At 57.1% G+C, this 41,147-nt stretch carries 42 protein-coding genes and 6 pseudogenes; 23 read left to right on the top strand and 25 right to left on the bottom strand.

Going from position 1 to position 41,147, the window contains the following annotated elements:
• Positions 1-422 (top strand): DUF3734 domain-containing protein (locus ABH944_RS42105; protein ID WP_404614863.1); only part of this gene is annotated, 422 nt, incomplete at its 5' end.
• A gap of 510 nt (positions 423-932) precedes the next feature.
• Positions 933-2,060, top strand: a complete 1,128-nt coding sequence (locus ABH944_RS42100) for an ATP-binding protein (protein WP_404614865.1) — start codon at positions 933-935, stop codon at positions 2,058-2,060.
• A 399-nt stretch (positions 2,061-2,459) separates the two neighbouring features.
• Here ABH944_RS42100 and ABH944_RS42095 read toward each other — a convergent pair whose 3' ends face one another.
• The 6 genes from ABH944_RS42095 to parS all read right to left on the bottom strand — a co-directional run bounded on the left by ABH944_RS42095 (position 2,460) and on the right by parS (position 7,694).
• A complete protein-coding gene (locus ABH944_RS42095) occupies positions 2,460-3,830 on the bottom strand; it encodes a hypothetical protein (RefSeq protein WP_404614867.1) in 1,371 nt (456 codons plus the stop codon).
• Positions 3,831-3,993: 163 nt separating this feature from the next.
• Positions 3,994-4,185, bottom strand: a complete 192-nt coding sequence (locus ABH944_RS42090) for a hypothetical protein (protein ID WP_404614869.1) — start codon at positions 4,183-4,185, stop codon at positions 3,994-3,996.
• A gap of 89 nt (positions 4,186-4,274) precedes the next feature.
• Positions 4,275-5,474, bottom strand: coding sequence for a hypothetical protein (locus tag ABH944_RS42085; RefSeq protein WP_404614871.1), 1,200 nt, complete (start codon positions 5,472-5,474; stop codon positions 4,275-4,277).
• A 199-nt stretch (positions 5,475-5,673) separates the two neighbouring features.
• The gene (locus ABH944_RS42080) at positions 5,674-6,258 is read right to left on the bottom strand and encodes a DUF7713 domain-containing protein (RefSeq protein ID WP_404614873.1); all 585 of its coding nucleotides are present in this window, start codon (positions 6,256-6,258) and stop codon (positions 5,674-5,676) included.
• Between the two features lie 522 nt (positions 6,259-6,780).
• Positions 6,781-7,236, bottom strand: a complete 456-nt coding sequence (locus ABH944_RS42075) for an RES family NAD+ phosphorylase (protein ID WP_404614875.1) — start codon at positions 7,234-7,236, stop codon at positions 6,781-6,783.
• A 17-nt stretch (positions 7,237-7,253) separates the two neighbouring features.
• A complete protein-coding gene (parS, locus tag ABH944_RS42070) occupies positions 7,254-7,694 on the bottom strand; it encodes a type II RES/Xre toxin-antitoxin system antitoxin (protein ID WP_404614877.1) in 441 nt (146 codons plus the stop codon).
• A 296-nt stretch (positions 7,695-7,990) separates the two neighbouring features.
• On the opposite strand from parS, the gene ABH944_RS42065 reads away from it, so the two are divergent.
• Positions 7,991-8,233, top strand: a complete 243-nt coding sequence (locus ABH944_RS42065) for a type II toxin-antitoxin system CcdA family antitoxin (protein ID WP_047846543.1) — start codon at positions 7,991-7,993, stop codon at positions 8,231-8,233.
• On the top strand, positions 8,233-8,553 hold the full coding sequence (locus ABH944_RS42060) for a CcdB family protein (RefSeq protein WP_404614880.1): 321 nt from the start codon (positions 8,233-8,235) through the stop codon (positions 8,551-8,553). Before ABH944_RS42065 ends, ABH944_RS42060 begins: the two co-directional genes overlap by 1 nt.
• Positions 8,554-8,570: 17 nt before the next feature.
• Here the strand turns inward: ABH944_RS42060 and ABH944_RS42055 are convergent, their stop codons facing one another.
• From ABH944_RS42055 to ABH944_RS42040, 4 genes are all read right to left on the bottom strand, one after another.
• Positions 8,571-8,831, bottom strand: coding sequence for a hypothetical protein (locus tag ABH944_RS42055; RefSeq protein WP_404614882.1), 261 nt, complete (start codon positions 8,829-8,831; stop codon positions 8,571-8,573).
• 31 nt (positions 8,832-8,862) lie between these two features.
• Positions 8,863-9,150, bottom strand: a complete 288-nt coding sequence (locus ABH944_RS42050) for a hypothetical protein (RefSeq protein ID WP_404614884.1) — start codon at positions 9,148-9,150, stop codon at positions 8,863-8,865.
• A gap of 83 nt (positions 9,151-9,233) precedes the next feature.
• Complete coding sequence (locus tag ABH944_RS42045) at positions 9,234-9,755, bottom strand: RES family NAD+ phosphorylase (protein ID WP_404614886.1); 522 nt, start codon at positions 9,753-9,755, stop codon at positions 9,234-9,236.
• Entirely contained in the window at positions 9,752-10,150 is a 399-nt protein-coding gene (locus tag ABH944_RS42040) for a DUF2384 domain-containing protein (RefSeq protein WP_404614888.1), read from the bottom strand. The genes ABH944_RS42045 and ABH944_RS42040 overlap by 4 nt, the downstream gene beginning before the upstream one ends.
• 356 nt (positions 10,151-10,506) lie before the next feature.
• Between ABH944_RS42040 and ABH944_RS42035 the strand changes: the two genes are divergently transcribed.
• Together ABH944_RS42035 and ABH944_RS42030 are read left to right on the top strand one after the other, a co-directional pair.
• Positions 10,507-10,785 carry a hypothetical protein gene (locus ABH944_RS42035; RefSeq protein WP_404614890.1) on the top strand — a complete coding sequence of 93 codons (279 nt, stop codon included), beginning with the start codon at positions 10,507-10,509 and terminating at the stop codon, positions 10,783-10,785.
• A gap of 39 nt (positions 10,786-10,824) precedes the next feature.
• Positions 10,825-10,974, top strand: a pseudogene (locus ABH944_RS42030) (AbiEi antitoxin N-terminal domain-containing protein); the annotation flags it as partial.
• Positions 10,975-11,010: 36 nt separating this feature from the next.
• Here ABH944_RS42030 and ABH944_RS42025 read toward each other — a convergent pair.
• The 4 genes and pseudogenes from ABH944_RS42025 to ABH944_RS42015 all read right to left on the bottom strand — a co-directional run.
• A pseudogene (locus ABH944_RS42025) lies at positions 11,011-11,682 on the bottom strand (transposase); the annotation flags it as partial.
• Positions 11,683-12,014: 332 nt separating this feature from the next.
• On the bottom strand, positions 12,015-12,248 hold the full coding sequence (locus ABH944_RS42020; RefSeq protein WP_404614892.1) for a hypothetical protein: 234 nt from the start codon (positions 12,246-12,248) through the stop codon (positions 12,015-12,017).
• A gap of 283 nt (positions 12,249-12,531) precedes the next feature.
• A pseudogene (locus tag ABH944_RS44680) lies at positions 12,532-12,729 on the bottom strand (acetyl-CoA carboxylase, carboxyltransferase subunit beta); the annotation flags it as partial.
• A gap of 49 nt (positions 12,730-12,778) precedes the next feature.
• A pseudogene (locus ABH944_RS42015) lies at positions 12,779-13,501 on the bottom strand (IS6 family transposase).
• A gap of 153 nt (positions 13,502-13,654) precedes the next feature.
• Here ABH944_RS42015 and ABH944_RS42010 point away from each other — a divergent pair.
• The gene (locus tag ABH944_RS42010) at positions 13,655-13,885 is read left to right on the top strand and encodes a hypothetical protein (RefSeq protein WP_404614894.1); all 231 of its coding nucleotides are present in this window, start codon (positions 13,655-13,657) and stop codon (positions 13,883-13,885) included.
• Between the two features lie 209 nt (positions 13,886-14,094).
• Here the strand turns inward: ABH944_RS42010 and ABH944_RS42005 are convergent, their stop codons facing one another.
• Positions 14,095-14,991 carry a LysR family transcriptional regulator gene (locus ABH944_RS42005; RefSeq protein WP_404614896.1) on the bottom strand — a complete coding sequence of 299 codons (897 nt, stop codon included), beginning with the start codon at positions 14,989-14,991 and terminating at the stop codon, positions 14,095-14,097.
• Between the two features lie 102 nt (positions 14,992-15,093).
• Between ABH944_RS42005 and ABH944_RS42000 the strand changes: the two genes are divergently transcribed.
• The 7 genes from ABH944_RS42000 to ABH944_RS41970 all read left to right on the top strand — a co-directional run bounded on the left by ABH944_RS42000 (position 15,094) and on the right by ABH944_RS41970 (position 21,197).
• Positions 15,094-15,759, top strand: a complete 666-nt coding sequence (locus tag ABH944_RS42000) for an RraA family protein (protein WP_404614898.1) — start codon at positions 15,094-15,096, stop codon at positions 15,757-15,759.
• A complete protein-coding gene (locus tag ABH944_RS41995; protein ID WP_404614900.1) occupies positions 15,759-16,424 on the top strand; it encodes an RraA family protein in 666 nt (221 codons plus the stop codon). The genes ABH944_RS42000 and ABH944_RS41995 overlap by 1 nt, the downstream gene beginning before the upstream one ends.
• Positions 16,421-17,071: an RraA family protein gene (locus tag ABH944_RS41990; RefSeq protein WP_404614902.1), complete on the top strand. Its 651-nt coding sequence runs from the start codon at positions 16,421-16,423 to the stop codon at positions 17,069-17,071. Before ABH944_RS41995 ends, ABH944_RS41990 begins: the two co-directional genes overlap by 4 nt.
• Complete coding sequence (locus ABH944_RS41985; protein ID WP_404614904.1) at positions 17,068-18,282, top strand: pyridoxal phosphate-dependent aminotransferase; 1,215 nt, start codon at positions 17,068-17,070, stop codon at positions 18,280-18,282. Before ABH944_RS41990 ends, ABH944_RS41985 begins: the two co-directional genes overlap by 4 nt.
• A gap of 10 nt (positions 18,283-18,292) precedes the next feature.
• The gene (locus ABH944_RS41980) at positions 18,293-19,108 is read left to right on the top strand and encodes an alpha/beta fold hydrolase (RefSeq protein ID WP_404614906.1); all 816 of its coding nucleotides are present in this window, start codon (positions 18,293-18,295) and stop codon (positions 19,106-19,108) included.
• A 174-nt stretch (positions 19,109-19,282) separates the two neighbouring features.
• Positions 19,283-20,428 (top strand): branched-chain amino acid ABC transporter substrate-binding protein, encoded by a 1,146-nt coding sequence (locus ABH944_RS41975; RefSeq protein ID WP_404614908.1) that lies wholly within the window; start codon positions 19,283-19,285, stop codon positions 20,426-20,428.
• Positions 20,429-20,612: 184 nt separating this feature from the next.
• A complete protein-coding gene (locus ABH944_RS41970) occupies positions 20,613-21,197 on the top strand; it encodes an aldehyde dehydrogenase family protein (protein ID WP_404659703.1) in 585 nt (194 codons plus the stop codon).
• A gap of 377 nt (positions 21,198-21,574) precedes the next feature.
• On the opposite strand, the gene ABH944_RS41965 is transcribed toward ABH944_RS41970, so the two are convergent.
• Positions 21,575-21,901 (bottom strand): DUF1330 domain-containing protein, encoded by a 327-nt coding sequence (locus tag ABH944_RS41965; RefSeq protein ID WP_404614912.1) that lies wholly within the window; start codon positions 21,899-21,901, stop codon positions 21,575-21,577.
• Positions 21,902-22,017: 116 nt separating this feature from the next.
• The gene (locus ABH944_RS41960) at positions 22,018-22,839 is read right to left on the bottom strand and encodes a MerR family transcriptional regulator (RefSeq protein WP_404614914.1); all 822 of its coding nucleotides are present in this window, start codon (positions 22,837-22,839) and stop codon (positions 22,018-22,020) included.
• Between the two features lie 130 nt (positions 22,840-22,969).
• On the opposite strand from ABH944_RS41960, the gene ABH944_RS41955 reads away from it, so the two are divergent.
• Positions 22,970-23,332 carry a nuclear transport factor 2 family protein gene (locus ABH944_RS41955; RefSeq protein ID WP_404614916.1) on the top strand — a complete coding sequence of 121 codons (363 nt, stop codon included), beginning with the start codon at positions 22,970-22,972 and terminating at the stop codon, positions 23,330-23,332.
• A gap of 310 nt (positions 23,333-23,642) precedes the next feature.
• Here ABH944_RS41955 and ABH944_RS41950 read toward each other — a convergent pair whose 3' ends face one another.
• Positions 23,643-24,137 (bottom strand): cupin domain-containing protein, encoded by a 495-nt coding sequence (locus tag ABH944_RS41950; RefSeq protein WP_404614918.1) that lies wholly within the window; start codon positions 24,135-24,137, stop codon positions 23,643-23,645.
• A gap of 200 nt (positions 24,138-24,337) precedes the next feature.
• Here ABH944_RS41950 and ABH944_RS41945 point away from each other — a divergent pair, with 200 nt between their 5' ends.
• Positions 24,338-25,228, top strand: coding sequence for a helix-turn-helix transcriptional regulator (locus ABH944_RS41945; RefSeq protein WP_404614920.1), 891 nt, complete (start codon positions 24,338-24,340; stop codon positions 25,226-25,228).
• A gap of 167 nt (positions 25,229-25,395) precedes the next feature.
• Here ABH944_RS41945 and ABH944_RS41940 read toward each other — a convergent pair whose 3' ends face one another.
• Positions 25,396-26,295 carry a LysR family transcriptional regulator gene (locus tag ABH944_RS41940; protein ID WP_404614922.1) on the bottom strand — a complete coding sequence of 300 codons (900 nt, stop codon included), beginning with the start codon at positions 26,293-26,295 and terminating at the stop codon, positions 25,396-25,398.
• A 129-nt stretch (positions 26,296-26,424) separates the two neighbouring features.
• Here ABH944_RS41940 and acnA point away from each other — a divergent pair, with 129 nt between their 5' ends.
• The 3 genes and pseudogenes from acnA to ABH944_RS41925 form a co-directional block, all read left to right on the top strand.
• Positions 26,425-29,094 carry an aconitate hydratase AcnA gene (gene acnA, locus ABH944_RS41935; RefSeq protein ID WP_404614924.1) on the top strand — a complete coding sequence of 890 codons (2,670 nt, stop codon included), beginning with the start codon at positions 26,425-26,427 and terminating at the stop codon, positions 29,092-29,094.
• A 45-nt stretch (positions 29,095-29,139) separates the two neighbouring features.
• On the top strand, positions 29,140-30,504 hold the full coding sequence (locus tag ABH944_RS41930) for an MFS transporter (RefSeq protein ID WP_404614926.1): 1,365 nt from the start codon (positions 29,140-29,142) through the stop codon (positions 30,502-30,504).
• Positions 30,501-30,650, top strand: a pseudogene (locus ABH944_RS41925) (ABC transporter substrate-binding protein); the annotation flags it as partial. The gene ABH944_RS41930 and the pseudogene ABH944_RS41925, both read left to right, overlap by 4 nt.
• Positions 30,651-31,253: 603 nt before the next feature.
• On the opposite strand, the gene ABH944_RS41920 reads toward ABH944_RS41925, so the two are convergent.
• The 4 genes from ABH944_RS41920 to ABH944_RS41905 all read right to left on the bottom strand — a co-directional run bounded on the left by ABH944_RS41920 (position 31,254) and on the right by ABH944_RS41905 (position 36,044).
• Entirely contained in the window at positions 31,254-31,637 is a 384-nt protein-coding gene (locus tag ABH944_RS41920; protein WP_404614928.1) for a PH domain-containing protein, read from the bottom strand.
• A gap of 198 nt (positions 31,638-31,835) precedes the next feature.
• Positions 31,836-35,279 (bottom strand): LPD7 domain-containing protein, encoded by a 3,444-nt coding sequence (locus ABH944_RS41915; protein ID WP_404614930.1) that lies wholly within the window; start codon positions 35,277-35,279, stop codon positions 31,836-31,838.
• Between the two features lie 11 nt (positions 35,280-35,290).
• Positions 35,291-35,656: a plasmid mobilization protein gene (locus ABH944_RS41910; RefSeq protein ID WP_404614932.1), complete on the bottom strand. Its 366-nt coding sequence runs from the start codon at positions 35,654-35,656 to the stop codon at positions 35,291-35,293.
• Complete coding sequence (locus ABH944_RS41905) at positions 35,637-36,044, bottom strand: hypothetical protein (protein WP_404614935.1); 408 nt, start codon at positions 36,042-36,044, stop codon at positions 35,637-35,639. The genes ABH944_RS41910 and ABH944_RS41905 overlap by 20 nt, the downstream gene beginning before the upstream one ends.
• Positions 36,045-36,308: 264 nt before the next feature.
• Here ABH944_RS41905 and ABH944_RS41900 point away from each other — a divergent pair, with 264 nt between their 5' ends.
• The 3 genes from ABH944_RS41900 (at position 36,309) to ABH944_RS41890 (ending at position 38,995) form a co-directional block, all read left to right on the top strand.
• Positions 36,309-36,818: a hypothetical protein gene (locus ABH944_RS41900; protein ID WP_404614937.1), complete on the top strand. Its 510-nt coding sequence runs from the start codon at positions 36,309-36,311 to the stop codon at positions 36,816-36,818.
• Between the two features lie 858 nt (positions 36,819-37,676).
• Positions 37,677-38,351, top strand: coding sequence for a hypothetical protein (locus tag ABH944_RS41895; RefSeq protein ID WP_404614939.1), 675 nt, complete (start codon positions 37,677-37,679; stop codon positions 38,349-38,351).
• Complete coding sequence (locus ABH944_RS41890; protein ID WP_404614941.1) at positions 38,348-38,995, top strand: RES family NAD+ phosphorylase; 648 nt, start codon at positions 38,348-38,350, stop codon at positions 38,993-38,995. The genes ABH944_RS41895 and ABH944_RS41890 overlap by 4 nt, the downstream gene beginning before the upstream one ends.
• Before the next feature lie 646 nt (positions 38,996-39,641).
• On the opposite strand, the gene ABH944_RS41885 is transcribed toward ABH944_RS41890, so the two are convergent.
• Both ABH944_RS41885 and ABH944_RS41880 read right to left on the bottom strand, forming a co-directional pair.
• On the bottom strand, positions 39,642-39,929 hold the full coding sequence (locus ABH944_RS41885; RefSeq protein WP_404614943.1) for a DUF1488 family protein: 288 nt from the start codon (positions 39,927-39,929) through the stop codon (positions 39,642-39,644).
• Between the two features lie 2 nt (positions 39,930-39,931).
• The gene (locus ABH944_RS41880; RefSeq protein ID WP_404659701.1) at positions 39,932-40,297 is read right to left on the bottom strand and encodes a hypothetical protein; all 366 of its coding nucleotides are present in this window, start codon (positions 40,295-40,297) and stop codon (positions 39,932-39,934) included.
• Between the two features lie 416 nt (positions 40,298-40,713).
• Between ABH944_RS41880 and ABH944_RS41875 the strand changes: the two are divergent.
• Positions 40,714-41,147: pseudogene (locus tag ABH944_RS41875) on the top strand (hypothetical protein); the annotation flags it as partial.

Genomic DNA, 41,147 nt, shown 5'->3' with positions numbered 1-41,147 from the left:
ACGAAGTACTCTGGCGAGCGAAGCAGATTCAGTATGCTAGCCGCAGCCGCTATCACCTCGATACGGCCGTGGCATGCGCCCGGCTCCGTCAGGCCACGCACCAGCTCAGGACGCGGGCAGCCTCGGCCGTACCGAAGGACCCTGCGTTTCAGCGGCTCGACATTGTCCATGTCGTTTATCGACCGGGTCCTGATCAGTTGCCCGGCAGTGATGCGGAGTTCTCGCGTGAATCAATCGCCGAGCGGCGTGCAGCCGGCTATGCCGACCTGAGAGCGGCGATCAGCAGGAAGCCGTGGTTCACGGAAAAGTCGCAGGCTCATCTTGGCGTGGTGGTGCATCGTGTCGAGAATGGCCTGGTGACGACAGAGGCTGCGGGGGCCGCGCAGGAAGCGCCGGCTCCGGCGGAAGCTGGACAGTCCTGATAAGCCCGGGGGTCTTGTCGACCGGATGCTGCGAGCGGCATGCCCCAGTCGAATGGCGAGATGCAACCTTCGCGATTGGAATCGTCTCGAACGAAACGTATTCCCGGGCCGAAGGTATTCATTCTTAGAAGGTAAGTTAGGGCGAATCATGCAGATGGTTCCGCGGGAGTGCCCGGATGGATGCTCGATGCCGCCACCGTCAGCAACCCTCCCAGTGCCGACGTAGCACCAACCCGCCCGACTGTCAGGAATTGCCGACTGCTTGCTGGCCGAGACGCCGCGCGAATGGCCGTTCCAGTTTGCAACCTGCCCTAGCCCTCGCATGAGGTCGAAAGTCAGTCGTGGGTCGGGAAGCGCCGACCGCCATCCGGCAAGGACCGGCCATTTTGTGACGTTCGGCTGCGTCGCGCGAACGGCCGCTTCCGCGTCTTCCCATCGATGTTCGTCCCTAATTTGCGCGTAACATAGGTGCGGCGGTGCGAATTCCCGACTCGCCACGGAGACGCTTCTATGCGACTTGCTGACTTTATCTTGCGGCAATCAGAGCCGATTTTGGCGCAATGGGAGGCGTTCGCCGCCTCCCTCGTACCGGCATCGGCAGTTATGGAACCGTCGGCGTTACGAGACCATGCGCCAGAGATCCTGCGCGCGGTGGCAAAGGACTTGCAGACTGCGCAGACCAGGGAGGCACAGCACGAAAAATCAGTCGGGCGGGCTCCCGCTCCGATCAATGCGGCCGAAACAGCCGCGCAAACGCACGCCCTTCTGAGGGCACGGTCCGGCTTCAACATCAGACAACTCACGGCCGAATATCGTGCGCTGCGTGCAAGCGTACTCCGCTTGTGGATGGATGATTGCGCGCCCGACGCGCCTCATCTGGAAGACGTCATTCGTTTCGATGAGGCGATCGATCAGGCACTCGCGGAATCGGTCGACTTTTTCAGCGCGCAGGTCGAGAAGAGTCGCAATCTCCTGCTTGGCATGCTTGGCCACGACATGCGCAGCCCTCTGCAGGCGATTCAGATGACTGCGTCGTATCTTGAAACACTGAATGCCGGGGAGCGAGTATCCGACGCAGCAGGCCGCCTGATACGTAGCGGAGCCCGGATGCAGGCATTGCTTGATGACCTGTGCGATTTCAATCGGACCAGGCTGGGCTTAGGCATCAACGTCATACGCAAGCGTGTCAATCTCGTGGACGTGCTTACTGAAGAACTGGAAGAGTTGCGAGCCATTCATCCGGACAGGCAGATTGAGCTGCACGTGACGGGCGATTCACATGGAGTCTGGGACGGCCAGCGCCTGCAGCAATTGCTCGGAAACCTTGTACTCAATGCCCTCAAGTATGGAGCCCAGGAAACTCCGGTGCGCGTGATGGTGACTTGCGACGCGACGCATGTTCGTATCAACGTTAGCAACCGTGGACCGGCTATTGAGCGCGCGACGCTGGCGCGTATCTTTGATCCCCTGATGCGGGGGGAGGAACAGCGGAGCAAAGACGACAGGGCGGGTAATCTCGGACTGGGTCTGTATATAGCGAGCGAAATTGCCAAGGCCCACAATGGTGCGATCGAAGCGCGCTCCGACGAGAGGGAGACCTCATTTTCAGTGTCGCTCCCGCGTGCTGGCGAACCTTGATAAGGTGTCTATGGTTCATTGCGCCGAGGCTGAGTTTCCTCCTCGACGTCGGTCGTCGCTGGGTATGTGCTGAGGCAAAGCGGCCGTCCACCGGTCGAGTCGAAATGACGCCTTTGTGTCCCCTACCTGCCGCTGTCATGTCGTTGAACCAACGGCAGCAATGGTCGAAGACTCGCCGCTCGGTAAACTTCGATGTATTGGTTGCGGGTCGACGAAGTACCAGACCGCTCGAGCGCTACGCTCGTTTTTTCGACGGTTGGTCGACAAGCGGAAATGCTTTATGTAGAAACCGCATGGTTCGTCTACCATATACATGCGGCTGTACGGAAATTTGGGTCTCCTAGGCTGTTCAGCGCGCTGCGCACCAACCGGTGATATCAATTGCCATGTCGATTCAAATCAGAGCGACACGATTTGTCGCAATAGTTCCAAGGCTTTCATTTCGTCTAGGCGACCAGTACGTGCTTTGCCCGCGAGTGTCTTTATCAGCGCCTCCGCTATCGGTTCAATCCCTTGTAGGTCGTCCAGGCTGGACGTCGAAGTGAGACGGCGCGGCTCCGTGATCACCTGCGTTACGGGGGCTGGCGCAAACTGCTGACGGGCGGCGGAGAACGAGACATCGTTATCAACGGTTCGCCGAATCGTCGGAACGGCGGCGGACGGGATCGCTCGATCTTGTTGCCCCATGACTGAATTCGTCTCAGCGGCGACGCTTGTTGAACCGCCTGTGCCATCAGCATCAGAGGGCAGGGCGAGCCTAGCACCCGCAGTCTTCGCCTTCGCACCCGCAGGCTTCTTCGCCGCTGGCGCTTTTGGCTCAATCGTGGGCGGCAGTTCTTGCTGAGCGGATGCATGGTGACGCGACGGGGGAACAAGCAAATCCGACACCGACTCAGGGATGTCCGTTACTGAACGCGGAACGTCCAACCAGCCCGTCGGCAAACCAAGGCGTTCGGTGAACCGGTTTGCTTCCGCATCGTCCATCCGTTTCTGTCCGTAGAAACGATTGGCCATGTTGGAGTCGCTAATTTCCATCACCACGCCGAGTCGTACCTTCGATCCTTTGCGGGACGTAAGCACGTGCAGGTTAGTGCGACGAATGTTTTCCAAAGCTGCGATGTCATTCAACGGCAAGGCTTGCTGAGCCTCCGACTTTGAGGACGCTTTGACTTTCGCAGGTGCCGATTTCAGCGGGGTTGCCGTGGCAGGCTTCGCCGTCGTAGTGTTGGTTTTCGCGACGGCCCGTGGCGACCCGCCATTTGTCTTCTTTGGCATTTCTGGTTCTCTGGGCAAACGATCGGTTAGGGTAGGGGGGTGATTGGCCTGCGTGACAGGAGCCGGCTTCAACACTTGCTCGTACGCAATTTCGGGTTCGGTGTTCGCGTGAATGAAGTCTAGTGGTGACCTCAAGCGCCCAATGATCTCGGGCGTGAGGACAGGATTGGGCTGATCGAAAAACCCATCGGGCAGCCCAAGCGTCGTTTCGATATGAAAGGCTGTCTCAGGCGTGAATCTCTCGCCGTTTGCCAATTCGGCCACGCGCGTTAAGTTGGAGTCGAGTCCCAGTGCGATGTTCTCCGCGCCCACCGCGTCTACCAACAATTTAAACGAACGCGTTTTGAAAATGGAGGCCGTGTGGGCCGGATCTCGAGCAGGTGGAGCTTTTACGTATGGCTTCTTCTGCTGGTGGGATGTCGCTTTTGAAGGTTGGCGCGATTGACGCTGGCCCTTGTCACGAGATCCCGAGTATCGCCCGTGTGCTTGACTCATAAAGTAGGGCTCCCCGCCGTGAAATCACTATCAGTTTTGGCATTATAGGCGAAGGTGTACTGACACCGGACTCGCCGTCACGCAATGAGCCATTCTCGTAACCCTAGCGCTGGCTGTGTTGCTCTCGGCGACCACCATGTCGGAATCGAGGGACCGCGTTCGTCTAAAGAATTCGCAGATGGCGAATCTTGCCGATGCGCGCAGAGCGTTTCAAGATGAGATCGGTGATGAACTCGGGAAGAAGGGCGCGCGGAATGTTCGCGGGCACGTCTTTGACCACCTGCGACGGAACCTTGGCGATGTAGTCGTCGGGCGCGCTCGCCAGGCTGTGCTCATAGCTGACGCGATAGTCCATGATGGGGGAGAGTCCGGGGAAGGTCGTTGTCACGCCGGATTTTATCAGTGGGCACAGTTTTCCGGCTCTTTTTACGGTGACGTTCCGGCTTACGTTTTCGGCGTCCACATGAAGCCGCCGTTCATTAGGCGCTTCACCCACACTCCACGGTTTCCGTGTTTCGCCATCAAACGAACGAGGCCTCTGCGAAATGCGGCGTCGTTTTTGACGCATGCGTAGGCCTCGGCAAGATCCTGAAGAAGTTGGAACGCCTGACCGTATGCGTGGCCGGACCCGCGCTGTAGTGTGGTGTCGATACGCTCCCATGTCGTGCTTTCGTGCTCGATCAGCGAATTCAGGTAGCGGCGACGTTCGGCAATACGGCGCACCTCTGCAGCGTCATTGGCTGCCCGTTCGCGACGTAGTCGAAGCGCGCGGGCAGCATCGCGTCGAGCGTCTATTTCAGCGACCGTCCGACGCGTCACTGGCTCGGCCCGGCTGGGATTACGAGTGCGATCCCAGTTTAGAAACCGAGTGCGCAAACCACGTTCGGTTTCCTGAGCGTTCCCACGCAGCAGTTGGCGTAAAGCATCGCGCATTTCCGCTGCGGTGAGTTCAAGCAACCATGGCTCGAAGCGCGCGTCGTCGTCGACATCGGCCAATAGAGGCGGGCTGGTTTCGGCTGCTGCTGCGAGCCAGTCTGGATCGAGCATCATGAACTCTGCCAGTGACGCCTGCGCAGGCGTCAGTGTTTGCAGCCCGTTCGGCAACGGGGGTTCACGGTCGCTGTCGCGCAGTTCGCCATTGACTAGCCGAGCGAGCCAGCCGAGGTACAGGGGGCGTGTGTCGCCTCTTAGTAGTTCATCACGCAAAGGCAACAGCCTTGCCATCCAACCCGGACCGTCTGCCTGTTCATAAAATCTGGCGTGTTCGCCGGAATCATCATTGAACGACCAATCAAGAATCGAGTGCTGAGCGGTTCGATTTACCTCGAAAGCCGTCGGCATGGAAGCACTCGCCGAGTGACCTGGGGTGTCGACGCAGTCGAATATGACCTTCGCGTCGATGACGTCCCGTGGGATACGGAGCAGCAGGCGGCAATTTCCCCAACTCGAGGAATAGACATGAGCGTCGAAAAAGCGCTCGACCCAGTCAAGCGGTTCACCCTTCAGATTGCCCCAGTGATATTCGTTGATAAAGCACGATGCCGTGATCGTCGCTCGTGTAGAGCGGCTTCTCAATTCGGATTGTGCTTGCTCCGTCAGTTGTTGATCGACCGCGGCAAACTCATAGTATTGATATTCGCTCATGACTTATTTCGTAGACGCCTTCAGGGCTGGACCGGTGGGCCGAACTTTAAACCATGCCAAGTTTGGTTTTAGGCGCGAACTTGTTCAATCAGCGAGCCAGGCGTCGGCCCACCTGGCGATCAATTTCAGTTAGATCCACATTGCGTCACCGGCCCAAACTGCGCGGCAGTACCTCGAATTTGATTGCGGCCACCACATCTCAAATCTCGTCACTCGGATCGCGCACTTCGAGCTTGAACTGCCATCCTTCAAACGGCATCAGCATGCGACCGAGTTCGTCCCACTCGACGCGGCGACCATCTATGACGACGCATGGCCTACGTGAATTCTCGAAACCGTCCCATTCGATTCTACCGCGGACGGTTTCGTCGACGATCTGCAATCCGAGATCGCTGTCTCTTACGTGGGCGATCGCAAGCAAACGGCGCATCTTTTCAATCAGCTTTCCCAGCAAAACGAATTGATCCGATAGCGGATCGCCGATGATCTGAAAGCGATATCCCGACGGTTCTTCCTCGCTCGTCGAATCGAATGCTTCGAGAGAAAGCTTGTCGCCGAACAAAAGACTTCGAATATGGAACTCGTGGACGGTTCCATTGGCATCGGACAGGTGCACCGGTTTAAACTTGACTTCACCGAAATCATCAAGACCGGTGTGGTGAGCCATTTCTCGGTTGAAGCAGGCGGTGCACAATAACCGGTCGCCGTGTCCCTCGCTGACGGTATTGACGGTGTCATAGTGCGGCACGATGGCGCCGCAAGCCGCGCATTGGATAATGGACATGACGGAACTCCAGGTGAATCGAATAAGCAGCGCGCTGTGCGACGCATGCGATCTCGCGGTGGCGTGCTGCAGTACAACAGATCTGCTTTGTCTGCGATGTGCCTATTTTGTCACGTCTGAGAAAGCACTCGCGACGACACACCAAGGGCAACGTGCACGACATCGAGGACGCTTGGGGGCAACCATCAGCAAATGGTCAGACTCTTTGCCGCGAAAAGACTGTGCGTGCGGATTGCGTCGCGCTATGACTGATCGCGGTCGGCCAAGCGCCAACCGCAAGATGAGCGAATAAATCGCTGTCTTGTTGGGTTAGCTTACGCCAGCGGATTGGTGGCGTTGTTTGATATGTACTACAAATGAAAATTCGATAATTGTATTTAATTTAGATTATTTTGATATCCTATTTTTTTGACTATCAAACGTCGATTGCAACCGGATTATTGAACGGTGGCCATGTTGAACGCCTGGATGTAAGCGGTTGCCGACCACAGACCGTCGGACGAAGCGGAGATAGAGGGCGCGCTATCTAGGCCCGGTCGCGCGCCGCAGCAACCTTTGGTCAATTATCCACCCCGTATGTGTCCCGATCTCGAGGAACGCGTAATCGGGATGAGCGGGATTGAGTAGATAGTTAAACTCAGCAGGAACGACCGCGCTCGGAACTGTTAGCACGGCACTCGTTCCAGCGTGTATCCACGCCGCCCCGATTTGTTGAAGGTCATGCCTGGCTGAAAGCTCGCGCCAGTCGGTGGGCAACGTAGTTTGGTCGATATGCACGACGATTTGCTCGGGCACGCGAACTGGAATCATCACATAGCTGGCATGCAGTGGTGCGTCCTGCACCAGCATTTCAAGGAGAGCAAGCGACTGCGTTTGGGCCGTATAAACCATCGCGAGGCCCTTGGGGTTCCACCGTCCACCATACAACCGCGCGCCTTCCCCCGAAAAGGCCGTATCTGCGTATCGTTGCGTGACCACTCGCCATATCGTGCGCATCAAGCAAACACACCATGCTCGATGCGGCCCAATGTGTCCATCACACTATCGGCCCCGATATCGGTATCGATAAGACTGAGCGGTGTCGCACCTTCCAGAGCCTCAATGGGAGTCTTTAGCCAATTGAGCGCGGCATCGAGTCCCTCGAATACCTCCGCGGCCCGGGCCACCGTCCGCGCGAGTCGTAGCAATTTCGCCGACTCTTCGCGACTGAGCACGCCTTCGCGCTTGCGCCGCGCCAGGGTCCGCTCGGGGATGTCCAGTGCCTGTGCAAGTTCCGCCTGCGATAAGCCGATCGACTTCAGCATTGAATCGAGGGCCCTCGAGGAGATGCCGTGACGGACCACATCGACCCATTCAAGGCCCGACCGAGGCGCGCGGGCAAATACCGCGCGCCCGCCAAGCAACGTGTCTGCTGAAACAGTCTCTATAACGCTCACGATTCACCTCCTGCCATTTGGCATCCATTTTACACCAAAATGGCGGCATTAGAACTCTGCGGAAGTGGCAGCATGGGGACGCCAACTCATCGGATTGGAGATGTGCCCGTCAGAGGACAGGTCGAGAGCCATTGCGTTTCCACTCCCGCGCCATAAGTTCGCGTACCGGCAGGGGTGTTTACTGCGTTGCATGAGCCGGCAGACGGTCGGGTGAGATACCAATCATCCGGCGTCCTGTTAGTGGATCATTGTGTATGTGGACTATAATGCACATGTTTTACAATAGGGAGATGCACATGGGTAAGGCACTCGAAGTCCGGGCACGCAAGTCCACGAACGTCACGCTGCCGCCTGAAGTCCTGGATCGGGCCAAGGAGCTCGGGATCAACCTTTCGCGCGCGAGTGAGCGTGGTGTGCGCGAAGAAATCCAGGAGACTGAGGCTCGCCGTTGGGCCGACGACAATGCCGAGTTGGTCGCAGCATACACGGCGATGGTTGAACGCGACGGGCTGCCGCTCTCGAAGTACAGGACGTTTTAATGGCGCGTTTTGATCTCTACGATAACCCCGACGATGAGACGCGGCGCCTTGCACCGTACCTGCTCGACGTGCAGAGCACGCATGTCGGGATCTTGCCGACGCGCATCGTGATTCCTCTGAGACCTACCCCGGATCTCGGGTTCTCAGGCAAACCGTCCGATTTGCTGCCGGTCTTAGAGATCAATGGCGAGAAACACTTCCTCGACACGCCTGCCATGAGTGCGGTTCCCTTGAAGGCACTCGGCAGGCGCATCGGCTCCCTTGCGGATCGCCGCGATGCCATCTTGGCCGCGCTCGACCGAATTTTCGGGGCCTACTGACCGAAGGCAACATGGGGTCAGTCGGTCTCACAGGCGAAAACTGGCCAAGGAACGGCCTTAAAACTGCCGTGCGCTCTATGCTCGGCGACCACCTGGATGATCTTGAACCAATCCAGCTCACGCATGTTCGCCGTGACGAAACCACACTCATTCATGATCGCCCCCTTGACGGCGCACTTCACCAGCGTGCGCCCGGAGGACGGAATCGGGACATCTCTAATAGCTGAACCGGATATTTCTAAAAAGCCCTGACAGACGAATATATGCGGCAATTGCATGGCGCGTTAATTTCGGAACGGCCGCCGTTTATTAGTGCAGAGTTCGCGCGCCGCGATTCGTGCCCGCGGCCTCGACCTGTTGGAGGATATTCGCGCGACACTCGGCCTTGATCTGGTTCGCCGCTTCCCTAACCAACGCGTTGCCGTAAAAACGCGCAACCTTCGCGTCGATCGTGTCTTCCACGTGCTGAATGGCGGCTTCGACGCTCGCCGGATCGTCCGGATCGAAGCCGGTCGTGATGACGTCCTCCTGGAGTGCCTTGAGGCCTTCGCCCGCTTCCGCGAGAACTCGGGTCAGCTCTTCGGACAGTTTGTTCACAGAGCCCTCTTAACTTGATTGATCGACGACGCGCAGCAGCGTTTTGAGGAAATGCCAACTGCGGCGATCAAGATCACGAACGATTATTCCCACGACGTTTGGTTTTTCGGAAGCGCGCCGGCGGGATCAAAGACCGACATTGTATCGGCCTCGTTAAACACGCTCGGGTAGAGCACAAGGTTGGTGCCCGTCGAGGCTAGGCGTGAATTGAAAAGAACACCTTTAGCCCCAGTACTGAGCACTAAATCACCCAGCACCCAACTGGGCGGTTCAATCCGATTGTTAAACCACATCGCGCGCCAATCGCAATAGAAATCTTCCCAGAGCGGATCCCATTCGCGCGCGTTCAACCCCGCACGAAAATCAACGATCGGTGCGCAGCAGACCTGATAGGTCACGAAGGTACCGGGTGGCAGCAGCGTCGAGACCTGCTTGTATTCATCAATGGCCGTTTGTACATCGAGTGCGAGGTAGAGCGCTTCTATTCCGGGCCGATTGACGCGGCCACCGTGGGTCGCCGCGCCAGCGCCACTGAGAGGCATTGACGCCCACTTTGGCGTGTGAACGCGGTAGGCGGTGATGCGTTCAAGCTGCGTGACAATCATCCGGCAGCGCCTGCTTCGAGCGACACAACATAGCGGATCACATCGTCAGCCCGACCGTCGGAGACGAGTTGTTCAGCAGTTTTATAGCCAAATACAGGCAGAGGTTCGTTTCGATACCAAAACAACGCCCGCTCAACGTCGCCAGAAACATCGCTCGCGGCTCGAAGAACACGTATAGCTTCGCGCAAGAACCGTTGTACGCTCTCAGAGCCGGGCGCCCGGCTGAGTGTATTTCGGTGCACATGGGCTTGCTTGGCCAAGGTTTGCAGGTCAATTTTCAGCGCTTGTCCAAAGGCACGCGCAGACAACGCCGGCGAGTCCGAGTCACGCAGGGACTCCATGAACTGCTCGAAGCTTGCGCGATGATCGACGGTTTGAGAGAGCGATGGGTCCATTTCCAACTCCATGGTGCACAATATGTGCACCATTATAGCAGCTTAATCGCACAGCATCTGTGGTGCTTGCCTGGAGTCAGCGCACAGACGTTTATGCAAGTAGACCCGCAACGCCAAGGCCGGCGGGCATCGTCGTTTAAAGCCGAATTCAACCGATCCGACCCGATCGCTCTATCAGGTAGTTGATTACTTAAAATTGATAAATAACCTTATGTCAAATTAAAGGCGGAAACGGCGACCATCTTTGCCGCTCGACGTGGCTCAACAGGAACGTCGACCTCAAATAATTGTCTGAACACTTGCGTGTTTGAGCGCTTCGCTCACTGCGGCAGCATGCCCACAGCAAGACCGTGGGCATGCTGCCGCAGTGGTCGTTTTGCCAGTTGTTGATGTCACAGATTCCCGTCTGTCTTGCCGGCCGCGTGCGCTACTCGAAGGTCAAACGTCGATCCGCAGATGACAGCACGGTGAATGCATACATTATTCTCTCCAAATACAAGAAAATCGGTATTTCCGGAGAACAAGTCATGCTGTGTGAGCCTGAAAAATCCCCGTGCTTCGAACCGCGTTATTCATCGTCGCCTGTCGTCAGCGCGCGGACGCTGCATGATTTATTCTTTGTAACTTCAAATTAAAGGGGTGTATGCTATAAAAAATCATGCGTTATCGACGAAATGGCCAGCAAGACACTTCAACGACTCATGGCAAGCGCGCCGCGCGGGCAACCGCTCACGCCGCGAATGCTTCGCGACTGCGGCGTGAGCGCTCAGCAGACCACTTATCTGGTCAACGCCGGATGGCTGCAACGCCTGTCCAAGGGCGCCTACCTGCTGGCTGGCGACACGCCCACCCGGGATGGGGTCTGGCGACTCGCGCAATCGCTGCTCCATCGCCTTAAGGTCTTGCATCTGCTGTTTGAGCTTGCTGATCTTGTCGCCGATGCGGCTCGTCTTCGCCTTAGCCACATCGGATTGAGTCCGGTCTGCCGTCTCTAACGCGCAAAGATATCGCGCGATGCTCTCATCGATCTGCTGCAGGCGCGCCTTGACCTTCCCGCCAGTGAAGTTCCGATCACGATTATTGACCGCTTTGAACTTGCTACCGTCGATGGCCACTATCGACTTTGAGAAGAGGTCCAGGTTTCGGCATCGCACGATGAACTCACTGCAGACATTGCGGATTGCTTTGCCGTTGTTGCGTCGGAAATCGGCGATGGTCTTGAAGTCCGGCGAAAGGCGGCCTGTAAGCCACATAAGCTCGATGTTGCGCTGGGTCTCACGCTCCAGACGCCGACTCGACTGAATCCGATTCAGATAACCGTAGATGTAAATCTTTAGCAAAACGGACGGATGATAGGAGGGTCGTCCCGTTGCTGCAGGTGCGGTTCCGTCAAAGCCGAGACCACGAAGATCAAGCTCATCGACAAAGACGTCGACTACGCGCACTGGATTGTCATCGGGCACATAGTCCTCAAGATACTCGGGCAGCAAAACAGCTTGATTACGGTCTTCGCCTTCGACGAATCGCTTCATGTGCCCGCTCCGACCTGAATGCGTTACTTCAGTTTAGGCGATCAGCGTGCGTTTTCACACAAGCTGGGTCGGACTCTGCCTCTCGCGGCCGATCGCGCTCGCATCCATGTCTGCCAATGGATCGACTGTCCACAGCGACTTTGCAGGCCGTCGCCCTTCCCGTCAATTCAATCACTTACCGCGATTGACCATCCACATTAACCGCTCCACATATCGTAGCCGACACTGCTCGTTGCCTTCGGAAGACCGTAGCCGACCCTGAACTGTCAAACGCCGTTTCCAAAAGCGGCCGGTCGCACATCGAAAGCGCGAGATACGGATGCCCGGACGGATTATTTCAACGCATCGACCACAATATCACGCAGTCCCGCAGCTTCACCTTTGTACTCTGGGGGTACGGCTCCATCATCGATGACGTCGCAGAGGCGTAAACGCAAGATCATAAAAATTTCCGTTCCGGTCGATCCTTCAGACAGCGCAGCTAGAAGCTGCTCTGCGTGCCGCCCCAAACCGGCGTCGGCGAGAGATCTCGCCAGTGCTCCAGTGTCATCGTATAAGTGCGTCATCTACAGGTTCGACCGGATGGAAAACTGGATTCTAGCGCCGCTGCGAGGGGGCGATTCTTGTCGGCTACGTTTTCACCGCAATGCAGATCCAGCATCGCGCCCGATTGTTGATGATTTCAGCCTTTGCGGCCATCGTCCGTGCCTGGCCGACCCCTGCCTCATGTCGGTCGGTAATATGCGCTCTGCGAGGGCGCTTCACGGCATGCCAAGTAGCGGTCGCGGCGCGAATACCTGCTTAATTTCGGCATTGAAACGGGAAAACTCTGTGGATGTTGGCACCAGCCTAGACAACAGATTCCGCGGGTTGGCGCGTTAGTAACGTCACTAGCCTGGCAATTTCCTCTCGCAGCTTCCGCCGATCCAGAATCATGTCGATTGCGCCTCTCGTAATGAGAAACTCCGGGCGCTGGCAGCCTTCTGGCAACTTTTCATGCACAATTTGTTCGATTACGCGAGACCCAGTGAAGGCAATTAAGGTTCTGTCGCGATAAGGCCACCTTGATGAGCAGACCCGAAATGACAAGGACTGCTCACATAACCATCGAATAAAACTGCTCGGCGGCGGACGGATAGGTCCCACTCTCTGTTTTCATCTGCCCTTTCCTGATCATATGCATGACTTCGATGCCGGACAGGATGATGCGGGCGCAACGAAAATCCTTGAAGCCCAGCATCGGTCGGGTGATGCGTTTGATGGCCCGATGGTCTTGCTCGACCACGTTATTCAGGTACTTGACTTGACGGATCGTGATGGGCGTCTCGCGCTCGGCGTTCACCGCGTGCAGCGCAGCCAGATTAGAGCCGCTTTTGTCGATGGTTATCGTCTCGGGTACACCGTTCTGAGCGATCGACTTTTCAAAGAAGCACCGCGCTGCCACCTTGTCGCGCTTGGCTCTGAACAGAAAGTCGATGGTGTTGCCCACCTTGTCCACCGCCCGGTAGAGGTACTTCCACTGGCCTTTGACCTTGATATACGTTTCGTCCATCTGCCAGCTCTTGCCTACCGGCTGCTTGAACTTACGGAACGTCTTCTCGAACAGCGGCACCAACTTGATCACCCAGCGATGCACCGTTGAATGATCAACGTCAATACCGCGCTCGGCCATCATTTCTTCGAGATTACGCAAACTCAGTGAGTACGCGACGTATCACCGCACGCACAGCGACATCACATCGAGCGGATAGTGAAGGCGCTTTAGCACTCGGGCGATCCCCCCGGCAAGCGTCTTTCGCGGTGTTTCAGTCTTCTTCATCGGCCAGCCAAAGCATATTTTCAGCCTCGAATACTACCTCTCCCGCCTTAACGCGACAGAACCGACCACCTAATCTACTCGGACACCGGTCACACCCGCAAGCTCGGCTACGACTTGCGCGTCAGCCTGAGTTGTCTTGGCGAGGTAATCCGCTTGACCAACGGGGTCAGCCTGTTGAACGCACTGACAGCCGCTGATCTTTGCGTCCACGGCGATCTGGTCGCGAGGCCGTTCGACTCGGCACAATGGTTCAATTTCTACCTCGTGCACAAGGACACAATGAAAGGCAACCGTGCGGTGACCGACGTGCTTGAAATCGCGAAAAACTGCGCTCGACAAACATGCCAGGAAACCGACTGTGCCGCAGCGTTTCTCGTTCACTAGTTCATTGGTTCGCCACGGGCAGCCTCGTCATATTCAGTGAGCTCGATACCCAGCGCGGAACACGGTGCTAAAAAATCCTTCGTTTCAGGGAGACCTAAGACCAGAGGAGATGCCCGAGTCTCCCATCGATGCTTCTACACGTATATTCCCAAAAACTTAAAACTTGGATATGGACAACGTATTGCTCCAAACGGTGCCGGTAAGCACACTCATCCTCGGCGCCGGCCGAGCGTTTTAATAACGGACGCGACCAGAGGACTCTCTCGCCCCGAGCTCCACGCTACTGCAATCGTTACCACGCTGACGTTTTCCTTCAACGGACCAAAGACGACATTTTCGGGCGCAAGCGAGCGCAGCGATTCGGGCACCAGCGCAATGCCCTGCCCGCACGCAACAAACGCAACTTGCGAAGCAACCGAACGCACATGGTGCAAAATGCGCGGCGAAAAACCGTGCTCGCGGCAAGCCGCTATCAGACTGTCGAAATAAACAGGGCTTACCTCGCGCGGGAACATCACAAAACTTTCGTTAGAAAGCGCGCTTAACCGGATGCGCGCAGCGCTAGCCAGGGAATGTTCCGCCGGCATCGCGACAACAAGGCGATCCTGCTTCAGGGGAAATGATTCGATCGACTCGCCAAGGTCGCCTTCAAGACGCGCAAAGGCCAGATCGACATCGCCGGCGAGCAGTGCCGGAACCGCTTCGACACTGTCAATTTCCCGAACCGATATCGTCAGCCCTGGATACTCAGCCTTGAGACGCGCGACAAGCGGCGGAAGGACATCGAACATGGCCGATGTAATCGCACCGATCGTCAGTAGTCCGCTATGCCCTTCCACCGCCTCCTGTACAGCGAACTCCAGCCGCTCGAGCTGTTCGGCGAACTTCAGCACAGCCGGAAGGATTGCAGCGCCGACGGGCGTCAGCCGTGTTCCTCTCCTTGAACGATCGAAGAGCTTTACTTTCAAGGCCTGTTCGAGCACCTGAATCTGCTCCGTGAGCGGTGGTTGCGACATGTTAAGCCGCTTCGCAGCACGTCCGAAATGACCTTCCTGCGCCACAGCGAGGAATAGCCAAAGATGGCGGATCAGTCTGAAGTTGACCATTTTTTTCATAGCCTCCACGTATCAATCTATTCCGTTATTCGAAATATACATATCGAACTATAAGGGAGAGACTGATTTCCTCATAACCTTTCGAGACTCTTCATGGCAGAGCGTTCGCTACTCGACCGCCTCGGGACACTCGATACCAACACGGTATCTGACGCGCTGGATTTTTTGGGTTTGCCCGGAGCGACATTCGGCATCCGCCCACTATGGAACTGCCCGAAAATCGTTGGGCGCGCTAGCACCATCAAGCTAGGAACCAAAGCTGACGGACAGCAAAAGGCACACATCATCACGCCGGTGATTGCCGGGATTGACACCGATGATCGCGTCCTGGTTATTACCGGCGCTCCGGAAGGGATCTCATGCTGGGGCGACATCATCGCTAACGCTGCGCAATTCAAGCGCGTGCGTGGCACCGTAATCGATGGCGTAAGCCGGGATATTGAAGGCAGCGAATCGATTGGCTATCCCGTGTACGGGCGCGGGATCACGATGATCAGCGCGCGCAACCGGTTGGCGCAGCTGTCAGCCGGTGAGCCGATCCATTTTTCTGGCGTGGTCGTGCGACAAGATGATTTCGTTATTGCCGATCGATGTGGAACCGCGTTCGTTCCGCAAGATCGCGTCGAAGAAGTCATTGAACTCGGCGAGCGTATTGCTCGACGGCAGGATGCCATGGTGCAGGCCGTACGCGCCGGCCGCCCGGTCGCAGATGTCATGCATGACAAGGAATTTGACGCAATCAAGGAGAAGCAAGCCTAATGAATAGCGAAGATCAGGAACTGTGTGCCTTGTTCGAAGGCCTGGATACGCCCGGCGTGTCGGACGCGATGGACAAGCTGGGTCTGCCGGGTCAGTGTCTGGGCATCGCACCGCTCACGAACTACACACGTGCCGTAGTCGGCCCCGCATTCACCGTGAAGTACTTGCCCGCAAGCACACCTGCAGGCTCCGTCGGTGACTTCCTAGATGACGTCGCGCCGGGCGACGTCGTTGTCATCGACAACGGCGGCCGTACCGACTGTACCGTCTGGGGCGACATCATGACCCTGTACGCAGGTCAGCGAAAAGTCGCCGCGACCGTGATTGACGGAGTCTGCCGCGACGTCAACAAGGCAATCACGGACGAGTACCCACTGTTCACGAAGGGCCGCTTCATGCGGACCGGCAAAGATCGGGTTCAGGTCGACGGAATCAATGTGGCCGTGTCAATCGGCCAGACGCGCGTCTGCGCGCGAGATATTGTGGTGGCCGACGCAAATGGCGTGGTCGTGGTCCCGAGGGATCGAGCCGTCGACGTGGCCGATGCCGCACGGAAGATCGAGGTGGTCGAAGATCGCATCCGAAAGGAGCTCGCGCAAGGCAAGACGCTACAGCAAGCTCGAGCGGCGCTGGGCTATCACACGCTCCAACGGAAATCGTCATGACCCGGCAATCGATCGTCAGCCCACTCCCCAGTGACTTCGCCGAGCGCTGCCGGAAACTGGGAAGCTCCACTCTGTATGAAGCATCGGGGCTGCGTTGCGCGGCTGATCCTCTGATCCGCAGCATCTGGGACGGTGCTTTCATTGCCGCGGCCGCCTACCCGCTCGAATGTTCGCCGGGTGACAATCTGGCCATTCACATCGCCATGGAGCAAGTACCGCGAGGTGCCGTTCTGGTCGTCAGTACGTCGAACTTTGTCGCCGGCTATTGGGGCGAGGTATTGACGGTTGCGGCCGAGGTGGCTGGAGTCGCTGGGCTGGTGATCGACGGCGGCGTACGGGACGTCGCAGCCATGCGATCCCACAAGTTTCCCGTGTTCTCGCGCGGCATTACCGTGAGAGGCACGGTGAAGGCCAGTGTGCCGTCAGTCGGCACCGCCATGAGCTTTACGGACGTGCCTGTCGCGCCCGGGGACCTCGTTGTCGCGGACGACGACGGCGTCATCGTGATACCGGCGGCCGAAGCCGGGCGCACTATCCTGGCCGGCGAAGTCCGTGCCGAAAAAGAAGCGGCCATGATGCAAAAGCTCACCGATGGCGCGACGACCCTCGAGTTGCTCGAGTTGACCCATTGGAGGGCGCTCAAATGAGCAGCGGGCTTGAGACGCTGAACGTCCATTTGGCGAAGGCTCAACCTTCAACGACCTATCAGATGATGGATAGGGTCGCCGCTCGTCGTGCATCCGGCGCGGCCGTCATTTCATTGAGTGCCGGTGAGCCTGACTTCGACACGCCAAAGCATGTCTGCGAAGCGGCCATTGACGCGATCCGGGCCGGACACACGCGTTACACGCCCGTTTCCGGCATACGCTCACTGCGCGAAGCAGTGGCCGAAAAATTCCGGACTGAAAACAATCTGGACGTCCAGTGGCAGGACACCATGGTTTGCAACGGTGGCAAACATGTGATCTACAACGCGCTCGCGGCGACATTGAACGAGGGAGACGAGGTCATCGTTCCCGCGCCGTACTGGGTCAGCTATCCGGAGATGGTTCAAATGGTAGGCGCGCGGCCCATCATCGTGTCGTGCGGTAGCGATAGTAATTTCAAGCTGACCCCCGAGTTGCTCCGGCGCGCCATAACAACTCGTACCCGTTGGCTGATCCTGAACTCGCCATCGAACCCGACCGGCGCGGTTTATACCCGCGAGGATCTGTCGGCGCTTGCCGAGGTTCTCCTTGAGCATCCGCATGTATTGGTTTTGTCCGACGACATTTACGAGCACCTGGTATTCGACGGCGCAACGTTCCACACAATTGCTTCTGTCGAGCCTCGTTTGCAACCCCAGACTTTGACGATGAACGGGGTGTCGAAAGCCTACGCGATGACAGGCTGGCGAATCGGCTTTGGAACAGGACCGAGGTGGCTGCTCGATGCCATGGAAAAACTCCAGGGACAACAAACATCCGCGGCGAGCTCGATTTCTCAACACGCGGCACTGGCAGCGCTTACGGGTCCAAGAGACTTTATTCGCACGACCCGGGCGGTATTCGAGCGTCGCCGGAACATGATGGTGGAAGCGCTGAATACCACCCCGGGACTCAGTTGTCAGAAACCCGGAGGCGCGTTTTACGCTTTTGCGTCATGTGCCGCGTTGATCGGACGCGTCACCCCGGCAGGTATCGTGTTGAAGAGCGATGAAGACGTTGCTATCGCACTGCTCAACGAGGCAGATGTGGGCGTCGTACACGGTAGTGCGTTCGGTCTCGGTCCATTTATCCGTATCGCCTACGCACTGGATGAAGTCTCGCTGGCCAAGGCCTGCGACGCGATTCGTAACTTCTGTCAGTCCGTCAGATAATTCTTTCACCATGTCAACATATACAGAATTTACGAAGACATCAATTGAGCTAGACGTCCTGGGGGTCGGGCTAAAACTTGCTGTCCTGTATCGGCCCGGCGAAAAGCCGCCGATTCTATTTCTGCACGGCTTCGGGTCTACAAAGGAAGACTATGCTGATGTTGCTTTCCATCCGCAGTTCAACGGACATTCTGTCATCGCGTATGACGCTCCCGGCTGTGGCGAAACCGAATGCACCGATCTGAGCGCAGTATCCATTCCTTTCCTGGTCGAGACAGCACGACAGCTGCTTGCCCATTTGTCTGTTGCCAGGTTCCATCTGATCGGACACTCAATGGGTGGTCTAACGGCATTGATTTTGGCAGATGCAGAGCCAGATCGCGTCCTCAGCTTTATCGACATTGAAGGTAACGTCGCCCCCGAGGATTGCTTTCTAAGTCGTCAGATCATAGATTTTCCTGCCGAAAGCACCGAAATATTTTTCGAGAATTTCATCGAAAGAACATGGCATTCAAGTTACTACTCCGCCGCGTTTTATGCAGCAGGACTCCGGCATAGAGTGCGGGTTGCCGCGGTAAGAGGCATCTTCATATCGATGGTTGAGTTGTCCGATCACGGAGATTTGATGAGGCGTTTTCTGTCGCTGCGTTGTCCTCGAATGTTCATGTATGGCGAACAAAACCAACAACTTTCCTACCTGCCGGAACTCGGGGAGAACGGCGTGCGCGTAGCTAAGGTCAGCTCCTGTGGACACTTTCCGATGTACTCAAATCCTGTCGAAATGTGGCGACTGATCTCAGAATTCTTTAGCCATCTCGATTACTAATTCTGATCTTTAAGAATCGTGATCTGACGGGAAGCAGTCAGCCATGTGCTAAGGATGCTCAACGCTAACCGCGCAACGTGGTACCGGTATTTTCATCCGACTTCATGAAAGCGCTTTATGCGCCCTTGGTGTACCGCTTCATATCTTTTGACTCGTACGGGACCGGAGAATTGAATGATAAGGAAAATCAGAGATGCGTTGCCGATCAGCGCTACAGTCATTCTGCTTGCAATGGCAGGAACAACTGCGATGGCGGACGAAATCGTGAACATTGGTCACGTCGCACCGCTAATGGGTGGCATCGCTCACCTGGGCAAGGACAATGAAAACGGTGCGCGCCTTGCGATCGAAGACATTAACGCCAAGGGTCTAACGATCGGCGGCCAGAAGATTACCCTGCAGCTAGACGCACAAGACGACGCGAATGATCCGCGAACGGCGACCCAGGTGGCGCAAAGGCTGGTGGACGACAATGTTGTCGCCGTGATCGGCCACCTGACCTCGGGCGCTTCGATACCCGCTTCAAAGATCTACAGCGACGCCGGGATTGTACAGATCTCGCCGTCCGCTACCAATCCGGCTTACACGCAACAAGGCTTCAAGACGACGTACCGCGTTGTCGGGACCGATGCACAACTGGGACCAGCACTTGCAAAGTACGCAGCCAGTGGGCTGAAAGTGAAGAGCATCGCGATCGTCGATGACGCGACCGCTTACGGTCAAGGTCTCGCAAACGTATTCGAACAGACGGCGCGGTCGCTGGGCCTTAACGTACTGTCACACGACGCGACCAACGACAAGGCAGTCGATTTCCACGCGATCCTGACAAAAATCAAGGGAGAAAACCCCGACGCGATCATGTATGGGGGATCGGACGACACCGGAGGCCCGTTCGCGAAGCAGGCGAAGCAGCTCGGCTTGCGCGCGAAGATATTGTCGGGGGACGGTATGTGTTCCGACAAGCTGTCGGATCTCGCTGGCGACGCCACTGACAACGTCGTCTGTTCGGAAGCCGGAATTGCGCTTGAGAAGATGACTGACGGTAAGGCTTTCCAGGCGAAATATGAAAAGCGTTTTGGTCAACCTATCCAGATCTACGCTCCGTTTGCATATGACGCGGTGTATATCGTCGTCGACGCAATGAAGCGGGCGCAATCGGTCGATAAGGCGAAGATTCTGGCTGAGATGCCGAGCACAGATTACACCGGTGTTATTGGCGAAACGACCTTCGACTCGAAGGGCGATTTGCGACACGGCGTGGTCTCTCTCTACCACTACAAATCGGGCAAAAAAACGCTGCTCGACGTGGTGAAAATGTAAATATCGCGATGACATATGACTTGCGGTGAACGCACGTATGACGCATCCATCAGTGTGCAACGCGCGTCACCAAAAGCGGGGGCCGGAACATCAGCGCTCTGGCTTGAACGGCCAGGTGCGGTGATGGGAGATGGCATGAACAGCGAGAGTGAATGGTCCCTGCGCTCCCAAGTCGAGAAATGGCTTGGGGCAGATTCGGGACAACGAAACCGCGTTATCCCATTCAGGCAACCCGAGGGGCAAGAAGCGGTGCGTCCAGGGTGAAGATGCGCACGGTCGCGCAGTATGTACGTTGTTTCTCTTCCGGCACGATGACGGCTGCTGGTATGTATTCCCTCCATCGGACGAATGGCCGTGGATCTCTTCGCGTCATCGCGACAAGGTGACCGGCATGATCGAGCAAGGCCGAGTCGAAGGCGGCGAGGTCCTCGCCGGTGGTAGTGCGACCTATCGCCCGGGCTTCTTCGTCCAGCCGAGCGTGTTCGCACACTACGACAACAAGCCGCTGGCATCGTGCGCGAGGAAGTGTTCGGCCCGGTATTGGTCGCCATGCCTTACGACGATCTCGATTGAGGCCATCGCGGCCGCGAACGCGTCCGAGTACGGCTTGGGCGCCAGCATGTGGACCAATCGGCTCGACCGCACCTTCGACGTGATCGATTTTGTCAAAGCAGGCACGGCACGGGGCAACTCGCACAACATGGTTGATCCGGCACTGCCGTTCGGCGGCTTCAAGTCGTCCGATGACGGACGCGAGCATGGCCGTTAGTTAATCGAAGCTTATACGGAGACCAGGTCGGTCTGCATCGCCAATTGATGCGCAAAGGTGTCGCGCAGGCGACACCCTTTTAACGGCTCGCCAGCGAGACTATTCGGATGATGGGCCACCGGTGCCGCTTTTGTATTTATCACCCGTTACGATGAGCGGCGGATTAGAGGCGAATCGGCTATGCCTTTGAATACGCATTTCTGGTTCTCAGGCGTATTGTCGATTCTGACCGTCCGGTAAAAGGCACTATAGTAGTTCCACAATCCTTGTATCAGCGCGTTGTAAAGTCATCCGCTGCAACCGGTAGCTATAGAGAACCTCGGTCCCGCTAATTGTCCACCGCCCAAAAAGCTGGATATATGCGACTTCAGCAGCTCCTATCTTAGATGCGGCATGCGATCCCTGGCATCGACGAGACCGCCGTCGACAAGCATAATCTCGAATTCGGCTGCACCTATTCGGTACTTGCGCACCTCCTGGTAGGCAGGACTTTCGTACCATCGCGTTGCGCTCTCCATTGACGGAAACTCGACCACTACAACGCCCTCTACAGGACCACGCGCTTCGAGCGGTCTGACCTGCGTGTAGACCGCGAGCAGTTTGGCGTCGAAGCCTTCGAAAGTCGGCCTCGAATGTGCCCAGTATTGTTCAAGCCTGGCCCGATCGGAGACGCCTCGGCATATCGAAATTACGTAAGCAGGCATTGATAGCTCCCATGGTGACTGGCCAAATGCCAGATCCTGATGCTTTGCCCCCCGGGTCCGGGGCCGATGTCGTGTCTCGAACCGAAGCGCAAGAACAGCGCTCACATTGGCAGTGATTACACCGCAGTCTGGAAAATAGGCCATCCGATCTCTGTTCGCCAGAGCGTCGCGTCGGCTGTCTCGTGTGATCCGACGAGATAATACTCGCGGATTGGCCCCTCGATTGCCAGTGCGTGCTGCGCCACATACGTCGCCAGTGCACCGTAAGCCAGATCAATATCGCTGTGCGGCCCGGCATGCATGATGCTGGCCAATTCAATTTGGGGCACCGCGAGCGACAGCACTCGGCCCATCGGGCGCACCGTAGCGCCGCACGGCAGGAAGATGGTTGCCTCCCCGCGTGCATCTGAGAACAGGGTGTTCGAGAAGATTCCGCCCGCCGGCCCCGTGATCGGCACGTGTTGTGCGGCCAGGGTGGCGTAAAGTTCAGCAACGGCACCTTGGTACCAGGACAATGCGTCCTTGACATCGACGACCTCGCTGATTGCGGCCGCCATGGTGGCGTCGACGCTGTGCTGTTCGATGCGCGCGGACGATCGCGCAGAGTGCTGCAACAAACCTCGCAAGGAAGCGACCGCGCTCTGAGTACGGGCGAGGCTGCTCTCCAGACGCACGAGATGTGCGGAGATGAGCTCGTTGCGGGTATCGAGATCTCGAGCCGCCAGAACCGCGCGGATTTCCTCCAGCGGCATATCAAGGGCGCGGAAACGGCGTATCACTTGAGCGGTGGGGATCTGATCCGTTCCATAATGACGATAGCCAGTCTGCGCGTCGACCTCCGCTGGCGCGAGAAGGCCTGTCTCATGATAGTGGCGCAGCGTCTTGACGCTCAAATGCGTAGCGCGCGCGAAATCGCCGATTGTCAGGAAGGATCGCATGCGTCAATTGTGCACTCTCCCCTTAGGGGAGAGTCAACCCCCAAGGGGGCTGTTGACTCTCATGTTGCAGCAGCAGCCAGGATAAGTGTTCCGGGCCACAGCGCCCACAGACAACATGGAGCCACTGGACATGACAATCCCACTTACTGGTGTCATTGCCGAGCACATTAAGGCCGTTAATGCCTTCGACACCGACGCGGTCGTCGCGACCTTTGCGCCGGACGCCTATGTCAATGATAACCGCCGGGAGATCAGGGGCATCAACGCGATCCGGCGATGGGTAGAGAGGGAGATGGTGGGTGACAAGGTGACCCTCGACGTGCGCGAGGTCGTCGATCATTACGGTGACGTTATAGTCAGCGCCGCGTATGATGGTGATTACGATAAATCCACGCTTCCTCCCGGCGAGCTGATCATGTCGAACTATTTCAGTGTCCGCGGCAGCAAAATTGTTAGCCTCGTTGTAATTCGTAACCATCCTTCGCCATACTGATTGGACGTTGTGGCAGCCTAATCCAGTCCCGTCACTCGAGGAACCTGCTTTAAAAGGCGGCTCGCCGTTGCGTAAATGCTTCGCTTTGCGATCTATTTCGGTTCCAATCACCTGTGAATGATAGCTCTTCGGTGCGCTGATCAACGCAGCCACTGGCTGGAGTTGGCCGATTGTGTAATTGAGTGACCGGTTCAGACTGAGACCATTGCAGACGCTCGCTGTACGGGTGGTGCCCGGATCGGCGTGCTGCGCTCGATAACATCGATGACGATCATCAGTGAACCGCAGGCTCGATCGCCGTACGCCCTTTTCAATCCCCTTGGGCTTCTGGTGGGACCAGGATTTTTATTCCAAACTCTTCAGCCAGTTCGAAAAGGCGCGCGAGTTGATGCGGTTCCGGCGGAGTAAGTGAGGCACTCAATACTGCATCGCTTAACGGGACGCCAGCCTTGGCAATAAAATTATCAAAGCCGCCAGGTGTTGTGACCAGCATAGCGCGCGCGGGAATCGTTCCCCGATTGCGTAGCCGCTGCGGCACATCCCGTGGAGCAAAATAACTTTCTCCGGCAAACAACTCGAACACCTTTTCGCCAATGGTTACTTCCAGTTGCCCTTCGAGCAGCACCATGGATTCATCCTCATGACTGTGGACATGAAGTCCGCCGTCACCGCCAGGAGGCATCACACCCTCGATCAGGGAAAACTGTCCCCCTGTCTGCTCGCTGGATAGGAGGATCTTCATAGTGACACCCATGAACACATAAGTCGGTGACTGGCGGTTGTGAACAGCAGGCTGTTGCAACATGCTAATTCCTTGGCTTTGATGGGGAGAAAATCGGTAGGAAAACACTAGACGTTCATTGAACCATCCCACGGCAATGCGTGCGTGCCTGTTCGTGCTACGTTGTGCCGATTCTCGCTCCCGCGAACGACGTGCTCGTCAAATTCCTTTCGGCCGCGCTAAACTAGCGACACCGAGACTGTCTTGAGCGACGAACCGATAGCATGAACACACCGCCATCTTCTCGCATCGTTGCTGAAATAGACGGTGCGCTGCGCCCGCTCTTCCCAACGCTCAATCAAGGCGCTCGCTCGCCATCGCCGTCGCTTGCAATCGAAGCGCACCGCGGGAGGATCAGCGATTGGCAAACGCGGAAAATCCGGGGACACGTTCTCACGCTGTTCATTGATCCGGGGCACGTATTACATTGTGTTGATAACAGCACCGTTTCGAGAATCGCAATTCCCTCGCATGGCGTGGTCATATCTTTACGCAATCAGACGGAGAGCGTTTCATGGCTTAAGGATGCCCAAGTACTTAGCGTGCAAGTCGAGGACCGCGTGCTGTCGGAAGCCGCTCAGGCGCTCGGGATTCATACACCCTTTCATCTCACGGCTAACCGCGGTGTCCGAGATACGAGACTGACCGCACTATTGCGGGCGTTAAGCATCGAGCAGGCGAGCGGATATCCGTCTGGACAACTGTTCGTAGACGGGATTGAAAGCGCTTTGGCAGCACTGCTCGTCAGCGGATACGCCGATGTTGTTCCCAGCAGCACTCATCTGGACTGCACACTACCGCCTGCACGTGCAAAGCTCGTGGAAGAATTTGCCCGCGCTAACCTCCACGTCGCACTGACGCTGAAGGATCTGGCGGAATGCGCGGGCTATAGTCCATCGCATTTCTCACGGTCGTTCCGGGCGACCTTTGGTACTACGCCCCACCGCTTCATGGTTGGCCTGAGGGTGGAGCGCGCGAAAGAACTGCTCAAGTATTCCAGGCTGTCCACTTTGGAGATCGCGTTGCATTGCGGCTTTCAGACCTCCCAGCACTTTTCCCGAGTTTTCAAATGTCTCGCCGGTGTCTCGCCGAGTCACTTTCGTAAGCGTGGCTAATTAACCGGGTCGGTTACGTGAACTGATATCTTTTAATTGGAAGGCTGACGATAGGTTCGCGCGTTCGGAAGGCTGAGTACCAAGGCACTGGCACCGCGCTATGCTGAGAGAAATTCGATCTTTCGATTGGGAGCCCTCAGCTACGATAATTCTTCCCCGGGAACCACTCACGAAACGGCAGCGTCGGCTGTTACGAGGCGGACTAGATTCTCCGCAGCCGGCAGCAATCCCTTCACTCTATGCGCTATTCCAAGTCTGGCGCTGATGCCGGCACCTGCGCCAGTCAACGGGATATATCGCACCGCATCGGCGCGGCTGCTGCGCATGCATGCAGGAACAATCGAAATCCCCAGTCCGCCCGCAACCAGGTTGATTGTCGACGAAATCTGAGGCGCATACTGCACGACCTTCGGCATGAAGCCGCTGGCCTCGCAGGCGTTGATGACCATCTCCGGTAGTCCTGAGCGTGTCGTCCGGGAATAAAGCACAAACAATTCGTCGCGAAGTTCTTCGAGCGCGATGGTACTGGATCCCTCCAGCCGATGCCCCTTGGGTACTACCGCAACCATTGGTTCCGTAGAAATCAATACGAACTGTATCTCGGCATCGCTTTCAATCGGCGGACGAACGAATGCCACATCGATCCTGCCCTGACGCAACGAATCCATCAACGGGCCAGTGCGATTCTTCTCGAGAGAGATATCGATCTGCGGGAACAGGCTGCGGTATTGATGCAGCGCATTCGTCATTTCCTCGCGAAATGAGGCGGATTCGGTGAAACCAATCTTAAGCCTACCCGTTACGCCCTTCGCGCTTAACTGACACCGAAGCGCTGCGGTTCGGACGTGCTCCAGAATAACGCGTACCTCCTCCAGATAGATCTTTCCAGGCTCGGTCAAACTGACGCGCCCAGGCTGACGATCGAACAACTGAACACCTAGCTCGTTCTCTAACGCTTTGATCTGGAAAGTGAGCGGAGGCTGCGCGATGCCAATGCGCTGCGCTGCTTTCGTGAAATGCAGTTCTTCCGCCACGACCACGAAATATCTGAGATGCCGAAGGTCCATACATATTATGTATCAGCGCTGCAATTTCAATATATTAGACGGCAAACCGGGCTTTGCCTAGACTGTTCGAATACATCGCCGGTTTCAAGCCATCGAGGCCTCCTGGCTGTGATTTCCCTCGAGAAAAAAATGAAATTCCAACCCACTGAAGTGTTGCGCCCCTTGCTGACGGAAGGTTATCCGGACAGCATGTTCTTCTCGCTTTCCGAACTGGAAAAACTCGGTTTTGGCACGATTTCACGTCTGCCGTTTTCAATTCGGATCATTCTTGAGTCGGTGTTGCGGAATCTCGATGGATCGAGAGTGCAGGAACATCACCTTCGCGAACTTGCCGGGTGGAAGCCGCAGGGGGAACGTATCAGCGAAGTGCCGTTCATCGTTTCGCGGATCGTCGCGCCGGATTCTTCAGGGGTACCACTGCTCGCTGATCTCGCAGCAATGCGCGAAGCCGCCGCGGGACTTGGATTGGAGCCTGCCAGCATCGAACCGCTGGTGCCTGTCGACCTGGTCGTCGACCATTCCATTTCAGTCGAACATGTGGGCTCGCCTCACGCACTCCGATTGAACATGGAAGTCGAGTATCGACGGAATGCCGAGCGATATTCCTTTCTTAAATGGGCTGACCACGCATTCAAATCGTTTCGGATCTTTCCACCTGGCACCGGCATCATCCATCAAGTGAATCTGGAATGGCTGGCGCGCGGCGTGCACCAGAAAGCCGGAATTACGTATTTCGATACGCTCGTTGGAACCGATAGCCATACGCCAATGATCAATGGCATCGGCGTGCTCGGGTGGGGCGTTGGCGGTATCGAAGCGGAAGCAGCGATGCTTGGGCAGCCTATCTGCTTTGTCGTCCCCGATGTAATCGGCGTGGAGCTGACAGGAGTTCCCGGCCCTGGCATCGTGGCAACCGACATTGTATTGACGGTGGTTGAAGCGCTGCGTGCGAAAAAAGTAGTCGGCAAATTCGTCGAATTTTTTGGCGACGGCGCAGCACGACTGACTGCACCTGATCGCTCGACTATCGCCAACATGGCACCTGAATATGGCGCGACTGTTGCCTTCTTTGCCGTCGACGAAAACACACTGCAATACTTGAAATCAGTCGGCCGAACGGATGCGGAGCTTGCTGCGCTCAAGGCATATGTCAAAGCGCAAAACATGTTTGGCATCCCCGCTCGAGGCGAGATCGACTACACGGACACGATCAGCATCGACCTGGGTGCGGTGGTACCAAGCGTCGCGGGTCCATCCAGACCGCAGGACCGCATCGCCCTGTCTAAACTCAAGGAAAGTGTCCAGGCATTCTTGCCGAAGAGAGAGACAGTCAACGTTGACACTTCTCGACTGCAACATGGCGATGTCGTGCTTGCAGCCATCACGTCCTGCACTAACACGTCGAACTCCCGCCTGATGCTCGCCGCGGGGTTGATCGCCAAACATGCTGTTCAGAAGGGCCTCCGATCCGCCGCGCATGTAAAGACGTCTTTCACGCCGGGTTCGCGGGTCGTAAGCGCCTACCTCAAGGATGCGGGCCTGGAACAGTATCTGAACGAACTCGGGTTTAACGCAGCAGGTTATGGCTGCGCCACGTGCATGGGTAATTCGGGCCCCCTTGCCGAGGACATTCTCGCGCAGATCAAGAACGAGGACCTGACCGTTGCGGCCGTGCTATCGGGCAACCGAAATTTCGAGGCTCGAATCCACCAGGCGATCAAGTCCAATTTCCTGATGAGCCCGCCGCTTGTCGTAGCTTTTGCGATCGTCGGACGGATCGCGTTCGATCCGGATTCAGAGCCGCTTGGCAAGGGATCAGATGGCGAGGACGTCTACTTGCGTGATATCTGGCCAACAGCAGAGGACATGGCCGAAGTCTTGCCGTTTGCGCAAGACGCGAAGAACGTTCTCAGCCTCTATCAGACCACGGCCGAGGAAAACCTGTGGCAGACATTGCCCGCGCCCAAGGGCGATCTCTTCACCTGGACCGAAGAGTCGACATATCTGCAACGTCCGCCCTTTTTCGACGGCGTAACGCGCGACATTCCAAAACCAAGCGAGATTCGCGGCGCGCGAGCGCTTGCGATACTGGGTGACTCGGTCACGACCGATCACATCAATCCCGGTGGCGCGATCCCGTCGGAATCCGAATCGGGAAAATTCCTGATTTCGCTTGGTGTCGAACCGGGCGAGTTCAACAGCTATATCTCTCGGCGCGCTCACGACCGCGTGATCGTGCGAAGCAGCTTTGCGCATGTTCGCCTGCGCAATCTGATGATCGAGGGCGCAGAGGGCAGTGTCACGCTACATCAACCCGATGGCAAGCGCATGAGTATCTTCCAGGCTGCTACACAGTACGCAATCGAAAACGTCCCGATGATCGTGTTTGCGGGAAATGAGTATGGCAATGGCTCCAGTCGTGACTGGGCTGCAAAGGGACCGCGTCTTTTGGGCGTGCGCGCCGTGATTGCCCGCAGTTTCGAGCGTATTCATCGAAGCAATCTGGTAGGAATGGGCATCCTGCCGCTGGAATTCGAAGACGGTACCAGCGCGCAAAGCCTGTGCCTCACGGGTGAAGAATCGTTTGATCTGCCAGGAGACCTGAGTGAAGTGCGCGCGGGGCAGACATTCGATCTCGTGATACATCGGCGCACCGGCGACACGGCAACCATTCGCCTGCGCGCTCGCATTGACTCAGCGATCGAGGAAACCTACTTCCGGCACGGTGGGATCCTGCCTTACGTCCTGCGCGACCGACTTCGCAATCGTACGGAGAGCAGGAATAGGCACGCGCCTTGATCTACTGGGTTACCCCGACAACAAATACGACAAGCAGGAGACGACATGACACCCGCCCAGCAAAGAGGCCTCGACTGCGACGCAACCGGGAAGACCACGAATTCGGAGAGCGCGACACGACCGCATATGGGGTCGATTGCGGCTGGATTAGGAGGCAACCTCGTCGAGTGGTATGACTTCCTGGCGTACAGCATTTTCTCAATTTACTTTGCCAAGTCGTTTTTCCCGAGTGACAAGCCGACTGTTCAGTTGATGAACACTGCGGCAATCGCGGCGGTCGGCTATGTTGCACGTCCGCTCGGTAGCTGGCTCATAGGAATGTGGGCTGACAAGCATGGCCGAAAGTCTGCGCTCACGCGATCGGTAGGCGCGATGTGCGTTGGCTCATTGATGATCGCCGTGACGCCGGGCTATAACACGATTGGCATACTCGCACCGCTTGTCCTGATCGTCGCGCGATTGTTGCAAGGTCTGAGCATGGGGGGAGAATACGGAACAAGCGCGACCTATCTGAGCGAAATCGCACCGCCAAACCGACGTGGATTTTACCTCGGCTTCTTGCAAGTCAGCGTCGTATCAGGGCAACTGGTGGCGCTTGCGCTCATGCTGATCCTGCAACACCTAATGAGCTCTGCGCAGATCGACGCCTGGGGCTGGCGTATCCCTTTTTTTGTTGGCGGCCTACTTGCCCTCTTCGCTTGGTACATGAGACGTAATGTCGTCGAATCGGATGTCTATCGAGCGAGTCAACGCGAATCCGGTCCGCCGCTTATGACGCAACTGTTTCATCACTGGCGTCAACTTGCGCTCGCAATCGGAATTACAGTCGGTGGGACGGTCGCCTTTTATACCTACACCGTGTACATGCAAAAGTACCTCGTCAATACAGTGGGTTTGTCGAAGGAAACCTCCGCACTCGCGTCGACCAGCGCCCTGCTGCTTTACATGTTCCTACAACCACTCTTTGGGTACGCGTCGGACATCTTCGGACGCCGTCCTGTTCTGATCTGCTTCGGCCTATCCACGGCGTTGTTTTCAGTACCGCTGTTCAATGCATTGAGCGTGACACACAACCCCTGGGTCGCGTTTGCTCTTTCGTTCGCGGGACTTGTCATGCTGAGTGGATTTACATCGGTCCACATGCTGGCGAAAGCTGAAATGTTTCCGGTGCGTATCCGTGCGCTTGCGGTCGGAGTCCCCTATGCACTAACCACCGCCATTTTAGGAGGCTCGACTGAGTTCGTTGCACTTCGACTCAAAGCGACTGGACATGAACACTATTTTTACTGGTATGTGTCCGCATGGGCGGCCATTTCGTTGCTCGTCTATATAAAAATGCCAGAGACCCATGGACGTCTTCTTCGGGCAAAGGCAACTTCTTCGAACGCGACCCGGCCCCAGACACGATGACACTCAATCAAGCTGTTATAAATGCCTTTACTCCGACTGGCAAGCTGCGCGCGGCCATCAATCTCGGCAATCCCATTCTCGCAAACCGGGGTCCGTCGACAGGTCTACCTGAGAGCGTGCAAAAGCTGGGGAGCCTCGCCGAGAGGGCCAATAATGCTTTCTGCGCGGCAACCGTTTCGTGTGGAGTACGCTGATCGATATCCTAACGGTGGGAGAAAGCCATGCGGTTGATCATCGAAGTAAGGTTGGCCGGTGGTGACAGCGACAAGGTCAACGACGGTGACGGAGTTTTGGCTGTGGTTGAGCGCCGGGAGTGCAGTCTCGATCAACTGGGTCTGACACTCGCCGAAGGACGATCGCTGCTAGCCAAGGTGCAAGCCGAATTGATTTCGAAACCGGTGCAGTGGTGGCTCTCGGGCCAGGCCCATTGCGGGCTCTGTGGTGCTCCCCTACGCCACAAGGATAGTCGCTCGACGGTGCTACGCACTGTATACGGCAAAGTGATCGTGAAGAGTCCGCGACTCTGGTCGTGTACTTGCGAGCAGACTGCGCAGACGCCACGGCGTGTCGTGCATCCCTTGTCCAAAACGCTAGAGTCCACCACGCCGGCAATCTCGCCATGCAATTCAGCGTAACCCGCAAGCGCATTGCTCCGGGTTCGTCCAGGTGTGGTAACCGTTAGTATCAGACCTGCATTTGCGTTAAACCATGGCCGACGGTATCTACTGAGGCGCGAGGCGCTTCCACAGTTAGACACGACCCATATTGACTTCCCTCACGCCTTTTACGTCGCGCAATGCGATCGCCGCGCGGTTAAGCTCGTTGCGCAATTGTTCCGCGTCCTTCATCCCCGGTAATCGCCACACCGGGTTGTTCGAATCGCTCGTCGTCACGACGACTGCGCCGATTCCGAACATGCGTTGCCACCAAGGATGAACTGAGGTCACGTCCTGAATTCGGAACAACTCGACTCTCTGCACCGTTCTGTTGAGGATCCCCTTGCGACAGGTGATCCGTTCCGCGTCGATTTCAAACTCGGTGAATTTGACCTGCAGATACGAGAGTCCGACCCAGCACCAGAAGAACAGCGAGCACAGGAATGAACCATGGCACCGGCCACTGAGTTGACGCATATCCGAAGCCGATACCAATGGCCAAGATGGCAAGCGCGCCTTTGATGAAGGCCGGCAGGTTAGTCAGCTGCGACGGCGTGCCCTGAAATATCACTGCGTGAATAGGTTCGCTTCACGGAACGATGCCATAACGTGCCATGGGTTTTTGCCTTTTAATTGTGCTGCCTTACGCGCGACCGAACGAGGCCGTGCCGGTGATTATCGATCAATCTCGGGCTGGTCAGGCTCGTCCGAGTCGGGTTCTGGATCGTCATTCTCTCTCTGCTGTTCTGATGCGCCGGGTGCGTCCCGATTCGAAGCGCGCGCAGGCAGTTCGTCACGCTCCTGACGACGCACGGCATCATCCCGCTCGCGTTCAAGTGCGCGCCGGGCATCTACCTCGGCATCCAATTCGGCGCGCCGTGCATGCAAGATGCCACTCAACACCTCATCATCAAAATCTACATTCATGCGCGCCTCAGCCGCGACGCGCGCGGTTGCCATTTTGAATTCCTCGGGGCCGGTAAGTGTGAGCGTCGGCCCGAACTTCTGCTGCGCGAGGCGAAGACCGATCTCGATTGCGTTTCGGTCGTGGACCCACATCCGCACAGTACGACCTTCGTCGATCATCAGCGCCACACCATCGCGCTTGTAGTCGACGTTGCCGTTTTCCTGCACATGATGCGTGATGACTGGCCCGCTATAGATCATTTCGTTCGGCTCGCTCGCGCTGACCCGGCGGCTCGCCCCGAACGCGATGCCGGGGCGCTCGCGTTCGTCGCCCGTTCGCTGCGTTGGCTGAGTTGGCTGCATCCTTCTCAGCTCGCGCAGTGCCCGCACATTACCGAGTTGCGCCTGTTCCTGCAGGAAGTCCCGATACTGGTCCGTCAACGGCCGCCGCATCGCCGCTTTCAATGCATCCCGCTCGCGAGCGATCTGTTTTCGCAAGACAGCCTCGGCTTCGATCCGCTCCACGCGAGCCACAGACACCGCAGCACGGCGCGCGGCCGACGATATGCCGCTGTTGTCGACGACGGCACTACGTTTCGCATAAAAGGTCGATTTAATCGCACTGCGCCGCGCTTGCTCACGAGCACCCTGCTCCAGCCATTCGGCACGCAATGCATCGCTGTACTGCTTCCGAAAGCGCTGAAACTCGCTCCACAGATCCTGCTCCGGCGTACGGCGGGGCGCATGGGCGGGGTCGAGTCCGGTCTGCGCCCGGTATTGCTCGCGCATCAACTGGGCGGCTTCTGACCAAGGCAAATTCATCTCCTTCGTCAGAAAATCCGAGACATTCAGGTGACGCGAGCCGGCCTGAATCCGGTCGCCACCGTCGCGTCCCTTCGTGATCTGATATTTGCCGACGACCAGCCCATGCGAGTGTGAAAGAGCCCCGAGGAGCCGGTACGCATCCAGCGTGGCTTTGATCTCTTGAAATTCCGAGCGTGTGCCGTCGTTGCGTGCCGCACGGGCTTCAGCCAGGTCGCGTGCAAACTGGTCGCGCACCGAATCGGCTTGCCGTCCGGTGGCGGATTGCGAGGAGATCGTTAGTTGCGATATGTCGCCATCAGGTTGCAATACATTGACGTCGCGAGGCGTCGCGACCGCCGGCATGCCGCGTGAGGCTTCGGCGGTGCTCGGTGGCTCGCCAAAGGACTCATGAGCCCCGTCAATGCCATCGACACGGTATGGGTGATCCGCAACGCCCGGTGAATTGGGCGACGCCATGCGCGACCGTCCACCGCTTGAGTCGCTCGAATCGCCGACTGCGCCGCCAACCCCACCGCCAATCCCACTCGCCTTGCCGCCGTGGGCACCGGCCGCTGGACCGTCAAACGAAACCGACGCAACACCACCCAGCGACTTGACCTGAGCCAGACTGCGCGGCTCAGCGTCCGGGTCGAAATCGAGGGGGAGCTTGCCCCCGCCTTTGAGGCCAAACTTTTCTCGTGCGAATTTTTCCGCGCTCGTGGCAATGAGCCGTGCGCGCTCTTCACTGTCCGCGTGCTCATACGCCGTATACATCCGTTCAACCACTGTGCGCCAGCCTTCGCCGCGCTCCTCCAACGGCTCTTTGCGGGGCTCGCTTGATGCGTCGTTTGATTCGCCACCCGATCCTTTGCTTGATCTCTCGTCTGATGCATCCCCTACTCCTCCCTCTCCATCGCGATCGCGAGACCGTCGCAATGCGTCAACTCCGTCGGCTCCGTCGTCTTCCACGTGAACATGTGCAGAATCCGACAGTAGCATTTCACTTCGCGCGGCGCCGCCATCCACACGCCGGCCGGGCACACCTCGCAGACCGTCGATGGATTCGGCCGACGGCCCGGGTCGATCGAACTCAACGTCATCGTCACGATCCGCTCCTGCTCGCCACCGCTCGAGGAGTCCTTGTTCGATGAGGCCTTGCTCGATGAGCGTTTCGTGCTCCCGCTCGAGCGCCGTCCAGTCTCGGCCCCACTCGGCTTGCCCGCGCTCTCGTGTGGCCTCTCGTGGATCCCGTGGATCACCCCATCCTCGTCGATCGCCGGGGCCAGGGTGTCCAATTCCTCGCCATGGCTGCCATTCCCCGAATCGTTGGTCTCGTCGCGAGCTGGTTCGTTCTTCTCTGCCATCATGCCCTCCAAATGATTGGTAAAAGCGCGCTTCACGCTCGATCAGGATGTGCCGCTGTTCTTCCGGCGAGGCCTTCTGATACACCTTGTAAAACGGGCTGCCGCTATTGAGATATTTGGCTTCAAGTGCACGTACCTCATGCCATTCACGCAACGCTTCAAGCATCGCGGCCGGCGTCTCGCGAGGCACTCCGGGTGCCTCGTATTTCGCGTTCAGACTAGCCGCCAAGGCCTCGCGTTTCGAATCGGCGTCCAGCTCGACGAACTCGCGCGTGAACACGTACTCCTTGAGGTTGACGCCCTTCGCGTCCCCTGGCCTTTTAACGTTCTCGTATTCGCGGCTTCGCCCTGCGTTGCGCGTACGTGTCTCGCCAAACTCGGTAAGAAGCGCCTGAAAGTCTGCGTACTGGGTAATACCTCGCGTCATCATGGCGTCGAGAATGGACGCCTTCAGCTCGCGGTTCGCCCCCGCAAACACGTCGCCCTTGTAGCGACTGATCATCTCCGACGCGTCATTGAATTCAGCGCGCCGGTTGTCTTTCGGGCTCGCCAAGCCGAACCGGTTGTTGGTATGTTCCTGAAACGCCTCAAGGAAGCGCACCTGTCGGTCGACCAGGCCGAACGGATCGAGTCGCTGCCCGGTGAGCAGGTTGACCTTCGGCAGCACGATATGGACGTGAACCTTCCGCTCGATCGGGTCACCACTTCGCCGATCGGCGTAACTCTTTAGACGTGGAACGTGGGCTTCGGCATAGAAGGCGTATTCGTCTCGCCGAAAAGCAGACATCGCGAACGCCTCGAAATCGCGAACAACTTGCTCCAGCACGTCGCGTGATACTTCGTCCTCTTTAAAAGAGAGCGTGATATTCAGATACCGCTCCGAATCCGTCTCGATCGACTGAATAATTTCGTTGGTGAGATCAAGATCACCCGCAAGAATCACCCGCTCATCCATTTCATCACGATTGAATTCACGATCCTTCTTCTGGCCTTTCTCCAAATACTCTTTAATACCGTCGTGATAGCCGCGGATGCGAATGAGCATGATGAATCCGCCTACTCGACTTGGGCCAGCGTGGCCTTCAAATAACGCGAAATCATTTGCAATTGATCGAGCATCTGCTCGTAGGTCGCCTCAGACAGCTTGCCGCGCACATGCTCAGAATTCGCGCGATGTGCGAGCTGATTAAGGTTGTTACTGGTCTTGTTGAACACGTACAGCAGACGCTTCCGGTCGTCGCTCGCCTTCGGGCGCGCAATCACCTGCGTGCGATTGGTCAGCACGGCCTGGCGAAAAAACTCGGATTGAGTCAGGCCCGACGCGGCAACCTTCTCAAGGTACACGGCACGGTCCGCATCCGACAACCGGAACGCGATGGGCTTGCCGAGCCCCGCACCACCGTTACGCTTCGTGCGTGGCATCCGCACCCTCCCGCGCTTCGCGGGCCTTCTCGGCTTGAATCTCCCGATAGAGCCTGTTCACGTTCGCCTTCGCAAGCGCCTTCTTCGAGAGCGCCGGCGTAATGCCCAGGTACATCTCCAACGCATCCACCGCGTCCGCTCGATGAAAACACGGGTTGGGATCTTCGATTTCATCGTCCTCAATCGAGATCCACACCTCGCCTTCTTCGATCGTCTGACCGAGATGCACGATGCTCCGTTCATCGGCTTCTGCCTGCCTTAACAGTGCTCGTGCCGTCTCGCGATCCGGAACATCAACCTCCATCACGATGACCATCTTGTCGTCGTCAAAGGTGGGATTGTCGCTCTGCGCGACCTCGACCACGATCTTCACCATCTCCGATTCCATCAGCGCTCCTGTGGGGTTCAGGAGGCGGCAGTGGCCGCCGGGGTTTCAAAGGGGAAGACCCCTTTGGCACGGATATTTTGCACGATGCGTAGCAGGGTGTAAACATATCAGACGTGCCTCGCTATGAGACTGAAATAGGCAAAGGTCGCGCTTCGGATGCGAGGCGACTTCGATTGAACGTCGCAAAGACGGCAGCTAGAATGCTGTCAGGATGCACTTTCTCGATCTAGGATGTAATCGGGCTTCACAAAGGAGGCAATCTGTATGGCTCTCGACGATTTCGCCCGCCGCGTGGGGGAACTGCATGACCACGCGCACGAACGCTCCCAGACCGCCCGCCTCGACGCCTACTTCCCCGTCATCGAGCAGGCACTGAACAACGGCCTGTCGCTCGCCTCGATCCTGCGCGAACTGCAAGCTGAGGGCTTTACCTTCCGCATTACCGGCCTCAAGTCTGCGCTTTATCGCATCCGAAAAAAACGCACCGCGACCGCCACCACCGGTACCACCCCCGGCATACCTCCATCGAACGCCATTGACACGCCCGCACACGACGATAACGCCCGGTCTCCGGTCAACGTTCAGGCTCAAACCGCAGACGCTGGCCAAACCCGCAAAGGCCGGAAAACGATGGAGCAGTTACGCGCAGAAAACCCGACTATGCCCAAAATCCAGTTAAACAAGTTATACGCGCAACAGTACGACCAGCCCAAAGTGACCAGTGCGGACATTGAAGGACTGAAACGCAAATATCCTCAGAAACCGAAGGCCTGACCGCATCGACCCGCCGCGATGCGTCGGGTCGGCCCGCGCCCCAATGGCCGGGCAACTACAACCCGCGCCGTGAGAGGCCATAGGTTGCGCGGGGCTAACCGATCGGGCGGTCGCGGATCTAGTGGGCTTGAGCGAAAAAGGGGGCGGCCGGCAGGTTCGGCGATGGATAAGTGAGGAGTCGCATATCCCCTACGCGGCTTGGGCAATCCTGTGCGACGTAGCAGGTCTGGGCAAGATCTGGGAAGTCCGAGAGTAGTCTGATCTGCTCAGGCAGGACGTGCGGGGCCTCACGCCGGCAGGACAAATCGAACCAAGGCCACGATTACTGCTGTTCAGACCACAGCGCGCCGGCGCAGGCCATCGCTTGATAGTAGCCGGGGAGTGTGCGTCGCAGGCCCTTCTTTTCCGCCTGCTCATAGACGGGCACCCCGAATGGCGCAACGCGTGCGGTCTAGTGCGCTGACCGACGACCACGTCTCGTCCTCCGGCGACTTCACGAGTCGCCAGTATTGCCCTGCAGGACTGTCTCATAGTCCTGCCCCCGTAGAAAATGCCGATGACAGAGACCTGCACTGCTTCGACGTCATAGGCTATCACTACCCTCTTGTGCTAATTCGTGACGCGCGGGCTTTCGCGAATGTCATCCCGGCGATTACCCCGATGCGGAAACCTCCGCAACTTTGCCCGCTGTTTCATCGATTCCGTGTCCGGCTCCGGTGCTTTTTTGCTTGCGAAATGTTGCCGACGACAGCCTAGAGTCATAAGTACGGAGCAGAAAAGCCGGACTCAGCATGACATTATTGATCTTTTTGATCTGCTGCCGTATAATTTAATCAATCTGGTCAACTTGGAGATCGCATGGTCAAAGCTACCTCTGTCATCCCTTCTGGGGATGCTTTCACCGTGGAGCCCTACAAGGTCGATCGCTCTGGCCTCCCGCACACTGGTCGCACCTTCCTTCTTCAAGTGAAGGACGATGCTATCTCAAACATGCTGCTTGCATCGCTGTCCCTTCTCGACCGTCTCATGGTTGAGAAAACGGCTGCAGTGCGCGAAAGACGTCTGGAAGAGATGGTCGATTTTATGACCGAACGGATGCTCGTGCCGAGCGGGGTCGAACTCGACATGGCGCAACGGCTTGCTATCCGACATGCACGTGTTCTCAACGAATTTGGGTATTTTTCCGCTGAAGATATTGCAGCTGCCAACAGGTCCACATCTGTCAATCGCAATGCGATGGCAGACAACTGGCGAAAGCGTCGGCAAATTTTCGCGGTCCCTCATCCTGACAAGACAGCCCGTGATAGAGAGGTGTACCCAGCCTTCCAGTTCAACGAAAATAAGCCAATCAAAGCGATACAAGCCGTGCTGGAGGCCTTCAACGGCCGCAAGACATCGTGGAAACTCGCACTTTGGTTCACGTCGAATAATGGCTGGTTGCCCGATAGCGCCCGACCTGTCGACCTCCTAACCTCAGACCCGAAGTTAGTAATAGAAGCCGCGCAACGTGATGCGCAAGGGAGCGCGATTTGAGCTGTCGTGCCCCGCTGCCCCCGCTTGATCCGCTCTTTGACCACTGGTTGGCAGGAAATGTCATCCACGTAATCCACGACACGGCGTTCGACCCAGAAAGCTTTAATCTGGGGCAGGACGCTCATGGAGTCTTACGTAAAGCCACTCGGTTTTCTCCATTTCGGAATGCTAAGGGAAGCGTCGTTCCCTACCTCTATGGTGGATCTACGCTCGATTGTGCGATCTTTGAGACGGTCTTCCACGAGGTTCCGATCGATGCGAAAGACAAGTTTGTCGACCTCGGCGACTTCGATCAGCGCGGGCATGGAGAGCTGACGCCAAACCGTGACCTCAGACTCGTAGACCTGACTAGTGAAGGTCTTCATCGCCTTAAGGTACCGAAGGAAGAGATCATTACTAGTCCAGCACGAGACTATGTTGACACTGCGAAATGGGCCGAAGCACTGCACCAACAGTTTAGCGACATCGATGGATTGATATGGATGTCGCGACAGCGCGATCGAGATCGCGCTGTCGTACTTTTCGGCGATCGCCTAAATGGCGTCTTGAGCGGCTCGCGTAAAGGTGGCCCACTGATTCGCAACGACGCTTTGCGCCAAGCCATCATTGCGGCCGCGTTACGCGCAGGAATAGAAGCCGCATAGCGGTCGCTGTTCTTTAGTCCTGCTCGCGATATTCGTAGCCACGATTGCCGGACTTAATCTTCTCTCATGCCGGACGGGGCAGACGGTTAGTAACTTCTTCCGAATCCAAATAGCCAGTAGTGCCCACACTCATTTCAATGAAAGGTCACGACTACTCGATCAAATGCGACCTGCCCCTCTCAAATGGCCTCGGCCACATCTTGCCGGATGTGTCTTCGCGCTCAGATTCAGCCCTAGAAAAAACCTGCATCGACCTGTGAGCTATTAACCAATTCGACTCAGGGCCTTCTGCGAAGAAATCCGACGGAGTATTTTCCAATCCATTCTAACGTCCGCAACAGCGTTCGTTCCGCATACCTCCCTCGGCAGACAACGAATGCTCTTGCTTGCCCTCACCTATTGCCGTCGTCGATGACGAGAGCCAAGGCTAACCGGGCATCTTCGAGCTCCTGGACTGCAGCAGTTAGACGTGCAAGCTCCAGGGCGGAAGCTTGTCGCTCTCCTACGGCGGTGAAATGCGCCTCTATCGCAGCAGACGCGGCTTGCACTTCGCGGGCGGCCTCAGCCACTCTTGCCAGCGCAGATGCTTCGCGAGGATTTGAGTTCTCAGCTTTCATATTTGCATTGTCGATTGCATTACCGCGCATCACCATCTCGCCTGCCGCTGAAAGTCGGCCGCCTCCAGGTGGATAGAAGCGGCAGCGAGTCGACGCGCCTTGCGTTCGGCGACAGCAACGATTCGCTGGCGTCCGTCATTGAAGATTTTGAGTGCGCGCGCATCGTCCGCACCAGGCTGAAGCCAAAAGTAGTGTTGCAGCGATTCGCGTGAAACCGTGCATTTCACGACGCGACCCGCAGCGATGAGTTCGAAGGCGACCGCGAGTCCGCCCTCAACGACGGTAGCTTCAGTCAAATTGGTTGCGTTCATCGCCATCCTCATGCGAACCGATGATCCTCTAGCGCATGGCGACATAGCTGAAGCATCCGCTGAACGATCGTACTGGCCGGGTTCAACTTCATGTCGCCCCTGAAGAGACCGGGAACGTCCGCTTGTTTTAACCCAATGCCTGCGGCGAGCAGGTCGCGCCTCGCAATTTGCAGCGCTAACTGCTCAAGGCGAACTCGGTCCAGCCACTGCAGACTCAGCCGGTTCCGCGAAAGCCACGACTGGCAGGAGATCAGCATAAGGCCCACTCGCCAGTCACTGGTCAGCGCGTAAGTCACCACCGCCGTGGCGACGAGATAGCACAGCAGGTCAGCCCGCGCGTCGGGCAAGAGGCTCATTTCACGAGTTTCATTCATTTTTACAATAAAGCACCGAAAGAGACTAGCCAAGATCTAGCATCTATTGGGCTGGGAGCGATCGCTAGTGCATTGCATCGTCGCGGTATTTTTATAAACTGCGCCGCTCGACATCCCACGACGATTCGTCGGATCAGAAGTGCTCCAGATAGCGCGAAGCCTGTGATTCGGTGCTACTGCCATCGGAACGACAGCGGGCAAGTTATTCATACGGGTACCAACTCGTCGAATCAAAAGTAGCAAATGACTGTTTCAATGACGCGACCCGACACCTGAAGTGCTGATTGCCCGCTCGGCAACCGCCGCGCTGCAAAGAAACGCTCGGCGTATCATTATTAAAATCACGGAACCGCTCGAACCTGTAACGTAAAGATCCCGCTCCGCTCCCATCGAATAACAAAAAGAGACGTAGATAAATGACGCAGGCTTTAGCCACGTTCCATCTCAGTCATGGACCCAAAAATCGACCGACCCTCGTCTTCCTGCCGGGCGCCCTCATTCCGCCAAACGCCATTGCGCCCGTCACGGGAATCATTAAACTTCGCGCGATTGGCGTCGGCTGGCTCGAGGGTACTGGCCCACACGACCTTCACTCGGTTGCAGCGCGTGTATCCATTCTACTAAGAGAGCTCGGACCAACTGTGTTGATAGGGCATTCTGTAGGTACACCGATCGCGATGCTCGCAGCGGCGCTCGATTTACGGTCGACGAAAAGCAACGTGGCTGGTCTCGTGCTGAGCAATAGCGGAGCGAATACAAAGGGACATGGCGATGTCGAATCAGTCATCGAACGGGTTCTTCAGACATGGGGGCCGCCGCTCTGGAAAGCTATGACCGAACGCTCGCTCGG

The sequence above is a fragment of the Caballeronia udeis genome (assembly GCF_044909315.1).
In the GTDB taxonomy this organism is placed as follows: domain Bacteria; phylum Pseudomonadota; class Gammaproteobacteria; order Burkholderiales; family Burkholderiaceae; genus Caballeronia; species Caballeronia udeis_A.
Note: the sequence above shows the minus strand (reverse complement) of the source record. Positions and strands in the feature narration are given on the sequence as shown.

What these genes read in the sequence shown, in the direction of transcription:
- ABH944_RS42100 (WP_404614865.1), top strand. Translation starts at nt 933, where the DNA reads ATGCGACTTGCTGACTTTATCTTGCGGCAATCAGAGCCGATTTTGGCG.
- ABH944_RS42095 (WP_404614867.1), bottom strand. Translation starts at nt 3,830, where the DNA reads ATGAGTCAAGCACACGGGCGATACTCGGGATCTCGTGACAAGGGCCAG.
- ABH944_RS42090 (WP_404614869.1), bottom strand. Translation starts at nt 4,185, where the DNA reads ATGGACTATCGCGTCAGCTATGAGCACAGCCTGGCGAGCGCGCCCGAC.
- ABH944_RS42085 (WP_404614871.1), bottom strand. Translation starts at nt 5,474, where the DNA reads ATGAGCGAATATCAATACTATGAGTTTGCCGCGGTCGATCAACAACTG.
- ABH944_RS42080 (WP_404614873.1), bottom strand. Translation starts at nt 6,258, where the DNA reads ATGTCCATTATCCAATGCGCGGCTTGCGGCGCCATCGTGCCGCACTAT.
- ABH944_RS42065 (WP_047846543.1), top strand. Translation starts at nt 7,991, where the DNA reads ATGGGTAAGGCACTCGAAGTCCGGGCACGCAAGTCCACGAACGTCACG.
- ABH944_RS42060 (WP_404614880.1), top strand. Translation starts at nt 8,233, where the DNA reads ATGGCGCGTTTTGATCTCTACGATAACCCCGACGATGAGACGCGGCGC.
- ABH944_RS42055 (WP_404614882.1), bottom strand. Translation starts at nt 8,831, where the DNA reads ATGCAATTGCCGCATATATTCGTCTGTCAGGGCTTTTTAGAAATATCC.
- ABH944_RS42045 (WP_404614886.1), bottom strand. Translation starts at nt 9,755, where the DNA reads ATGATTGTCACGCAGCTTGAACGCATCACCGCCTACCGCGTTCACACG.
- ABH944_RS42040 (WP_404614888.1), bottom strand. Translation starts at nt 10,150, where the DNA reads ATGGACCCATCGCTCTCTCAAACCGTCGATCATCGCGCAAGCTTCGAG.
- ABH944_RS42035 (WP_404614890.1), top strand. Translation starts at nt 10,507, where the DNA reads ATGCTGCCGCAGTGGTCGTTTTGCCAGTTGTTGATGTCACAGATTCCC.
- ABH944_RS42020 (WP_404614892.1), bottom strand. Translation starts at nt 12,248, where the DNA reads ATGACGCACTTATACGATGACACTGGAGCACTGGCGAGATCTCTCGCC.
- ABH944_RS42005 (WP_404614896.1), bottom strand. Translation starts at nt 14,991, where the DNA reads ATGGTCAACTTCAGACTGATCCGCCATCTTTGGCTATTCCTCGCTGTG.
- ABH944_RS42000 (WP_404614898.1), top strand. Translation starts at nt 15,094, where the DNA reads ATGGCAGAGCGTTCGCTACTCGACCGCCTCGGGACACTCGATACCAAC.
- ABH944_RS41995 (WP_404614900.1), top strand. Translation starts at nt 15,759, where the DNA reads ATGAATAGCGAAGATCAGGAACTGTGTGCCTTGTTCGAAGGCCTGGAT.
- ABH944_RS41990 (WP_404614902.1), top strand. Translation starts at nt 16,421, where the DNA reads ATGACCCGGCAATCGATCGTCAGCCCACTCCCCAGTGACTTCGCCGAG.
- ABH944_RS41985 (WP_404614904.1), top strand. Translation starts at nt 17,068, where the DNA reads ATGAGCAGCGGGCTTGAGACGCTGAACGTCCATTTGGCGAAGGCTCAA.
- ABH944_RS41980 (WP_404614906.1), top strand. Translation starts at nt 18,293, where the DNA reads ATGTCAACATATACAGAATTTACGAAGACATCAATTGAGCTAGACGTC.
- ABH944_RS41975 (WP_404614908.1), top strand. Translation starts at nt 19,283, where the DNA reads ATGATAAGGAAAATCAGAGATGCGTTGCCGATCAGCGCTACAGTCATT.
- ABH944_RS41965 (WP_404614912.1), bottom strand. Translation starts at nt 21,901, where the DNA reads ATGCCTGCTTACGTAATTTCGATATGCCGAGGCGTCTCCGATCGGGCC.
- ABH944_RS41960 (WP_404614914.1), bottom strand. Translation starts at nt 22,839, where the DNA reads ATGCGATCCTTCCTGACAATCGGCGATTTCGCGCGCGCTACGCATTTG.
- ABH944_RS41955 (WP_404614916.1), top strand. Translation starts at nt 22,970, where the DNA reads ATGACAATCCCACTTACTGGTGTCATTGCCGAGCACATTAAGGCCGTT.
- ABH944_RS41950 (WP_404614918.1), bottom strand. Translation starts at nt 24,137, where the DNA reads ATGTTGCAACAGCCTGCTGTTCACAACCGCCAGTCACCGACTTATGTG.
- ABH944_RS41945 (WP_404614920.1), top strand. Translation starts at nt 24,338, where the DNA reads ATGAACACACCGCCATCTTCTCGCATCGTTGCTGAAATAGACGGTGCG.
- ABH944_RS41940 (WP_404614922.1), bottom strand. Translation starts at nt 26,295, where the DNA reads ATGGACCTTCGGCATCTCAGATATTTCGTGGTCGTGGCGGAAGAACTG.
- acnA (WP_404614924.1), top strand. Translation starts at nt 26,425, where the DNA reads ATGAAATTCCAACCCACTGAAGTGTTGCGCCCCTTGCTGACGGAAGGT.
- ABH944_RS41930 (WP_404614926.1), top strand. Translation starts at nt 29,140, where the DNA reads ATGACACCCGCCCAGCAAAGAGGCCTCGACTGCGACGCAACCGGGAAG.
- ABH944_RS41920 (WP_404614928.1), bottom strand. Translation starts at nt 31,637, where the DNA reads ATGCGTCAACTCAGTGGCCGGTGCCATGGTTCATTCCTGTGCTCGCTG.
- ABH944_RS41915 (WP_404614930.1), bottom strand. Translation starts at nt 35,279, where the DNA reads ATGCTCATTCGCATCCGCGGCTATCACGACGGTATTAAAGAGTATTTG.
- ABH944_RS41910 (WP_404614932.1), bottom strand. Translation starts at nt 35,656, where the DNA reads ATGCCACGCACGAAGCGTAACGGTGGTGCGGGGCTCGGCAAGCCCATC.
- ABH944_RS41905 (WP_404614935.1), bottom strand. Translation starts at nt 36,044, where the DNA reads ATGGAATCGGAGATGGTGAAGATCGTGGTCGAGGTCGCGCAGAGCGAC.
- ABH944_RS41900 (WP_404614937.1), top strand. Translation starts at nt 36,309, where the DNA reads ATGGCTCTCGACGATTTCGCCCGCCGCGTGGGGGAACTGCATGACCAC.
- ABH944_RS41895 (WP_404614939.1), top strand. Translation starts at nt 37,677, where the DNA reads ATGGTCAAAGCTACCTCTGTCATCCCTTCTGGGGATGCTTTCACCGTG.
- ABH944_RS41885 (WP_404614943.1), bottom strand. Translation starts at nt 39,929, where the DNA reads ATGGCGATGAACGCAACCAATTTGACTGAAGCTACCGTCGTTGAGGGC.
- ABH944_RS41880 (WP_404659701.1), bottom strand. Translation starts at nt 40,297, where the DNA reads ATGAATGAAACTCGTGAAATGAGCCTCTTGCCCGACGCGCGGGCTGAC.